The sequence below is a fragment of the Curtobacterium sp. MCBA15_004 genome, assembly GCF_001865055.2.
Lineage (GTDB): Bacteria > Actinomycetota > Actinomycetes > Actinomycetales > Microbacteriaceae > Curtobacterium.
In genome coordinates this window covers 339,884-397,407 of the sequence record NZ_CP126266.1, presented here as the reverse complement: position 1 = coordinate 397,407, position 57,524 = coordinate 339,884, and the positions used below count along the sequence as shown (strand labels likewise).

The 57,524-nt window shown below is 72.5% G+C and carries 49 protein-coding genes and 1 pseudogene (2 of these 50 running past the window's edge); 20 read left to right on the top strand and 30 right to left on the bottom strand.

All coding sequences use genetic code 11. The annotated features are described in order from the left end of the window. Positions 1 to 181 carry the 5' portion of a DUF2795 domain-containing protein gene (locus QOL16_RS01930; protein ID WP_071246479.1) on the bottom strand. Its footprint begins 14 nt before the window's first position, so the window shows 181 of its 195 coding nt (coding positions 1–181); its start codon is at positions 179 to 181; the stop codon falls past the left edge of the window. Positions 182 to 339: 158 nt separating this feature from the next. Beyond that, positions 340 to 1,017, bottom strand: coding sequence for a TetR/AcrR family transcriptional regulator (locus QOL16_RS01925; RefSeq protein ID WP_139197405.1), 678 nt, complete (start codon positions 1,015 to 1,017; stop codon positions 340 to 342). Positions 1,018 to 1,168: 151 nt separating this feature from the next. Here QOL16_RS01925 and QOL16_RS01920 point away from each other — a divergent pair, with 151 nt between their 5' ends. Then, entirely contained in the window at positions 1,169 to 1,492 is a 324-nt protein-coding gene (locus QOL16_RS01920; protein WP_065961453.1) for a hypothetical protein, read from the top strand. Between the two features lie 105 nt (positions 1,493 to 1,597). Here QOL16_RS01920 and QOL16_RS01915 read toward each other — a convergent pair whose 3' ends face one another. After that, on the bottom strand, positions 1,598 to 2,524 hold the full coding sequence (locus QOL16_RS01915; protein ID WP_065961500.1) for an SDR family oxidoreductase: 927 nt from the start codon (positions 2,522 to 2,524) through the stop codon (positions 1,598 to 1,600). Between the two features lie 226 nt (positions 2,525 to 2,750). Between QOL16_RS01915 and QOL16_RS01910 the strand changes: the two genes are divergently transcribed. Then, positions 2,751 to 3,581, top strand: a complete 831-nt coding sequence (locus QOL16_RS01910) for a hypothetical protein (protein WP_139266461.1) — start codon at positions 2,751 to 2,753, stop codon at positions 3,579 to 3,581. A gap of 60 nt (positions 3,582 to 3,641) precedes the next feature. Here QOL16_RS01910 and QOL16_RS01905 read toward each other — a convergent pair whose 3' ends face one another. The 5 genes from QOL16_RS01905 to QOL16_RS01885 all read right to left on the bottom strand — a co-directional run bounded on the left by QOL16_RS01905 (position 3,642) and on the right by QOL16_RS01885 (position 9,554). Continuing rightward, on the bottom strand, positions 3,642 to 4,424 hold the full coding sequence (locus tag QOL16_RS01905) for an endonuclease/exonuclease/phosphatase family protein (RefSeq protein ID WP_071284962.1): 783 nt from the start codon (positions 4,422 to 4,424) through the stop codon (positions 3,642 to 3,644). Between the two features lie 26 nt (positions 4,425 to 4,450). Next, entirely contained in the window at positions 4,451 to 5,011 is a 561-nt protein-coding gene (locus QOL16_RS01900) for a sigma-70 family RNA polymerase sigma factor (protein WP_175473112.1), read from the bottom strand. A gap of 96 nt (positions 5,012 to 5,107) precedes the next feature. Next, complete coding sequence (locus QOL16_RS01895; RefSeq protein ID WP_065961460.1) at positions 5,108 to 6,613, bottom strand: LCP family protein; 1,506 nt, start codon at positions 6,611 to 6,613, stop codon at positions 5,108 to 5,110. Positions 6,614 to 6,764: 151 nt separating this feature from the next. After that, the gene (locus tag QOL16_RS01890; RefSeq protein WP_071284963.1) at positions 6,765 to 7,415 is read right to left on the bottom strand and encodes a GntR family transcriptional regulator; all 651 of its coding nucleotides are present in this window, start codon (positions 7,413 to 7,415) and stop codon (positions 6,765 to 6,767) included. 12 nt (positions 7,416 to 7,427) lie between these two features. Then, positions 7,428 to 9,554: an efflux RND transporter permease subunit gene (locus QOL16_RS01885; RefSeq protein ID WP_071284964.1), complete on the bottom strand. Its 2,127-nt coding sequence runs from the start codon at positions 9,552 to 9,554 to the stop codon at positions 7,428 to 7,430. Between the two features lie 72 nt (positions 9,555 to 9,626). Between QOL16_RS01885 and QOL16_RS01880 the strand changes: the two genes are divergently transcribed. Beyond that, positions 9,627 to 10,025, top strand: coding sequence for a MarR family winged helix-turn-helix transcriptional regulator (locus QOL16_RS01880; protein ID WP_071246493.1), 399 nt, complete (start codon positions 9,627 to 9,629; stop codon positions 10,023 to 10,025). 68 nt (positions 10,026 to 10,093) lie between these two features. Beyond that, positions 10,094 to 11,149: an LCP family protein gene (locus tag QOL16_RS01875; protein WP_071284965.1), complete on the top strand. Its 1,056-nt coding sequence runs from the start codon at positions 10,094 to 10,096 to the stop codon at positions 11,147 to 11,149. Between the two features lie 85 nt (positions 11,150 to 11,234). On the opposite strand, the gene QOL16_RS01870 is transcribed toward QOL16_RS01875, so the two are convergent. The 3 genes from QOL16_RS01870 to QOL16_RS01860 form a co-directional block, all read right to left on the bottom strand. After that, positions 11,235 to 11,900 (bottom strand): transglycosylase family protein, encoded by a 666-nt coding sequence (locus tag QOL16_RS01870; protein ID WP_071284966.1) that lies wholly within the window; start codon positions 11,898 to 11,900, stop codon positions 11,235 to 11,237. A gap of 366 nt (positions 11,901 to 12,266) precedes the next feature. After that, positions 12,267 to 13,418, bottom strand: a complete 1,152-nt coding sequence (rlmC, locus tag QOL16_RS01865) for a 23S rRNA (uracil(747)-C(5))-methyltransferase RlmC (protein ID WP_071284967.1) — start codon at positions 13,416 to 13,418, stop codon at positions 12,267 to 12,269. Positions 13,419 to 13,435: 17 nt separating this feature from the next. After that, positions 13,436 to 14,305, bottom strand: a complete 870-nt coding sequence (locus QOL16_RS01860) for an SMP-30/gluconolactonase/LRE family protein (RefSeq protein ID WP_071284968.1) — start codon at positions 14,303 to 14,305, stop codon at positions 13,436 to 13,438. A 221-nt stretch (positions 14,306 to 14,526) separates the two neighbouring features. On the opposite strand from QOL16_RS01860, the gene QOL16_RS01855 reads away from it, so the two are divergent. Genes QOL16_RS01855 through mnhG form a run of 6 tightly spaced genes read left to right on the top strand, consistent with a single transcriptional unit; the run spans position 14,527 to position 20,860 of the window. Further along, positions 14,527 to 17,448, top strand: a complete 2,922-nt coding sequence (locus tag QOL16_RS01855) for a Na+/H+ antiporter subunit A (protein ID WP_071284969.1) — start codon at positions 14,527 to 14,529, stop codon at positions 17,446 to 17,448. Then, positions 17,445 to 17,903: a Na(+)/H(+) antiporter subunit C gene (locus QOL16_RS01850; protein ID WP_083393914.1), complete on the top strand. Its 459-nt coding sequence runs from the start codon at positions 17,445 to 17,447 to the stop codon at positions 17,901 to 17,903. Before QOL16_RS01855 ends, QOL16_RS01850 begins: the two co-directional genes overlap by 4 nt. Next, a complete protein-coding gene (locus QOL16_RS01845) occupies positions 17,900 to 19,591 on the top strand; it encodes a Na+/H+ antiporter subunit D (protein ID WP_071284970.1) in 1,692 nt (563 codons plus the stop codon). The genes QOL16_RS01850 and QOL16_RS01845 overlap by 4 nt, the downstream gene beginning before the upstream one ends. Further along, the gene (locus QOL16_RS01840; RefSeq protein WP_071284971.1) at positions 19,588 to 20,169 is read left to right on the top strand and encodes a Na+/H+ antiporter subunit E; all 582 of its coding nucleotides are present in this window, start codon (positions 19,588 to 19,590) and stop codon (positions 20,167 to 20,169) included. The genes QOL16_RS01845 and QOL16_RS01840 overlap by 4 nt, the downstream gene beginning before the upstream one ends. Further along, positions 20,166 to 20,507, top strand: coding sequence for a hypothetical protein (locus QOL16_RS01835; RefSeq protein ID WP_071246506.1), 342 nt, complete (start codon positions 20,166 to 20,168; stop codon positions 20,505 to 20,507). The genes QOL16_RS01840 and QOL16_RS01835 overlap by 4 nt, the downstream gene beginning before the upstream one ends. Then, the gene (gene mnhG, locus QOL16_RS01830; protein ID WP_083395087.1) at positions 20,504 to 20,860 is read left to right on the top strand and encodes a monovalent cation/H(+) antiporter subunit G; all 357 of its coding nucleotides are present in this window, start codon (positions 20,504 to 20,506) and stop codon (positions 20,858 to 20,860) included. The genes QOL16_RS01835 and mnhG overlap by 4 nt, the downstream gene beginning before the upstream one ends. A gap of 406 nt (positions 20,861 to 21,266) precedes the next feature. Here the strand turns inward: mnhG and QOL16_RS01825 are convergent. Together QOL16_RS01825 and QOL16_RS01820 are read right to left on the bottom strand one after the other, a co-directional pair. Next, a pseudogene (locus tag QOL16_RS01825) lies at positions 21,267 to 21,836 on the bottom strand (NAD-dependent epimerase/dehydratase family protein); the annotation flags it as partial. A gap of 53 nt (positions 21,837 to 21,889) precedes the next feature. Then, a complete protein-coding gene (locus QOL16_RS01820; RefSeq protein ID WP_065961491.1) occupies positions 21,890 to 23,116 on the bottom strand; it encodes an MFS transporter in 1,227 nt (408 codons plus the stop codon). 155 nt (positions 23,117 to 23,271) lie between these two features. Between QOL16_RS01820 and soxR the strand changes: the two genes are divergently transcribed. Beyond that, the gene (soxR, locus tag QOL16_RS01815; RefSeq protein WP_071284973.1) at positions 23,272 to 23,787 is read left to right on the top strand and encodes a redox-sensitive transcriptional activator SoxR; all 516 of its coding nucleotides are present in this window, start codon (positions 23,272 to 23,274) and stop codon (positions 23,785 to 23,787) included. Positions 23,788 to 23,809: 22 nt separating this feature from the next. On the opposite strand, the gene QOL16_RS01810 is transcribed toward soxR, so the two are convergent. The 5 genes from QOL16_RS01810 to QOL16_RS01790 form a co-directional block, all read right to left on the bottom strand. Continuing rightward, positions 23,810 to 24,457, bottom strand: a complete 648-nt coding sequence (locus tag QOL16_RS01810) for a response regulator transcription factor (protein ID WP_139266462.1) — start codon at positions 24,455 to 24,457, stop codon at positions 23,810 to 23,812. Further along, positions 24,454 to 25,794, bottom strand: coding sequence for a sensor histidine kinase (locus tag QOL16_RS01805; RefSeq protein WP_083395088.1), 1,341 nt, complete (start codon positions 25,792 to 25,794; stop codon positions 24,454 to 24,456). Before QOL16_RS01805 ends, QOL16_RS01810 begins: the two co-directional genes overlap by 4 nt. Positions 25,795 to 25,905: 111 nt before the next feature. Beyond that, positions 25,906 to 26,631 (bottom strand): phosphatase PAP2 family protein, encoded by a 726-nt coding sequence (locus tag QOL16_RS01800; RefSeq protein ID WP_071284974.1) that lies wholly within the window; start codon positions 26,629 to 26,631, stop codon positions 25,906 to 25,908. Between the two features lie 102 nt (positions 26,632 to 26,733). Then, the gene (locus QOL16_RS01795) at positions 26,734 to 27,021 is read right to left on the bottom strand and encodes a Dabb family protein (RefSeq protein WP_175473113.1); all 288 of its coding nucleotides are present in this window, start codon (positions 27,019 to 27,021) and stop codon (positions 26,734 to 26,736) included. A 283-nt stretch (positions 27,022 to 27,304) separates the two neighbouring features. Beyond that, positions 27,305 to 28,192 (bottom strand): SDR family oxidoreductase, encoded by an 888-nt coding sequence (locus QOL16_RS01790; protein ID WP_071284976.1) that lies wholly within the window; start codon positions 28,190 to 28,192, stop codon positions 27,305 to 27,307. Positions 28,193 to 28,426: 234 nt separating this feature from the next. On the opposite strand from QOL16_RS01790, the gene QOL16_RS01785 reads away from it, so the two are divergent. Further along, entirely contained in the window at positions 28,427 to 29,245 is an 819-nt protein-coding gene (locus tag QOL16_RS01785; protein ID WP_071246521.1) for an SDR family oxidoreductase, read from the top strand. An 825-nt stretch (positions 29,246 to 30,070) separates the two neighbouring features. On the opposite strand, the gene QOL16_RS01780 is transcribed toward QOL16_RS01785, so the two are convergent. The 7 genes from QOL16_RS01780 to QOL16_RS01750 form a co-directional block, all read right to left on the bottom strand. Beyond that, complete coding sequence (locus QOL16_RS01780) at positions 30,071 to 37,270, bottom strand: PA14 domain-containing protein (protein WP_305411257.1); 7,200 nt, start codon at positions 37,268 to 37,270, stop codon at positions 30,071 to 30,073. 364 nt (positions 37,271 to 37,634) lie between these two features. Further along, a complete protein-coding gene (locus QOL16_RS01775; RefSeq protein ID WP_071283165.1) occupies positions 37,635 to 38,366 on the bottom strand; it encodes a trypsin-like serine protease in 732 nt (243 codons plus the stop codon). Positions 38,367 to 38,496: 130 nt separating this feature from the next. Next, the gene (locus tag QOL16_RS01770; RefSeq protein WP_071282931.1) at positions 38,497 to 39,423 is read right to left on the bottom strand and encodes an ROK family protein; all 927 of its coding nucleotides are present in this window, start codon (positions 39,421 to 39,423) and stop codon (positions 38,497 to 38,499) included. Beyond that, positions 39,420 to 41,219, bottom strand: a complete 1,800-nt coding sequence (locus tag QOL16_RS01765) for an ABC transporter ATP-binding protein (RefSeq protein ID WP_071282929.1) — start codon at positions 41,217 to 41,219, stop codon at positions 39,420 to 39,422. Before QOL16_RS01765 ends, QOL16_RS01770 begins: the two co-directional genes overlap by 4 nt. Continuing rightward, a complete protein-coding gene (locus QOL16_RS01760; protein WP_071246533.1) occupies positions 41,216 to 42,112 on the bottom strand; it encodes an ABC transporter permease in 897 nt (298 codons plus the stop codon). The genes QOL16_RS01765 and QOL16_RS01760 overlap by 4 nt, the downstream gene beginning before the upstream one ends. 79 nt (positions 42,113 to 42,191) lie before the next feature. Next, positions 42,192 to 43,151, bottom strand: a complete 960-nt coding sequence (locus QOL16_RS01755; RefSeq protein WP_071246534.1) for an ABC transporter permease — start codon at positions 43,149 to 43,151, stop codon at positions 42,192 to 42,194. Between the two features lie 115 nt (positions 43,152 to 43,266). After that, complete coding sequence (locus QOL16_RS01750; RefSeq protein WP_175473049.1) at positions 43,267 to 45,063, bottom strand: peptide ABC transporter substrate-binding protein; 1,797 nt, start codon at positions 45,061 to 45,063, stop codon at positions 43,267 to 43,269. A gap of 203 nt (positions 45,064 to 45,266) precedes the next feature. On the opposite strand from QOL16_RS01750, the gene QOL16_RS01745 reads away from it, so the two are divergent. The 4 genes from QOL16_RS01745 to QOL16_RS01730 all read left to right on the top strand — a co-directional run bounded on the left by QOL16_RS01745 (position 45,267) and on the right by QOL16_RS01730 (position 49,178). Further along, positions 45,267 to 46,451 carry an ROK family transcriptional regulator gene (locus QOL16_RS01745; RefSeq protein ID WP_083394930.1) on the top strand — a complete coding sequence of 395 codons (1,185 nt, stop codon included), beginning with the start codon at positions 45,267 to 45,269 and terminating at the stop codon, positions 46,449 to 46,451. Between the two features lie 154 nt (positions 46,452 to 46,605). Continuing rightward, complete coding sequence (locus tag QOL16_RS01740; RefSeq protein ID WP_071283203.1) at positions 46,606 to 48,108, top strand: M81 family metallopeptidase; 1,503 nt, start codon at positions 46,606 to 46,608, stop codon at positions 48,106 to 48,108. Then, positions 48,105 to 48,890 (top strand): copper homeostasis protein CutC, encoded by a 786-nt coding sequence (locus tag QOL16_RS01735; protein WP_254780175.1) that lies wholly within the window; start codon positions 48,105 to 48,107, stop codon positions 48,888 to 48,890. The genes QOL16_RS01740 and QOL16_RS01735 overlap by 4 nt, the downstream gene beginning before the upstream one ends. A gap of 81 nt (positions 48,891 to 48,971) precedes the next feature. Then, positions 48,972 to 49,178: a hypothetical protein gene (locus QOL16_RS01730; RefSeq protein ID WP_065961054.1), complete on the top strand. Its 207-nt coding sequence runs from the start codon at positions 48,972 to 48,974 to the stop codon at positions 49,176 to 49,178. Between the two features lie 155 nt (positions 49,179 to 49,333). On the opposite strand, the gene QOL16_RS01725 is transcribed toward QOL16_RS01730, so the two are convergent. Genes QOL16_RS01725 through QOL16_RS01715 form a run of 3 tightly spaced genes read right to left on the bottom strand, consistent with a single transcriptional unit; the run spans position 49,334 to position 51,729 of the window. Then, a complete protein-coding gene (locus QOL16_RS01725) occupies positions 49,334 to 49,873 on the bottom strand; it encodes a hypothetical protein (RefSeq protein ID WP_065961050.1) in 540 nt (179 codons plus the stop codon). A 2-nt stretch (positions 49,874 to 49,875) separates the two neighbouring features. Further along, a complete protein-coding gene (locus QOL16_RS01720) occupies positions 49,876 to 51,003 on the bottom strand; it encodes an ImmA/IrrE family metallo-endopeptidase (protein WP_071282923.1) in 1,128 nt (375 codons plus the stop codon). A 54-nt stretch (positions 51,004 to 51,057) separates the two neighbouring features. Continuing rightward, positions 51,058 to 51,729 carry a metal ABC transporter ATP-binding protein gene (locus QOL16_RS01715; protein WP_254780174.1) on the bottom strand — a complete coding sequence of 224 codons (672 nt, stop codon included), beginning with the start codon at positions 51,727 to 51,729 and terminating at the stop codon, positions 51,058 to 51,060. Positions 51,730 to 51,779: 50 nt separating this feature from the next. Between QOL16_RS01715 and aztB the strand changes: the two genes are divergently transcribed. Genes aztB through QOL16_RS01695 form a run of 4 tightly spaced genes read left to right on the top strand, consistent with a single transcriptional unit; the run spans position 51,780 to position 56,032 of the window. Then, positions 51,780 to 52,631, top strand: a complete 852-nt coding sequence (gene aztB, locus QOL16_RS01710) for a zinc ABC transporter permease AztB (protein ID WP_071282921.1) — start codon at positions 51,780 to 51,782, stop codon at positions 52,629 to 52,631. A gap of 49 nt (positions 52,632 to 52,680) precedes the next feature. Next, positions 52,681 to 53,919, top strand: a complete 1,239-nt coding sequence (locus tag QOL16_RS01705; protein ID WP_071282919.1) for a YncE family protein — start codon at positions 52,681 to 52,683, stop codon at positions 53,917 to 53,919. Continuing rightward, positions 53,916 to 54,821 (top strand): metal ABC transporter substrate-binding protein, encoded by a 906-nt coding sequence (locus tag QOL16_RS01700; RefSeq protein ID WP_083394928.1) that lies wholly within the window; start codon positions 53,916 to 53,918, stop codon positions 54,819 to 54,821. The genes QOL16_RS01705 and QOL16_RS01700 overlap by 4 nt, the downstream gene beginning before the upstream one ends. Before the next feature lie 26 nt (positions 54,822 to 54,847). Beyond that, entirely contained in the window at positions 54,848 to 56,032 is a 1,185-nt protein-coding gene (locus QOL16_RS01695; RefSeq protein ID WP_071282914.1) for a hypothetical protein, read from the top strand. Positions 56,033 to 56,180: 148 nt separating this feature from the next. On the opposite strand, the gene QOL16_RS01690 is transcribed toward QOL16_RS01695, so the two are convergent. Then, positions 56,181 to 56,819: an RNA polymerase sigma factor gene (locus tag QOL16_RS01690; protein ID WP_083230102.1), complete on the bottom strand. Its 639-nt coding sequence runs from the start codon at positions 56,817 to 56,819 to the stop codon at positions 56,181 to 56,183. A gap of 144 nt (positions 56,820 to 56,963) precedes the next feature. Continuing rightward, positions 56,964 to 57,524: the 3' portion of a GNAT family N-acetyltransferase gene (locus QOL16_RS01685; RefSeq protein WP_065961033.1), read on the bottom strand. 60 nt of this gene lie beyond the right edge of the window; 561 of the gene's 621 nt are visible here — the last part of the coding sequence; the start codon falls outside the window, past its right edge; the stop codon is at positions 56,964 to 56,966.

Sequence of the window (57,524 nt, the reverse complement as noted above, 5' to 3'; positions counted from 1 at the left end):
AGACGGCCTTCGAGACCGCCGTGGGGGCGTCGTAGTCGCCGTCCGGGATGTTCTTCAGGGCGTCCAGGACGTCGCCGTCGGCACCCTCCTGCTCGGCCTTCGACACGATGTCGTCCTTCGACGCCGGGTAGTCGATGCCGCTGAGGTACTTCTGGACCTGGATCGGGTTCGGTGCTGCCATGTCGGCTCCTTCGCTCGGAGACCCACTGAGTACGCGCGCACCCCTGCGCGCCGTCGCGGGCAGCGCGCTCAGCGGCTCAGCGCGCTCAGCGGCTCAGCCGTCCACGGGAGCGCCGACGGCCCATCGCTGGGCCGGTCGCGGGCAGCGCGCTCCCCGGCTCAGATCTCCCAGCTGCCGCCCTCGCGCCATGCCGAGAACCGGGCGGCAGCAGCGGGCTCGTACCGCTCCATCCACCCGCGCTCGAGCCGCGCCACGGCCCGGTCGAACGCGGCGACGAGGTCGAGGTCGGCACGCAGCAGCGCCTGCAGCTGGAGCCCCTCGTACAGGGCGATGAGCTGCTCCGCACCCCGCCGCGGGTCCATCGTGTGCGGGGCTCGACCGACCGCGACGTCGTGCTCCAGCCCACGCTTGATCTGCGCGTAGAACAGCTGGTAGCGCGAGCGCAGGTACGTCGCCATCGGGTGCGCGGGGTTGCCCGCGACGGACAGCAGGGCGACGAGCAGCCGCATGAGGGCGGGGTCCTCGGCGCTCGAGGCCACGATCGCCCGGAGCAGGTCGACGGTCGACCCGTCGCCGACCTCGTGCGTGACCTCGTCCATCCGGGCGCCGTTCCACCGGTCGAGGGCCGCGAGCACGAGGCCGTCCCACGACGGGAAGTGCCGACGGAGCTCCTCGAGCGGGATGTCCATGCGCTCGGCGACCAGTCCGGGGTGCGCCTCGTGGAAGGGCACGTCGCGCAACAGGTCGACCGTCGCCCCGACGATCGTGATCCGCAGGTGCAGGGTGGCGGCCGCGGCGGCTGCCGCCTGCGTGTCCGCGCTGGTGTGTTCGAGCATCGTGCCCTCCGTCGCCGTGGACGTCCTGTCCACCACGTCCATCCAACCGGTTCGGCGAGGGGTCAGCAGCCCCCCGCACGAGTGTCGGCATGTCGGGGGACAACGGGAGTCCTCCCGACGTCCGTGCACCGCGCCGTGCGACCATCGGGACATGACTCCCGAGGACCCGATCGCCCAGGGGCTCGCCACCATGGCCTCGGCCGGCTTCGAGTTCGGCGGCGACGACGAGCAGGTCGCCCACGACGTCCGGACCATGTGGCAGCAGCTCGGTGCACCGACCGGTGCGTTCGCCGCGGCGGCGCGTGCGATCGCGGCGTTGCCCCAGCGTCCCGAGGTCCCGGTCGCCGAGCAGGCCCGGCGACGCGCCTTCGAGCGGGCCGTCGGCATCAACCCGGTCGAGGTGGAGCTCACCGCGGCCATGTCGGCACGCGAACTGCTCGAACGCATGGCCGCACAGGTGGCCGCGGACTCCTGACGGGTCGCGGCCGGCGGACGCGACCCACGGACGGACGGGAGGCGCGGTGCCAGCCGGCACCGCGCCTCCCGTCCGTCCCCACGCGCGTCGCGCGGGTGGTGACGACTACGGCGTCGGCATGCCGCCGTCGACGTGGAGCGTCTCGCCGACCACGTAGGACGACTCGCCGCTCGCGAGGAACACGAACGCGGGGGCGAGCTCGGCCGGCTGTCCCCAGCGACCGAGGTAGGTCTGCTCGCCGGCGGAGGGCAGCGCCTCCGGCGGCTGGCCACCGGCGGGCTGCAGCGGCGTCCAGATCGGGCCCGGGGCGACCGCGTTGACGCGGATGCCCTTCGGCGCGAGCTGGGCGGCGAGGCCCTTGGCCATGTTGTTCACGGTCGCCTTCGTCGCGGCGTAGTGCACGAGGTGCGGCGACGGCGCGTACGCCTGGATCGACGTGGTGTTGATGATCGTCGAGCCCGGCTTCAGGTGCGGGACCGCGGCCTTCGTGATGCGGAACGTGGCGTAGGCGTTCGTCTTGAAGGTCTCGTCGAACTCCTCGTCGGAGATCTTCGTGATGTCGTCGACGTTCTGCTGCTTGCCGGCGTTGTTCACGAGGATGTCGAGCCCGCCGAGCTCGTCGACGGTCTTCTGCACGAGCTCCTCGCAGAAGGCGAGGTCGGTGATGTCCCCCGGGAGCGCGACGGCCTTGCGACCCGCAGCCTCGATGAGCCCGACGATGCGGTCGGCGTCCTCCTGCTCCTCGGGCAGGTACACGATCGCGACGTCGGCGCCCTCGCGTGCGTAGGCGATCGCGACGGCCGCGCCGATGCCCGAGTCGCCGCCGGTCACGAGCGCCTTGCGGCCCTGCAGGCGACCGGAGCCGCGGTAGGTGTCCTCGCCGTGGTCCGCGGGGACGTTCTTCGCCATCTCCTCGTCGGTCCCGGCACCCTCGAGGTACTGCTCGTCGGGCTTCTTGTCGGCGTACATCGCCGTCGGGTCCTGCATCGTGTACTGGTCCACCGCTGCCGCGTCGTTCTGCTGCTCCGTCATGTCCCGCACGCTACGCACGGGCGGACCCCGGCCCGCCCAGGCGGGTGTCCCCCGCGGTCGGGCACGGGCCGTGGGGCGCCCGGGGGGGACGGGTCGTGGGGCGTCCCGGTGCCCGGCCGTGGCGCCCTCGGGTGACGTGTCCTCGAAGATCACGAACGCGTGACGACCAGGACGCGATCCGGTAACACCTGTCGTCCTGCCGGTCGGCGCCCCGTACGGTCGAGTGGTGACCCTCCGGACCAAGCTGGCGCTCGGCGCTGCCCTGCTCGCCCTCACGGCGGGCTCGGTCGGCGTGGACGCCACCGGCATCGGCGGCGTGCCGTCCGCCCGTGCCGGCGAGGAACCGGCCGGTACCACCACGACCTCGACCCCGTCCGTGTCCGTCTCGGCCGGCAAGCTGAAGCGGATCGACACGATCGAGCTCGGTGCCGAGTCGCTCGTGTTCCGCGACGACGACAAGACCGTCGCCGACGTCTCCATGCGCGACGCCGCGTCGACCGTCGACCTGCTCAACCGTCTGCTCGGCACCCCGTCCCGCACCCAGACCGCGGTCGGCGACGGCGGCGCGTGCTTCCCGTCCGGCACCACCTACACGTGGGGCGGGGCCGTGCGCGTCGCAGCCCTCACCACGCCCAGCACGCTCGGCAACGCGGTCGAGATCCGGGTGCTCCGCGACAGCGTCCGCTCGCGCACGGGCGCCGAGGTCGAGCTCACCGGGCCGGACGGCGTCCAGGTCGGCGACGACGTCGGGGACCGGCTGCAGGACGCGCCCCGCTCCGACAAGGTCTCCTTCGGGGACGGTGACGCCCGGGCCTGGCAGCTGCTGCTCGAGGCCGGATGGGCACCGGCCGCCGACGACCGCGCGGCCGAGGGACAGGGCCAGGCGGGCCAGGGCCAGGGCCTGGACGAGAGCCAGGGTCAGGACGCTGGCACGGGTGACGGGCACGACACCGGCGACGACGAGTCCGGCACGAACGGCGTCTCGGCGCTGACGAACGGCACCGTGGTCAGCGTGCTCGGGTCACCGATGCCGGTGCACGCGCAGCGCTCCTGCTGACGCCGGCGTCCGCGCCGTGTCCCCCGCTGACCGCGAGCCCCCGCGGCGGGCCGTGACCCCTCAGACCCGGATGGTCGCGACCACCGGGAAGTGGTCGCTCGCCGCCCACGTCTCCGGCCCGTCGTGGTCGATGCGCACGCGGTCCACGCCGGCCACCCCACGCGTCATGACCCAGTCGATCGGCTCCCCGGAGTCGACCGGCGCGCGCCAGTCGTTGAACGTCGCGGTGCGGTCCCCGGGGTCACCCGCGGCGAGCCAGGCGTCCTGGTAGCCCGCGTCGGTGAACACGTGCCACGCCGGACCCGCGCCGGCCGGCTCGTTGCAGTCCCCGGCGAACACGTGGGGCCCGTCGAGCACGCTGAGCCGCTCGACGACGAGGGCAGCGCTCCGGCGCCGGACGTCGTCGCCGTGGTCGTTCGCCTCGTGGTCGAAGTGCGAGGTCAGGAGCGTGAAGGCCTCCCCCTCGGCGTCGAGGAACCGGGCGTGGTTCGCGATCCGCGGGTACAGGCTGCCCCACGTGTTCGAGACCGGCTCGTCGGGGGTGTCCGACAGCCAGAACGACCCCGTGTCGACCGGGCGCAGTCGGTCCCGCCGGTAGAACACCGCGGCGTGCTCCCCCGCGGTGCCGCCCTCGCGGCCCTGCCCGACGTCGTCGTGGTCGGGCAGCCCGGCGCGGAGGTCGTCCATCTGGTGGGCGAAGGCCTCCTGCACGCACAGCACGTCGGGGTCGTTGCGGCGGATCACGTCGAGGACCAGCGGCAGCCGGGCCGGCCAGTCGTGCCGGGGGTCCGGGTTCTTCACGTTGTAGGTCATCAGGGTGATCGGACGCGCGGCGTGGCTCACCGGTCGAACCTACCGATGGACGTCTGTCAGGGCGTCAGGCAACGGCGGAGGGTCAGGACACCGTCGCGCGCCCGGGTCTTCGCGGTCCCGAGCGGGACGCCGAGCCGCTCGGCGAGCTCCGGGCCGCTGAGCTCGGAGAGGTGGCGCAGCACGACCGCCTCGCGCTGTCGGGGCGGGAGCGTCCGGACCGCGCGATGCAGGGCGATCCGGTCGAGCACGCCCTCGGCACGCTCGACCGAGGCGTGGTCGACGAGCTCGACCGTCCGGGCGCCGATGCGCAGGTCGCGCTGCCGGTCCGCCTGGCTCGTGCGCACCCGGTCGATCGCCCGGCGCTGCGCGATCGTCCGGAGCCAGGCCACCACCGACCACCGCGGGTCGTAGCGGTCGGCGAGCTGCCAGACCTCGAGGAAGACGTCCTGCACGACCTCCTCCGACTGCCACGGGTCGACGAGGTGGTGACGGACCCAGCGCTCGACGAGCGGGCGGAACCGGGCGTGCAGGCGGGTGAAGGCCTGGCGGTCACCGTTCGCGACGGCGGTCATCAGGGCACGCTCTTCGTCGCGGAGCGCGTGGAGTTCGGCGGACACCGTGACATTCCACATTCCGTCGCGCGTCGGTGACGAACCGACGCGCGGTGGGCCCACGGGGTCCCGGGACTTCCCCGGGACCCTGTCGGCGGGCTGTCAGTTGATGCAGACGCCGTCCTTGCCGTAGCTCTGCGCGGCAGCACTCGGTGCGGCGTCCGGACCCGCGGGCGTCTCCGGCTGCGCGGGAGCCGCGGCGGGCGCCGACTCCCCGGTCGCCGGGGTGTCGGACGCGGGGGCGTCGGGCGCGGCGGCCGTCTTGCCGTCGGTGCCGAGCACGAGCGTGACGCCGGTCACCGCGGCGGTGCGGACGGCGACGGCGCCGGGGACGACCGCGGCCACGGCCTTCGCCTGGGCCTCCTGACCCGCGGGGTACTGCACCTGGGTCGTCTGCGTGGTGTCCGACGAGCCGGGGGTCCCGACCTGGAACCCGCGGGCGGTCAGGTTCGCCCCGGCCGCCGCAGCCGCACCCGTGACGCCGCTGCCGTTGCGCACCGTGACGGTCGTCGCGGCGGGCTCGGCGGCGGTCGCCTTCGTGTACTCCTCGGGCTCGCCCACCAGGCCCTGCACGAAGGCGGGCAGACCGACCGTGTCGACCTGGACGATCGACAGCGACGACCCGCCGACCTTGATCGTCGGGGTGCCGAGGATCGGGATGGTCGCCGACTTGATGTTCCCGGGCCGCAGGTTGCGCATCTGCGTCGCGAGCGACACGAGGTCGGTGTCGGTCTGCACCGAGCCGCCGACGGCGCTGAGGATCGCGTTCATCTTGACGGGGTTGAGCAGGGTGCCGGCGGACAGGACCTTGCGGGCCTCCTGCGACAGGAAGTACTGCTGACGGACGCTGCGGTCCAGGTCGCCGTTCGGCAGCCCGTGCCGCTGGCGTACGAAGGACAGCGCCTGCTTCGCGTCGAGCGTCGAGTTGCCCTTCGGTAGGTCGACGCCGGAGTACGGGTCGCGCACGGCGTCGTTCAGGCACACGTCGACGGGACCGAGCTCCTTGACGACCTGGTAGAAGCCGAGCAGCGAGACCCGCACGTAGTGGTCGATGGTCAGACCGCTGAGGTCCTGGATGGTCTGGATGAGGAGCTTCGCGCCACCGGTGTCGCCGCCGCCGTTGAGCGTGCCGTAGTAGAAGGCGCTGTTGAGCTTGCCCTTGCCGACGCCCGGGATCGGGACGTACGAGTCGCGGGGGAACGAGATCATCGTGGCCTGCGAGCCGTCGGCGCTGATGTGCAGCACGATCATCGTGTCGGTGTTCGTCGCCCCGCCGTCGGACTCGGTGCTGAGCTCCGCCATCTCCTCGGGCGTCGCGTTGTCCGGCCGGTGGTCGTCGCCCACGAGCAGGATGTTCTGCGCCCGCCCGTCGACGTCGTCCTCGTCGTCACCGGAGGCCCGCGGGGCGATCGCGTCGATCTTGGTGATGCCGTTCGACAGGCTGGCGTACGCGAACGCCGCGTACCCGCCCGTCAGCGCCAACCCCATCGCGAGGACCCCGGCGACCGCGGGCAGGACGACCCCGCCCCCTCGCTTCTGGCGCCCGTGGCGCGGCGGCACGTGGCCGCGGCGGGCACGGCGCGTCGTCTGCTCCGGTTCGATGCTCACCCGGAAACCATAACGGCCCGTCGCAGAACGGACAGGGAAACCGCTGGGGATCGCCTGGCCGGCGCGACGGGACCACCGACGGACGGGAGGCCCGTGGCGGCGCCGCCACGGGCCTCCCGTCCGTCGGTGTGGTCGCGTCGCGACCCGCGCGTCAGTCGCGCGCCGGCAGCAGGTGGATCGCCTCCATCGCGAGCTCCGCCGCGATCGGGTCGACCGCGAGCACGGCCGCGCGGAGCTTCGCGAGCTCCGGCAGGACCACCTCGGCGGGCACGAGTTCCGCGAGCTCGGGGACCCGCAGCCGGAACGCGAGCCCGTCCGTCGTCGCCCGGCAGAGCTGCGCGAGCGTCGGGTTCCCGCAGGCGTCCGCCCACAGCGCGTAGACGTCGGCGCCCTCGCGTGCGACCTGGTCCGCCTGGTCGCCCTCGACCCGTGCCGTCACGTCGTCGAGCATCGCGACGATCCGGTCGCGCTGGTCGTCGGTGCAGCGCGGCACCGCGAGCCGGACGACGCCGCCGTAGATCACACCGAGCGTGCGGTAGGCGTCGAGCAGCTCCTCCTTGGTCGGCGACGCGACGCGGGTGTAGCGGTTCGGCGCCATCTCGATCAGGCCGGCGCGGGCGAGCTCGGCGAGGGCTTCGCGGATCGGCGTGCGGGAGACCCCGAGCCAGGCGATCAGGTCGTCGTCGTTGAGCCGCTCGCCCGGCTCGAGCGTGCCGTCCATGATCGCGTCACGGATCTTGTCCTGCACGGTGTCGCGGAGGAGCTTCCGCTCGGCGGCCGGCTGCGTGGAGGGTACGGGCATGGGACCAGCGTGTCACATGTCATGGGCCGGACGCGACAGGCGCGACGGCCACCAGGCGCGGCGGTCGAGGTCGTGGACGACGGCGGGGACGAGCAGGGACCGGACCACGACCGTGTCGAGCAGGACGCCGAAGGCCACGATGAACGCGATCTGCACGAGGAACAGGATCGGGATGACGCCGAGGGCCGCGAAGGTCGCCGCGAGGACGATGCCGGCCGACGTGATCACCCCGCCCGTCGCCCCGAGGCCGCGGAGCACGCCCTCGCGCGGGCCGTGCCGGAGCGCTTCCTCGCGCACGCGGGTCATGAGGAAGATGTTGTAGTCGACGCCGAGCGCCACGAGGAACACGAACGAGAACAGCGGGACCGAGGGGTCGGCGCCCGGCAGGTGCAGGACGTGGTCGAAGACGAGCGCGCCGACGCCGAGCGCGGCCGCGAAGGACACGATCACGCTGCCGATGAGCACGAGCGGCGCCACGATGCTCCGCAGCAGCAGCATCAGGATGAGCAGGATCACCACGAGCACCACCGGGATGATCACCGTGCGGTCGCGGATGCCGGTGTCGTTCGTGTCGAGGGCGGTCGCGGTGACGCCGCCGACGAGGGCGTCCGGCGACACCCGTTCGACCGCGGTCCGCAGGTCCCGCACGGTATGCTCCGCCCGCTCGGAGTCCGCGGGCGCGGCGAGCGTGGCCTCGAGGAGGACGTCACCCCGCGACACCGTCGGGTCGACCGACGGCCCGCGGGCACCGGCGGCGTCGCTGCCCACGGGGGTGGTCCCGGACGGACTGTCCTTCGCCGCGGCCACGACACCGTCGACCCCGTCCACGGAGCGGATCGCCGTGACGAGCCGGTCGAGGTCGCGCTCCGGGCCGATCACCTGCGCGGGGCTGCCCGAGCCGCCCGGGAAGTGGTCCGCCAGGACGTCCTGACCGTCCCGCGCCTGCGAGGCCCCGATCACCAGGTCGCTCTGCGGGACACCGTCCGCCCGGAGCCCGACGACGCCCGCGCCCATCGCGAGCAGGGCGACCGTGCAGACCACCCACACCGTGCGGGTCCGACGCGCCACGAGCCGCCCGACCCCCGCCCAGAGGCCCTTCGCGTCCGGGCCGGTGAGCACCCGGTGCGCGCTGCCGTACGCCGGTCGCAGCGGCCAGAACGCGGCACGGCGGAACGCCAGCAGGAGTGCCGGCAGCAGGGTCAGCGCGGCGAGCAGGCTGAACGCGATGCCGATCGCCGCGACCGGTCCGAGCGCCTTGTTCGAGTTGAGGTCGGAGAACAGCAGGCACAGCACGCCGACGATGACGGTGCCGCCCGAAGCGACGATCGGCTCGAACGCACCGCGCAGGGCCGCCTTGGTCGCGTCCCAGCCGGTCCGGTGGTCCCGGAGCGCCTCGCGGTAGCGCGCGGTGTAGAGGAGCGCGTAGTCGGTCGCGGCACCGATCACCAGGATCGACAGGATGCCCTGCACCTGCCCGTTCACCGTGACGACGCCGGCCTCCGCGAGCCAGTACACGACGAGGATCGAGGCACAGAGGGCGAACGTCGCGGTGCCGAGCACGAGCACCGGCAGGAGTGGTGAGCGGTACACGACGACGAGGATCACGAAGACCGCGGCGAGCGCCACCCCGAGCAGGATGCCGTCGATGCCCGCGAACGCCTCGGTCAGGTCGGCCGTGAAGCCCGCCGGGCCCGTGACGTACCCACGGAGCCCCGACGGCAGGGCATCGTCGACGTCCGCGCGGATCGCTGCCACCGCGTCGCCCGTCTCGGCGTCCTGGGTGAGCGTCGCGACGATCTCGACCGCGTCGCCGTCCTCGCTCGGGATGACCGGGCTGACCCCCTGCACGTCGCTCCGGTCGCCGAGCGTGGCCGCGAGCTGCTCGGCCGCGGTCCGGTCGCCGTCGCGGAGTCCGCCGTCCCGGTCGAGCACGATGATCGCCGGGGCGCCCGAGGCCTGCCGGAACGCCGCCGAGCGCTCCTGCACCTTCGTCGCGTCGGCCGAGGCGGGCAGGAAGGACGTCTGGTCGTTCGTGGCGACGTCGGAGATCGTGCCGAAGACCGGGCCACCGACGGAGGCGACGACGAGCCAGACCACGATGACGACGGCGGGCAGCACGATGCGGAGGAAGCGGGACACGACGGCGAGCGTACACCGATCGTCAGCATGCTGACTACTTTGCGGCGCCGGGCGCGGCCGTAGACTCCGAGCATGCACGAGTCCGCCGAGGAGTGGCCGCTCGGACGGCTCCTCTCCGCCGCCGCACGGGCCGTCGAGCGCGACTGGGACGAACGCCTGCGCGCCGTCGGCCTGACGCACGCCGCACTCGTCGCGATCGACATCCTGCTGCGCACAGGGCCCACCGGCGCCGACACCCTCGCCCGGACCGCCCGCGTGCAGCCGCAGACCATGTCCCGCACGCTCGAGCGCGCCGAGCGGGACGGCCTGGTCGAGCGCACGCCGCACCCCGAGGACGGCCGACGGCGGGTCGTCGCGGTCACCGAGGCCGGCAAGCGGGCCTGGGACACCGCGCGGCACATCGAGCGCGAGGTCCTGCCGGACGACCCGGACCTGCGCCGGCGGCTGCTCCAGGTCCTCCGCAGTACGTGACATTCACATATCAGATGCTGTAATCTCCTCGGAGTCGGCGACCCTGCCGGCCCGACCCGAGGAGTCCCGTGTCCGAACGCCGAGCCGCCCGCGCAGCCGAGGCCGCCGCAGCCGCAGCCGCCCGCACCAGCAGGGCGCCCCGGCAGCGACGACGACGTCCGCTCCTCCGCACCCTGGCCGTCGCCGTCGCGTCGCTCGTCGGCGTCGCCGCGGTGCTCGCCGCGGCCGGGGCCGTCTTCGTGGGCGACCTCGTCCGCAGCTACGACGACGGCCGCACCGTGATCGCCGACGCGCTCCCCACCGGCGAGCGCCCCGCGCCGTCCGGCACCGCGGTGAACGTCCTGCTCATCGGGTCGGACTCCCGGGCGTCGGCCCGGGGCGCGGCCTGGGACGGCACGGGCGGCGGCCGCTCGGACGCCCTCATGCTCGCGCACGTGCCGGCCGACCGGCACGACGTCACGGTCGTCTCGGTGCTCCGGGACACCTGGGTCGACGTCCCCGGGCACGGGCGCGCGAAGGTCAACGCCGCGTACTCGTGGGGCGGGGTGCCGTTGACGGTGCAGACCGTCGAGCAGTTCCTGGACGTCCGGATCGACCACGTGGCCGAGATCGACTTCGCCGGGTTCGAGGACGTGACCGACGCCCTCGGCGGGGTGACCGTCGAGTCGCCCAGCGCCTTCCGGTCGCGCGGCCACGACTTCGTCGCCGGACCGAACCGCCTGGACGGCGAGCAGGCGCTCGCCTTCGTCCGCGAGCGGTACGCGTTCCCGGATGCCGACCGCACCCGTGTCCGGAACCAGCAGGCGTTCCTGCGCGGCGTGTTCCAGCAGGCGCTGTCGGCGGGCACGCTCACGAACCCCGCCCGGCTCGGGGACTTCGTGGCGGCGACGAGCGCGCACCTGTCCGTCGACGAGGGCCTGGACGCGCGGACCCTCGCCGACCTCGGGTGGTCGCTCCGCGGGATCGGCAGCGACGACCTGCACACGGTCACGATGCCGACGTCGGGCAGCGGCACGAGCCCGGACGGCCAGGCGTACGTCACCGTGACCGAGGCCGACCGCCAGGCACTGTCCACTGCCCTGCGCGCCGACGACCTCGACACGTGGAGCGCGGGCGTCCGCTGACCTCGCGGGACGGGACCCCGCCCGCACAGCACGAGACCCCCGCGACGCGTGGTCGCGGGGGTCTCGTGTCGGATCGGGAGGTCGATCAGGCGGGGAGCTGGAGCTCCTGGCCGGCGTAGATCAGGTTCGCGTCGTCGATGGTCGGCGTGTTCGCGGCCCACAGCTTCTGGTAGCCGCCGTCGATGCCGAGCTTCGTCGCGATGCTGTCGAGCGTGTCACCCGACTGGATCACGTACGTCTTCCCGCTGGTCGGGACCGCGGCGGGCTTGCTCGGCGCGGTCGCCTTCGGGGCGGCCTGCACGGGCGTGCTCGGGGCGGTGCGCTGCGGGGTCGCCTTCGGGGCGACCTGCTTCGGCGCCGCCTGCTGCGGGGCGGCCGGGGCCGCTGCCTGCGGGGCCGCACCGGCGGTCCCGCTCAGGCCGAGCTTCGCGGAGCAGGCGGGCCATGCGCCCCAGCCCTGCGAGGCGAGGACGCGCTCGGCGACGGCGATCTGGGCCTCGCGGCTGGCCGAGGCCGGGTTGCCGGCGCCGCCGTTCGCCTGCCAGGTGCGGAGGTTGAACTGCAGGCCGCCGTAGTATCCGTTGCCGGTGTTGATGGCCCAGTTGCCGCCGGACTCGCACTGCGCGAGGGCGTCCCAGGTCGATCCGGACGCGGCGTTCGCGGGTGCTGCCGCCAGGCCGACACCGGTCGCGGCGATGCCGGCGAAGGCCAGGCCGCCGACGATGGTGCGGGTACGAGAAAGCTTCTTCATGGTTGATCGCTCCACCGGGACCACGGACACGGGTGCTGCGCACGCGCCGCTCCGGTCGCCACTGCCCGTCCCGACCGATCGCGGTCACGTTGTGGGGGTGCGCCTCCGGGGGCAGTGGTCTCGTGCCGGGGGCGCCTCGGTCGGCAACCATAGGAAACTCGCCGCCGTTATCAAACCGAGACCAAGAGTCGACCCCTCGACCATTGCGTACCCCTCCCGTGTTCCTGTACACACCGATCGCCGCATCCGCGGCGATCGGGCTGTACCCGGGTACACGACCTTGGCAGTTCCCTGGCAATGCGTCGGCCTGGAGGCCCGTGGCGGGCTGGCACCGTGCCTCCCGTCCGTCTCCTGGTCACCTCCTGGTCAGTCCCTGGACAGCAGGGTGACCGCCTCGAGGTGCCCGGTCTGCGGGAACATGTCGAGCACGCGTGCGCGGCGCAGCCGCAGCGACGGCATGCGGGCGAGGTCCTTCGCCAGGGTCACCGGGTTGCAGCTCGAGTACACGACGTGCTGCACGTCGGACTCCTCGAGCCAGGTCGCCAGCGTCTCGCCGATCCCCCGCCGGGGCGGGTTCACGACCACGAGCTCGGGGACCGTGCCCGGGCGGGCGCGCAGGGCGTGCTCGGTGGCGTCGTCGGCGGCGAACCGGACGTCGGCGAGGCCGGCCTCGCGTGCGGACTGCGCGGCCGACCGGATCGCCTCGCGGCTGGTCTCGATGCCGGTCACCGACCGTCCGGGCCGGGCGGCGTGCAGGGCGAACCCGCCGACGCCGCAGTACAGGTCCCACATGCTGGCCGGTGCGACCTCGTCGATCCAGGTCGACGCCTGGTCGTAGAGCTGTGCGGCGACGGACGCGTTCGTCTGGAAGAAGGACTGCGGGCGGAGGTGCATCGTGACGTCGCCGAATCGCATCGGCAGCGTCTCCTGCGCGGTGAGGACGACCTCGCGGTCCCCCTCGGTGACGGCCTTGTGCTCCGGCAGCAGGTTCGCGGTGACGACGACGGCCTGCGGGAGCACCGTGCGCAGCCGGTCGAGGTGGTCGCGGAGCCGCGGCAGCTGCCCCTCGGAGCGGAGGACGAACCGGACCATCAGCTCGCCGTCCGGCGACTCCGTGACGAGGACGAACTTCAGCTCGCCCCGACGCGCGGCGACGTCGTACGGGATCAGCCCGACGTCCGCGACGAACGCGGCGAGGACCGGCAGGGCGCGCTGGATGCCGGGCGTGCAGATGCCGCAGTGCCGCAGGTCGACGCCACGCTGCCGGTGGTCGAGGATGCCCACGGTCGGGTGCTGCACCGAACCGCCGACGACCATCTTCGCCTTGTTCCGGTAGCCGGACTCCGGGCTGGTGATCGCCGGGAGCCAGGTGACCGCTCCGGGCCCGCCGGCGTGCTCGACGGCGTCGTGCAGGAGCTCGCGGGTGCGGAGCTCCTTGTCGAGCACCTGGTCGGCGTAGGGCTGTCCCATCAGGGTGCAGGACCGACACACCCCGCGGTCGAAGTAGTCGCACTGCATGGCCGGGTCAGCCTACGTCAGCGAGCGGTCGCGTCCCGCGTGGTCGTGCGGATGCGGTGGACCGAGGTGGTCGCGGTGACGAAGAGCGTGCGGCCGTCGGCGCCACCGAAGCACAGGTTCGCGACGACCTCGGGCACGGGGACGTCGCCGATCCGGGTGCCGTCCGGCGCGAACACGGACACCCCGCGGTGCGTCGAGGACCAGACGTTGCCGTGCTCGTCCACCCGGATGCCGTCGGGGACGCCCTCGCCCGGGTCGAGCCGGACGAACTCGCGGCCGTTCTTCACGCGCACGCCGTCCCGGTCGTACGCGCGGATCACCGGCCGGTCCCCGGAGGAACTCGCGACGTAGAGCACGCGCTCGTCGGGGGAGAACGCGAGACCGTTCGGCTCCTCGCAGTCGAGCACCACCGGGCGGAGGTCCTCGCCGGCGGGGCCGCACCGGAACACCCAGTGGTCGCCGTACTCCCGCTCGCCGGGGTGCCCCTCGCGCGGGTGCGTGATGCCGTACGCCGGGTCGGTGAACCACACGCTGCCGTCCCGGGCGACCACGACGTCGTTCGGGGAGTTGAACCGGACACCGGCCCAGGCGTCGACGATCGGTGTCACGACCCCGTCCCGGTCCCGCTCGACCCGCCGGCGCCCGTGGGAGCACTGCACGACCGAGCCGTCCCGGTCGAGGACCCGCCCGTTCGTGAACTCGACCCCGGTGGCGTACTCGCTCGTCTCCCCGGTGTCCGCGTGCCACTGCAGGATCCGGTCGCCGGGGATGTCGGACCACCGCAGGGTCCTGGTCTCCGGGATCCAGCACGGCCCCTCGGCCCAGGTGCTGCCCGTCGCGATCCGCTCGAGCGCGGTGGGGTCGGGCACGAGGTCGGTGAGCTGCACGGGTCCTCCTCCGAACGGGTGGCCGAACCGGTGTCGGCCCGCCCAGGCTACGTGCACGGACACGGTCCGGACGCGTGGCCGCCGCGCGGGGCAGAGTGGTGGAGGAGTCGGCTCCGCGGAGCCGGCGGCTGTCCGGCCGTACAGGGAGTTGCCAACCGCCTGCTCGTAGGCTGTGAGGGCCCAGTGAGCCGGACTGCAGCCCGACCCCGAGGAGGTGCCCGATGGTCTCCGTCCTCGTCGCGTTCGCGATCGTCGCCCTGATCGTCCCCGCCCTGACCCCCCTGCTCGGTCGACGCGTCTTCTACGTCGCCGCCCTCGCCCCCGCCGCCGCGGCGGTCCTGACGGTCGTGCAGACGCCCCGCGCCCTCGGTGCCGGTGTCACCAGCAGCTGGGAGTGGATCCCGCAGCTCGACCTCGCGATCGCCCTGCGGATGGACGCCCTGTCGTGGGTGCTCGCCCTCGTGGTGTCCGTCGTCGGTGCCCTCGTGCTCGTCTACTGCGCGTCGTACTTCGGCCGCGACGAGCCCGGCACCGGTCGGTTCGCCGGGGTCCTGACCGCGTTCGCCGGGTCGATGTACGGCCTGGTCGTGGCCGACGACGTCATCGTGCTGTTCGTGCTGTGGGAGGCGACGACGGTCTTCTCCTACCTGCTCATCGGGCACGACGCCGCGAAGCGTGCCAGCCGGGCCGCGGCCATGCAGGCGCTCGTCGTGACGACCGCGGGCGGGCTGGCGATGCTCGCCGGGCTCGTCGCCCTGTCGGTCACCGCCGGCACCACGAGCCTGTCCGGCATCATCGCCCGGGCGCCGGAGCTCGTCGACCGTCCCGGGCCGCTCGTGCCCGTCGCGGTCGTGCTCGTGCTGCTCGGCGCGCTCACGAAGTCGGCGATCGTGCCGTTCCACTTCTGGCTCCCCGCGGCGATGGCGGCGCCCACCCCGGTCAGCGCCTACCTGCACGCCGCCGCGATGGTGAAGGCCGGCATCTACCTCGTCGCCCGTCTGGCACCCGCCTTCGCCCTGCTCACCGGGTGGCGGGAGACGATCACCCTGCTCGGGGTCCTCGGCATGCTCGTCGGCGGGTACCGCGCACTGCGGCAGACCGACGTCAAGCTCCTGCTCGCCTACGGCACCGTCGCCCAGCTCGGCTTCCTCGTGGTCGCCGCCGGGTGGGGTGCCCCCGCGGTGGCGCTCGGCGGCGTGGCGCTGCTCGTCGCGCACGCCACGTTCAAGTCGACGCTCTTCCTGGTCGTCGGGGCCGTCGACCACGTCACCGGGACCCGGGACCTCACCCGGCTCAGCGGGCTCGGCCGCCGGATGCCCTGGCTCGTGGTCGTCAGCGTGCTCGCGCTGGCCTCGATGGCCGGCATCCCGCCGACGATCGGCTTCGTGGCGAAGGAGGCCGTGCTCACCGGCTTCGTCGAGGAACTGCACGGACCGCAGGCCGGGTGGGCGTGGTTCGCCCTCGTCGGCATCACGCTCGGGTCGGTCCTGACCGTGGCGTACTCGCTCCGGTTCCTCTGGGGCACCTTCGCCCGCAAGCCCGGCGTGCCGGACACCGAGGCGCACGGGGTGCACGGCCTCGGCGTCGTGCCGTCCCTCCTCGCCGGCACCGGTCTCGCGCTCGGGCTGCTCACCCCGGTCGTGGCGCACGGCATCGAGCCCGCCGCCCGGGCCGCCGCGCTGGCCGACGGCGAGGTCCCGCACCTGGCGCTGTGGCACGGCCTCGAGCCGGCGCTCGGCATATCCGCCGTCACGCTCGTCGGCGGTGTCGCGCTGTTCCTGCTCCGCCGCCCGGTCGAGGCGTTGCAGCACCGGCTCGCCGGGTCCCCCAGCGCGTCCGGCACCTACCGGCACGTGATGCGCGGGCTCGACCGCTTCGCGACCGGGCTGACCGCGAGCGTCCAGCGCGGTTCGCTGCCGTACTACCTGACCGTGATCCTGTCGGTCTTCGTCGCCGGGGCCCTGGCCAACCTCGTGCTCGGCGGCCCGTGGGCGTTCCACGTCCGGTTCGCCGACTCGTGGGGCCAGGTGCCGGTCGTCGCGGTGATGGCCGTCGCCGCGGTCGCCGTCCTCACCGCGAAGACCCGGTTCGCCGCGGCCGTCCTCGTCGGCGTCACCGGCTACGGCATGTCGGTGCTGTTCGTGCTGCACGGCGCGGTCGACCTCGCGCTCACGCAGCTCGTCGTCGAGACGGTCACGCTCATCGCCTTCGTGCTCGTGCTCCGGCGCCTGCCCCCGCGCATCGCGACCGCCAACCCGTCGCGCTTCCGGGTCGTCCGGGCGCTGTTCGCCGCGCTCGCCGGCGTCACGCTCGCGATCGTCGTGGTCGTGGCCGCATCGGCCCGCACCGCCGAGCCGCTCTGGCCCGACCTGCCCGCGCTCACGAGCTCGTTCGGGCACGGCCTGAACGTCGTGAACGTCGCCCTCGTCGACCTGCGCGGCTGGGACACCCTCGGCGAGCTGACGGTGGTCGTCGCCGCGGCCACCGGGGTCGCCAGCCTGATCTTCGTGAACTCCCGCGAGGACACGCTGCCCCGCCTCCGGGACATGCCCGACTCCCCCGACGACCGGCACCGCGACGGCGGGCCCCGCGCGTGGCTGCCGACGAGCGCCGCGATCCCCACCGGCCGTTCGGCCCTGCTCGACGTCGTCGTGCGGCTGCTGTTCCACGGACTCGTCGTGCTGTCGGTCTACCTGCTGTTCGCCGGGCACAACGCCGCCGGCGGCGGGTTCGCGGGCGGGCTCGTCGCGGGCATCGCCCTCGCCGGGCGGTACCTCGCGGGCGGACCGGCCGAGCTCGGCGCCGCCGCCCCGGTGCGTGCCGGTCGACTGCTCGGGCTCGGGGTCGCCACCGCCGCGACCACCGCGATCGTGCCGCTCTTCTTCGGCAAGGACGCCCTGTACTCCGAGTTCTTCGAGGCCACCGTCCCCGTGCTCGGCCACGTCGAGTTCGTCACCGCGACGTTCTTCGACATCGGCGTCTACCTCGTGGTCGTCGGCCTCGTGCTCGACGTCCTGCGCAGCCTCGGCGCCGAGGTCGATCGCCAGCGCCTCGAGGACTCCCGCGCCACCGTGCACGACACCACCGAGGGCGACGTCGACGACACCGCCGCCGCCTCGACCCCGGAAGGGAGCGCAGTGTGACCATCACCCTGGTGCTCGTCATCGCGATGGCGGTGCTGTTCTCGTGCGGGGTCTACCTGCTGCTCGAACGGTCCCTCACGCGCATGTTGCTCGGCTTCCTGCTGCTCGGCAACTCGATCAACCTGCTGCTCCTGATCATGTCCGGTGCGGCCGGCCGGCCCCCGATCGGCAAGACCGCCGAGGGCATCACCGACCCGCTCCCCCAGGCGTTCGCCCTCACCGCGATCGTCATCACCTTCGCCGTGAGCGCGTTCCTGCTCGCGCTCATCCACCGCTCCTGGAAGCTCTCGCGCGCCGACGAGGTCGAGGTCGACGAAGCCGACGCCGCGATCGGCCGGTCCCGCAGCGCCGACCACGACGACGACCCCGAGGCGGACTTCGACCCGAAGTCCCCCGAGGACGCCGACGACCCGCACGACGGTGCACCGCAGCCCACCGAGGAGGCCTCCCGATGACCTGGCTCGTCCCGCTGCTCGTCCTCGTGCCGCTCCTCGGTGCCGCGATCGCGCTCGGCCTGCTGCGGCACCAGAAGTTGCAGCGGGCGATCACCGTCGCGGTGCTCGCGGTCGCGGTCGCCCTCGCCGCGACGCTCATGGTGCTCGTCGACCAGCACGGCACCATCGTCGTGCAGGTCGGCGGGTGGGAGGCCCCGTACGGCATCTCGCTCGTGGTCGACCGGCTGAGCGCGCTCCTGCTCACGGTGAGCGCGAGCGTCCTGTTGCTCGTGCTGCTCTTCTCGATCGGGCAGGGGCTCGCCGCCGACGACGAGGACGCCCCGGTCACGATCTTCTACCCGACGTACCTGGTGCTCGCGGCGGGCGTGCTCGACGCCTTCCTCGCAGGCGACCTGTTCAACCTCTACGTGGCGTTCGAGATGCTGCTCGTGGCGAGCTACGTGCTCATCACCCTCGGCGGCAGCGAGCAGCGCGTCCGGGCCGGCACGACGTACATCGTCACGAGCCTCATCGCGTCGGCGATCTTCCTCGCCGCGATCGGCCTGGTCTACGGCGCGACGGGCACCGTCAACATCGCCCAGATCTCGCAGCGCGTCGCGGAGCTGCCCGAGCACGTGCAGCTGCTGCTCCACACGATGCTGCTCATCGGCTTCGGCATCAAGGCGGCCGTCTTCCCGCTGGCGTTCTGGCTGCCGGACTCGTACCCCACGGCACCGGCCCCGGTCACGGCCGTGTTCGCGGGCCTGCTCACCAAGGTCGGCATCTACGCGATCATCCGGCTCGAGACGATCATCTTCCCCAGGCCGCAGCTCAACGACGTCCTGCTCGTCGTCGCCGTGCTGACGATGGTGGTCGGCGTGCTCGGGGCCGTGTCGCAGACCGACGTGAAACGCCTGCTGTCCTTCACCCTCATCAGCCACATCGGGTTCATGGTGATGGGCATCGGGCTCGGCACGGTCGCGGGCACGGCCGCCGCGGTGTTCTACACGGTGCACCACATCGTCGTGCAGACCACGCTGTTCCTGGTGTCCGGCGTGATGGAGCGCATCGGCGGCACGACGTCGAGCCGCTCGCTCGGCGGCCTGCTCAAGGCCGCACCGCTGCTCGCGGCGCTCTACCTCGTGCCGGCGTTCAACCTGGGCGGCATCCCGCCGTTCTCCGGCTTCATCGGCAAGCTCGGCCTGTTCCGCGCGGCGGCGGAGGACGGTTCCCCGATGGCGTGGGTGACGGTCGCCGCCGGGGTCCTCACGAGCCTCCTGACCCTGTACGCGCTCATGCGCGTCTGGGACGCCGCCTTCTGGCGGCCGAAGCCGGCCGCCGAGGCGGCCGCGCCCCACGTGACCACGGCGGAACCGCACGCGCACCTGCGGTCGCCGGAACCGGCGCCGCTGACCGTCTCCGAGGAGACGGGCGAGGCGTACCACCCTGGAGGCTCGACCACCGTCACCGACGCACCGCACGCGAGCAGCGCCTCCCGTCCGGCGACCGGGTCGACGGCCACCGCAGGCGAGGCGCCGGAACCGGCGCGCCTGCCCCGCATGCTCGTCGCGGTGACGACGGTCGCGGTGCTCGGCTCGGTCGCCCTGACCGTCGTCGCCGGGCCGCTGTACGGCTACGCGACCCGCGCCGCCGAGTCCCTGGAGTCCCCCGACCGCTACGTCCAGGCCGTGCTGGGAGGTGCCCGGTGAGCGACACCCGACGGATCTCGAACGCTCGACGGATCGCCGTCGCGTGGCGCTACGAGGTGCCGCTCGTCGCCGGACTGACCGTGCTCTGGGCGCTGCTCTGGGGCTCGTGGACCGTGCTCACCCTGCTGTGCGGCGTGGTCGTGGCGCTGCTCGTGACACAGGCGCTGCCCCTGCCGCCGGTGCCCCTGTCGAAGCGCTTCTCGGTGCCGCGCGTGCTGCTGTTCCTGGTCGTGTGGGCCGGACTCGTGGTCACCGCGTCGTTCCGCGTCGCCTGGGTCGCGGTCCGACCGCGAGGCGTCCGCCGGAGCTCGATCGTGCTCGTCCAGCTGCACACCACCTCCGAGATGACCTTCACGCTCGCGACGCTGGCGATCTCGCTCGTGCCGGGGTCGTACGTCGCCGACGTGGACCTGCCGCGCCGCCGGCTGCTCCTGCACGTCCTGGACACCGAGCGGATCGAGCAGGTCGAGGCGGCGAAGGCCGAGGCGCACCGGATCGAGGAGCTCGTGATCCGCGCGATCGGCTCCCGCCACGACGTGTCCGAACTGTCCGATCCCCTGCCGGAGGTCACCCGATGAGCGCCGCAGTCGTCGTCATGGCCGTGGGCGTCCTGCTCGTCCTCGCGCTGCTCGGGGCGACCCTGGCGCTGGCCGTCGGACGGATCGTCCGCGGGCCGACGATCCTTGACCGCATGATCGGCTCGGACATCGTCCTGACCACCGCGCTCGTCGTGATCGCGGCCGCGATGGCGATCCGGCAGGACCTGACCGCGGTGCCCGTCCTCGTGGTGATCGCCGCGACGAGCGTGTTCGCCACGATCGCGGTCGCCCGGATCGTCACCCCGTCGTCCGACCCCTCCGACGAGGGCGTCGACGTCACCACGCCGGAGCACGCCGTCGAGGAGGAACGCCCGTGATCGCCATCCTGGAGTCGTTCGTCGCGGGCGCCGGCGTGCGGGCGTGGATCGCCCTCGCGCTGCTGCTCGTCGCCTCGACGCTGTCCCTGTCCGCCGCGATCGGCATCGTCCGGTTCCCGGACCCGCTCGTCCGGCTGCACGCGATGGCGAAGCCGCAGGTGCTCGGTCTGGCCCTCGCGCTGGCGGCGGTCGTCGTCGCGGTGGGGACCTGGACGGCGCTGTGGGTGGTCGTCCCGGTGCTCGTGTTCCAGCTGGTGCTCGTGCCGGTGTCGTCGCACATGATCGCTCGTGCGGGGCTGCGGTCGAACGACTACCGGCACGAGGACCTGCTCGTCGACGACACGGAGGACTGACGCCCCCGGCCGCGCGGACCGCGTCCTCGTCGTCGTCGGAGAGCCCCGCGCCGTGCGGGTGGACGGGCTGCTGCCGTTCCCACGCGAGCGCGTCCGCGAGGGTCTCGGCGAGCGGCCGCCGCGTCAGCCCGGCCGATCGCGCCTGGACCGCCGGTCGGTCGTTCATGCCCTGGTGGTCGTCGTCGGGGATCCACAGCGGCAGCGACCGCTCCCCCGCCCACGGGGCCACGCCGCGCTCGAGGAGCACCGCGTCCGCCAGCGGCACGACCGGGACGTCCGCGGCAGCCACCGTCCGTGCTGCCTCGAGGTGCCGGTCCAACGTGCGGACCTCGCCGGTGACGTCGTGGACGCCCGCTCGTCCGCCCTCGGCCGCGCCGACGAGCCAGGCCGCGAGGTCGCGGACGTCGATCACCGAGGTCGGGCGGTCCGTGCGCGCGGGCACCACCACGGGTCGACCGGTCTCGGCGGCGCGCGCGAACCGCCACGGCCAGTACCCGGAGCGTCCGGTGTGGTCGCCCGGTCCGCCGACGAGTCCGGCGCGTGCGATCGACGCGCGCTCGACCCCGAAGGCGTCGAGGACGGCACGTTCGCACGCCACCTTGGCGCCGCCGTACTCGGCGGGGTCGTCGGACGGCTCGAGCACGGGAGCGCGCTCGTCGGCACCGCGCTCGTCCTGGGACGCGTAGACGCTCACGGTCGACACGAAGACGTACCGGTCGGCGACGGGTTCGAGTGCGGTGACGGCACGTCGGACGTGGTCGGGCGTCCGTGAGACGTCGACGACCGCGTCCCAGCGGGAGCCGTCGAGCACCTCGGCGAGGGCGTCGTCGCGGTCGCGATCGGCCACGACGGACCGGGCGCCCGCGGGGACGTCGGTGCCGCGGGCGAGGCACGTCACCTCGTGGCCGCGGTCGAGGGCGTGCCGGACGACGGTCCGACCGAGCCACGCGGTGCCGCCGAGGACGAGGATGCGCATGACCCCACCCTGCCCGGGTCACCTCCGGGTGCCGTGGGCCAGGGCCGGTGTGCCTAGCGTGCGACCGGGCTCCGACGGTTGAGCAGGACGTTCACGACCGCCGCGACCACGACGAGCGCCGCCGCGTACGCCGGGAACGCCATGGCCGCCCCGGTGCCGGCCCGCTCGGCGACCTCGCCGACGACGGCGGATGCCACGGACTGCCCGACGATGACCGCCGAGCCGAGGATCGTCATCGTGGTGGCGGAGCGGCCGACCGGGGAACGGTCGGACCCGAGGCTGTACTGCGCGACGAGCGTCGGGCCGATGCCGATGCCCATCAGGCCGAGCACGACCGCGACGGCGACCACGGAGTCGGCCGTGGCGAAGGCGATCGCGCCGCCGAGCAGCACGACCCCGAACACGAGCCAGCGCCAGCCGACCCCGAACGCCCGGGGGAACGCCGCCGACCCGAGGGCGAGCGCCGCGGAGCCGATGCCCATCACGCCGTAGAGCAGGCCGGCCTGGGACGACTGGCCGTGCTGCTCCATGAAGGCGGTCAGGGCGGTGAGCGTCGACCCGAAGAACAGTCCGATGCCGAGGATGCCGACCACGACCACGACGAGGCGGGGGCGGAGCAGCTGCCGCGCGGGGGCGGTCTCCTCGTGGTCCCCGCCGCGGACGACGAGCCGCCCGGTCGGGTGCAGCGCGAACGCGGTCACGAAGACGAAGGTCAGGGCGGCCGCACCGGCGACGGCGACCCACGGGGCGATCGCGGTCGCGAGCAGGCCGACCAGGAACGGGCCGACGATGAACACGGTCTCGTCGGCGGCCGACTCGTACGCCATCGTCCCGCTGAGGACCTTCTCGTGGCGGCGAGGGGCCATCCGCTGCCGGATGATCGCGACGAGTCGCGTGCGGGACATCGGGGCCACCTGCGGGGCGGTCGCACCGATGCCGAACGACATCGCGAGCACGGCGAGGTCGGGGGCCGAGCCGGCGACGACGAACGGCAACAGCGCGAGCAGCACGGCGTTCGCCAGGCCGACCGGGACGAGGACGGCCCGCTGGCCGAAGCGGTCGGCGGCGGCACCGACGAGCGGCCCGAACAGCGCCGACCCGATGCCGACGAACGCGGAGTTGATGCCGCCGAGGGCGACCGAGTCGCGGGTGGCGACGACGAGCGTCAGCACGCCGACGACCATCATCGCGAAGGGCAGCCGCGCGACGAAGGCGATCGGGAAGTACCAACGACCGGCGAGGGAGACGAGGGACGCGTCGGAGCGTCGTTCCTGGAGCATGGGGGTGTGCCTTCTCGGCCCACCAGGTGCGAGAGCGGCGGGCCCATCGGGTGCCGCCGCTGTCCGCCGGGGTGCCGGCGGCCGGTAGATACACGGATTGCGTCCTCGATCGTACCAAGCGCTCCTGGTGCCGGACCGGTCGTAGGATCTCGACCATGGTGGAGATCGACGACGGCGGGACCGGATCGTCGAACGCAGCGCCGCCGCGGCCGACCGACCTGCTGTCGATCGGGGAGGTCGTCCGCCGGACCGGCGTCGCGGCCTCGGCGCTGCACTTCTACGAGCGCAAGGGCCTGATCCACCCCGAACGCACCACCGGCGGCACCCGGCTGTACCCGCGGCACGTGGAGCGCCGGATCGCGATCATCCAGGTGGCGAAGCGCCTCGGCATCCCCCTGGGCGAGGTGGCCGAGCAGTTCGCCGCCCTGCCCGCCGACCGGATGCCGTCGCTGCGGGACTGGGACCGGCTCAACGAGCGGTGGCGCGCGCGGCTCCGGGCCCGCCAGCTCGAGCTCGAGCGCCTGCAGCAGGAGATGACGCAGTGCATCGGGTGCGGGTGCGTCTCGCTCAACGCCTGCCTGGTGGTGAACCCCGGGGACGCGCTCGGCGCCGAGGGGCACGGCGCACGTCGGCTCCTGCCGTTCGACGACGACGAGGCAGCCCCGGCCTGACCCCGGGCCGACCGTGCCCTGCTCAGGGGGCGAGGAAGCGCAGCACGGCGAGCACACGCCGGTGGTCGCCCGGCGCCGCCTCGAGCCCGAGCTTCGCGAACACCGCGGTGACGTGCTTCTCGACGGTGCCCCCGGAGAGGAACAGCGCCTCGGCGATCGCCCCGTTCGAGCGCCCCTCGGCCATCAGGCGCAGGACGTCGGTCTCCCGGGCGGTGAGGGTGTCGAGGCGGTCGCGGATCGGTCGGGGTGCCTGCACGAGCGCGGCGGCGACCTCGGGGTCGAGCACGACGTTGCCCGCGGCGACCTGCTGGAGCGAGTCGATGAACGTCGAGACCTCGGCGACCCGGTCCTTGAGCAGGTAGCCGACGCCGACCGTCGCCACGTCGAGGAGCGTGCGCGCCCACCGCACCTCGGCGTACTGCGAGAACAGCAGCACCCCGACGTCCGGCCGGGCGGCCTTGACGCGGACCGCGGCCTGTACGCCCTCGTCCGTGTGGGTCGGCGGCATCCGGATGTCCATCACCACGACGTCGGCCGGCGTCGCGGTGAGTGCGGGGAGCACCGCCTCACCGTCCCCGACGGCCGCGACGACGTCGTGCCCGCGGCCCCGGAGGAGCGCGGCGAGCCCCTCGCGGACGATCGTGTTGTCGTCCGCGATGAGCACCTTCACGTGACGGCTCCCGCAGGCACGACGAGCCGCACCGAGGTCGGTCCACCCGCGGGGCTGTCGACGTGCAGGGACCCGTCGACCGCGCGCAGGCGTTCGAGCAGCCCGGCGAGCCCCGTGCCGTGCCCGTCCTCGGCCGTGAGTGCGACGTGGGCGCCGCCGACGCCGTCGTCCTGCACCGTGGCGACCAGGTCGGTGCCGACCAGTGCGACGTCGACGGTGGCCGAGGTCGCCCCGGCGTGCTTCGACACGTTCGTCAGGAGCTCGAGGACCCCGAAGTACGCGATGCCCTCGACCACCGGCGCCGGGCGGACCGGCAGGTCGGTGCGGAGCGTCACCGGGAACGGCGCACGCGCGCAGGCGGAGGCGAGCGCCGCCTCCAGACCGGCGTCCAGGACCGGCGGGTGGATCCCGCGGGCGAGGGCGCGCAGTTCGACGAGGGCCTCCTTCGTCGCCGCGTGCGCCTGGTCGACCAGCGCCTCGACGCCGGCACCGCCCTGCCCGTGCTGCAGGCGGTCCCGGGCGTCGCCGAGCGTCATGGCGAGGCCGACGAGCCGGGCCTGCGTGCCGTCGTGCAGTTCGCGCTCGATGCGGCGCAGGGTCGCGTCGGCGTCCACGACGGCCGCGTCGCGGGAGGCGGTGACCTGGGCGAGGCGCTCCGCACGGCGGGTGGTCCCGAGCAGCGAGCGGATGACCACGCGCTGGAGCGACCCGAGCCCGTGGTTGACGGCGGGCCACACGGCGAGCAGCAGGACGATCCCGAGCGCGGCGAACGCGAGCTGCATCGGCACGGTGTCGACGAACGTGCCGAGCAGCTGAGCGCCGCGGTGCTCACGGCCGTCGGCGCCGATCTGCGCGGGGAGGTACCGACCCCAGGCGGCGTGCGTCACGGCGCCGAGGGAGGTGACGAGGACGGCCGTCGAGACGGCGAACGAGCACGTCGTGACGACGAACCCGACGAGCAGGTAGGCGAACGCACGCCAGCGCGCCGGGTCGGTCAACCGCGTCGTCGCCCACCCGAGCGGTCCCGGGCGGCGGGCACGGAAGCGGGGCGGCGCGACCTCCTGCTCGAGCAGCGCGGCGGACATCCGTCTGGTCACGGCGGCGAACCAGGCGCCACCTCCCAGGAGGAACGCGGAGACGACGAGCCCGAACCACGTGACCGCGGCGGGGACGCCGACGGCGATCGTCACGGCGAACCAGGCCAGCGCCGCGACGGCGATCGGCAGGTGCGCTGCGTGGAAGGCGAACTGTCGCCAGGTGGTCGCCCGGAACAGCGCGGTGGTGAAGTGGAACCGGGGTGCGACGGGGAACGGCGGGACGGTGGCGGAGCGGGACATGAGACCTCTTCGTGACTCGGGAAGTGTAGTGCTCCTCGAGCCTCGCGGTCCGTGACCTCCGGCAGCACCCGGCGGGCCCTCCGACCGGGTGGGGGCTCCCCCGGGTCCCGGTCAGCGCCGGACCGGCACCGCCGCTCCCTCGCGCGGCCGGAGGAACGGCACCTTCGGCATCACCCAGTCGACCCACACCACGCGCGCTGCCGGCGCGACCGCGAGTGCCCAGAGGATCGAGGCCGCCGCATCGGTCGGGTAGTGCACGGCGTCGATCGACACCGCCAGGAACACGACGACGATCGCCACGACGCCGAGCACCTGCGCCACCCGGTGCCACCGCGTCTCGCGGACGACCCACACGAGCGCGATGACGAACGCCGTGATGTACACGGTGTGCCCGCTCGGGTACCCGGGGTCGGGCTGCACGGGGAACGGGTGCGGCAGGAGCGCGACGTCGGGGCGTGCCCGGTGCACGATCTCCTTGACCGCGGCGGAGGGCAACCACGTGATCGCGATCGTCATCCCGAAGCCCAACGCCGGCCGGATGTCCCGTGCCCGCCACCAGATCAGCCCTGCGACGACGAAGGTCAGCGCGATCGCCGGGACCGGGCTGATGACGTGGTAGACCGCGGTCGTGAAGGCCCCGAGCGCGCCGACGTGCAGCTCGTTGAACGCCTTCGACAGACGGAGGTCGACCGTTCCGAGGAAGAACCCGATGATCGTCAGGACGACCACTGACACGACGGCCACGGCGATCGCGACGAGCGGGTAGGGGTTCGGTTCGAGGATGCCGACGACGTCGGCCGTTCGCCTGCTGCGGCGGAGTTCGGGCGCGTCGGTCATCCGACCATGGTGGCAGGGCGAGGGCGCACGCGACGGTGCACCACCCGAGGAAGCATCAGAGACCACACAGGACCGGCAGACGCCGCACCCCGTCCGCCGGGGTCAGTCCTCGACGTCGAAGACCACGACGCGGGAGCTCGAGCCGCCGATGTGGTCGGCGACCGGGCGGTGCTCCGGGTGCGGCAGGTAGGCCGCGAGCGCGTCCCGGTCGCGGAAGCGCACGACGAGCATCCAGTCGAAGCCGCCCTCGAGCCCCTCGGTGCTCACGCTCGGCCCGGAGCGCACCGACTCGACGCCGTCGATCCGGGGCAGGTGCTCCCGGCACAGCGCGTCGGCTCGCTCGGCGTCACCGCCCCCGCCGTCCCACGCCGCCAGCACCACGTGCGTCACACCGGACATCGTCGCTCCCGTCGTCGTCGCCCACCCTGCCAGCCCCGGACTGGGACACCCCACCGGTGCGGTCGCACCTCCGCGTGGGCGCCCCCTGCGTTCCGCGGCGTCACGTGCCCGAGCGCGTCGGGTCGCGGTCGCGACCGGACGACGGACGGGAGGCGCGGTGCCCGCTGGCACCGTGCCTCCCGTCCGTCCCGTGGTCGCGTCGGACGCGACCTGCGTCGTCCGGTGCCGCGTCGGACGCGACCGGCGTCGTCCGGTGAGCCGCGTCGGACCCGGCTCAGAACGCGGGCGTGCCGCCCGCGATCGTGATCGTCGAGCCGGACTGGTAGCTCGACTCCGGGCTGACGAGGTGGACGTACGCCGCCCCGAGCTCGGCGGGCTGGCCGGGGCGACCGAACGGCGACTGCTCACCGAAGTGCGCGACGGTCTCGGCGTCGTCGGAACCCGGCTGCAGCGGCGTCCACACCGGACCCGGCGCGATGGAGTTGACGCGGATGCCCTTCGGGGCGAGCTGCTGCGCGACGGCCTCGGTGAAGGTCTTCACGGCGCTCTTCGAGATCGCGTAGTCGACCTTGTCGGGCGAGGGCGTCGCCGCCTGGATCGAGCCGGTCGTGACGATCGTCGAGCCGGGCTCGAGGTGCGGCACCGCGGCCTGGGTGAGCCAGAACAGCGAGTAGATGTTCGTCTTGAACGTCGAGTCGAAGTGCTCGGTGGTCAGGGTCAGGATGTCGTCGTTGCTGTCCATCCGACCGGCGACCATGACGAGGGTGTCGAGGCCACCGAGCTCGTCGACGGCGCGCTGCACGAGGTCCCGGCAGTACTGCTCGTCGGAGATGTCGCCCGGCACGAGCACCGCGCGGCGTCCCTCGGACTCGAGGAGGTCGCGGACCTGCTCGGCGTCCTCCTGCTCGTCGGGCAGGTAGGACAGGACCAGGTCGGCGCCCTCGCGGGAGAGGGCGATCGCGGCGGCGCGACCGATGCCGGAGTCGGCGCCGGTGACGATGCCGCGGAAGCCGGTGAGGCGCTCCTTGCCGACGTAGCTGTCCTCGCCGTGGTCGGGCTTCGGGTCCATCTTGTACGCGGCGCCCGGGAGCGACTGCTCCTGCTCGGGGAACGGCGGCTTCGGGTAGAGGGAGTTCGGGTCGCGCTTGTCGTACTGGCTCATGGGGCCATGGTGCTCGGGGGTGGGCGAGCGGGCTGTCAGCAGGCGGGCGGTGGGGCCGTGGTCCGGTGGTCCGGCGCTGGTGGTCCGGTCGTGCGGCGGCCGGCGGCCGCCGGCGGGGGCGGTGTCGACCGCCTGCGGGGGCGGTGTCGGCCGCCTGTCACCCGGCCGCTCAGGTCGCGCCGGGGCGACGGGCGTTGCCTGCCGGGGTCACCGCAACCGAACACGAGGAGCGACATGGCCAAGACCTGGTTCATCACCGGAGCGTCGAAGGGCTTCGGCCGCGAGTGGACGGAGGCCGCCCTGGAGCGCGGCGACTCCGTCGCGGGCACCGCACGGAACACCGACGACGTCCAGGCGCTCGTCGACCAGTACCCCGACACGTTCCTGGCGATCCGCCTCGACGTCACCGACCGCGAGGCCGACGTGGCCGCCGTGCAGCAGGCTGCTGAGCACTTCGGCCGCCTCGACGTGGTCGTGAACAACGCCGGCTTCGGCCACTTCGGCATGGTCGAGGAGCTCACCGAGGACGAGGTCCGCGCGCAGCTCGAGACGAACTTCTTCGGCGCGCTCTGGGTCACGCAGGCCGCGCTGCCGATCATGCGCGAGCAGGGCTCCGGCCACATCGTGCAGGTGTCGAGCATCGGCGGGATCAGCGCCTTCCCGACCGTCGGCGCGTACCACGCGTCGAAGTGGGCGCTCGAGGGCCTGTCGCAGTCGCTGTCCCAGGAGGTCGCGGGCTTCGGGATCCACGTGACCCTCGTCGAACCCGGCGGGTTCTCGACCGACTGGTCGGGTCCGTCGTCGAAGCACAGCGACGAGCTCGACGCGTACGCCGAGGTGCGTGAGGCGGCGTCGAAGCGTCCGTCGGCAGCGGACCCCGGCAAGCCGGAGGCGACGCGGTCCGCGATCCTCAAGGTCGTCGATGCCGAGGAGCCGCCGCTGCGTGTCTTCTTCGGCAAGGCACCGCTGGGCATCGCCGAGCGGGACTACGAGTCGCGGCTGGCGACGTGGCGTGCGTGGCAGCCGGTCGCGGAGGAGGCGCACGGGGCCTGATCCGGGAGGACTGTGGGAGGGGCGCGTCGCTGGTGCGGACCGGCGGCGCGCCCTCCTTGCCTTCTCGAGCCACGTCTCGCGATCGGAGGCGCGGGGCTCGTCCGTCGAACCAGCTAGGACGAACTACTGAGGAGACGCTTCGGCGGGCCGACGCCGCAATCTGCCAACACGGTCCCGGAGTGCCGAAGGAGCAGGGCATCACGGTAGTGCCGATCGACGATGCCCGGAAAAACCATCCCGAGAGGTAGCCGGGCCGCGAAGTCCGACGACCTCCGTCACCCCCATACCACGCCTGCGCCAGCGAATTTGGAACATCGGAACACCCTGTCCCTGCTTTCAACAGATGCCGTTAGGCGGGTGGATCAGGGACGACGCCGACTTGAAGTCGAAATGAGCCTCTTGTCAGTAAGCTACTTGCCGATCTCGTCGAAGTAGTCCGACCAGATTCTGTAGCTGATCCGGGGGCGGGCCGGTACCCGCGCTTCCCGCGTGAGGTCGCGCAACTCCGTCAAGGTGAGCCCTGATCGCGGACTGACGAACTCGACCCGAGGGTCGAGCTTGCATGTCTCGACTGCGTATGCTCCATCGTCATCAATGAAGAGCCACTGGAGATATCGCTGGGAGTTCCGCTTATGCACCGCGATCAAGGGCGCACCTCGAGCACCCAGGATCCTCTGCATCTCCTCATCGGAATGCGCTTCCCAAAGAACTCTGTTGTTCCGGAATGCGCTCCTCAATGCGCTTCTCCTTCCCGCAGCGACTCCAGTGATCGTCACGATCACCGTCGCCCCGATGAAGGCGAAAAATGCGATCAACTCCAACCTTCTACCGTTTCTTGCGTCGTGGGGGGTAAAGCCAAGACTGCCGGTTGCTCACGGACTGATGAATCCATGTTGCCCCTCTTCCGGCTCCGTAAACAAAGTCGGCCGCTTTGTGGGAATTGAACACGTACTTGGCAACACGGGCACCTCTGGCTCGACCGATTGCCGCCGCCTTCCGCGCAACTCTTCCCACCTTCGAAGCCGCTTGAACTCCACGATAGGCCTTGACTCCCGCTTCAAGCCCTCGCCCCACGCCGAAACTTGCTGCTCCCGCTAGATCAAGCCAGCCCGACTTGTCACCCTTTGAAAGCTTGTACACTCCAACACCGACGGCGAGGACGGACGATATGATGCCGCAGACGCCACAGCCGAAAAGTGCGGCCACGCCGAGGCCTGAACTGATGTTGTCTGCCAGGTTGACCCAGTCCCCCACCTTCCACGCTTTGTTACCGTCAAGGTCGAGTCCGTTCAACGGGTCGTTGACGTACGCGTAGGCATTGTCGGTGCCGCCCTCGACGGGGTCGACCTGCAGGAACCGTCCGAGTGCTGCGACGTACTGCCGGGCGCCCATCTCGACCGTGGCGATCGAGCCGAGGTGTTCGCTGAGCTTCTGGTGCTGCCCGAGCCACCCGTAGTCGGCGTTGCCCTGCTGCGTGTCCGGCCCGGACTGGTTCGCCGTCGTCGTACCGAACAGGCCGGTGGCCTGGTCCATGACCTGCCCGAACGGGTCGAACACCGGCAGCACCTGGGATGCGAGCTGCCCTGTACCGTCGGTGGTGGCGACGATGTCCCCGTGGATGTTCGGGTACGACCACACCGCGCTCGTCCCACGAAGCTCTGCGGTCACCCCGCCCGGCAGGGGAAGGTCCCACTCGGTGAGCTTGCTCGCGCCGTCGTAGACGAAGTCCGGGGTGTCACCGTCGCCGGTGAACCCGTACCGGGTGACGGTCTTCGTTCCGTTCGGGGTCTGCTCCGTGCGCTGCACGATCCGGTTCGACGCGTCCCGCACGTACGACACCTTCGACCCGTCCGTCAGTGCGGTCTGGACGTGCCGGTCCTGCCCGTCGTAGACGAGGGTCTCGTCAGCGAGGGTGGTCGTGTTCCCGTGCGCGTCGTAGACCAGCTGCGCACCGGTCAAGGACTGGTTCACCGGCGTCGCTCCCGTGACCGGGTTCGTCACCGTGGTCCCGATGAGCCGGTCCGCTGCGTCGTAGCAGGACGCGACCTGCGTCGCCGCACCCGCCGGGTTGCCCGAGGCGTCGAGGAGCTGGTCCGACGAAGCCGTCCGGTTCCCGTTCTTCCCGGCCGCAGCGACCCCACCCGACTGGGCGCACGTGCTGGCACCGAAGCCGTAGGTCAACCGGTGCCGCGGGATCGACGCGGCCACGAGCCTCCCGGCCGTGTCGTAGGAGTACGTCGACGCGTTCGACGCCGCCCCGAGGGCGGTGGTGTCCTTCAGGACGTCACCGGACTGGGACCGGACCACCTGGTCGGTGACCTGCGGCTGGTTGTTCGGGAACGACCACGCCAACCCGGTCAGTGCACCGGCACCGTCCTTCGTCACCGTGACCGAGGTGCCGTTGCCGGCGTTCCCGGCACCCGCCGGGTACGCCACCGCGGTGACCTCACCCTGCTGGTAGGTGGGGACCGCGACGATCTTCCCGTCCGCGGTGAACTGCGTCACCTTCGAGTCCACGTCGTACGACTGCCCCGTCGAGTGCTGCACACCGTCCGCGGTCACCGCCAGCGTCGAGGTGATCCGACCAGCCTGGTCGTAGGACGTGGTGGTCGTGGTGCCCCAGACGTCGACGTACTTGACGACGCGGCCGAGCAGGTCGGTCTTGGCCGTGGTCGTCGAGCCGTTCGGGGACCCGGACACCGCTCCGTCGGAGACCGCTGCGGTGAGACCGTCGGCGGAGTAGGAGGACGTCGCCGTGGTGCTCGGCTGCCCGTTGAACGCGGCGGTGACCGCCTTCACCGTCCGGCCTCGGGCATCGAAGGTCACGCACGACCAGTCGTCGTCGCCGGTGGTCTTCGTCCCGGCGGTGCGACCCCACACGTCGTACAGGTACGACGTCACGACGGCACTGCCCGTCGCGGGCGTCGGCCCGGTGGTCGACTTGAGCATCCCGTTCTGCGGGGTGGACACGTCCACGCCGCAGATCTGTCCGTCCGTGGTGCCGTAGGCGTCCTTGATCGTCTGCGCGGCTCCGAAGTACGCGTTCGTCGATGCTGCCGCGGCCTGCGCGGGCAGGGTCCGGGTCAGGGAGCGGAGGTAGCCGGCACCGGGAGCCTCTGTGGTGGTCGACGTCTTCAGGGCCAGGCCGGCGGGGTCGACGGTGGTGCCGTCGACGGTGCCGTACCAGGGACGCGAGTACGTCGTGGCCGTCGTGATCGGACTGATCTGGCTGGCCTGCGCGCCCGACGGGACCGCGTCGGCGGTCGTCGACGAGGTACCCAGGTTGTACGCCGGGGACAGCATCGACGCGGGCACCACGTCCGCTGCGGTGTACGTGCTCGGTGTGTTGCCGGTCGTCATGGCCAACGCCAACCGGGCGGTGCCGACCTGCTGCAGGTAGTTGAGCCTGATCCGCATGCTCTGCCCTGCGACGACGGTGAACGGCTTGTTCGCCGCGGCGATGTGCGGGGCGCCACCGTTCCAGTCGTTGATGACGAGCTGGTCGTTGACCCACAGTTTCGTGCCGTCGTCGGCCCACGTGTAGAACCGGTACGTCCCAGCGGTCGGGAAGGTGATCAGGCCCGTGAAGGACGCGGTCCACTTCGCGCCTGCTGCGCCGCCGATGACGGTCCCGTTGGGTGCGGTGAGCGGGCTGACTGCGTTGGTGCCGGAGGACCAGTCGTAGTTGACCGCGCCGTCGGTCTGCCCGCCGGTCCCGCCGGCTGGCGCCGGGATGCCGAGCGTCATCGCGTCGGGAGCGCCGGAGAGCGTCGGATTGTTGTACCAGGACGCTGCCAGGCCGCGGAGGTTCCCGTCGATCGCGGTCGTCGTCTGCGCCACCGGGGTCCCGGTGCCTGCGCAGACCCCGCCCGTGGGCAGCGGACCGTTGGCGTTCTGGATCGCGGTCGCGGGCTGCACCTGGCCGAAGCACGATGCCGGTGCGGGGCCGTAGGAGGCGACCGCGCGGTCCTGCTGGTCGTAGACGGTGCTCGCCTCACGACCCTGCGGGTCGATCGAGGCGAGCTTGTTGTCGCGACTGTTCCAGATCGCGGTGCTGGTCAGCCCGGACGCGGACGCCGCCGACGTCTGCCGCAGCGCGGCATCCATCGTCACCGTCGATGCGTGCCCGTTCGGGACCGTGATCCCGGCGACGTCGACCGTGCTGGTGCGGTTCCCGTTCGTGTCCGGGGCGCCGTAGCCGTACGTCTTCTGCGGACGGGAGGCGCTGGTCACCCCGTCCGGGGCGGGAAGCGTCACCGAGGTGGCGCGGTCGGTCCCGTCGTAGCGGATGTCGGTCGTCACCGGCCCGGCAACGTTCCGGCTGCTGTCCGCAGCCAGCCAGTCGTTGGTGAGGGAGTTCCGGATCGTCGACAGCAGGTAGGTCCCGCTGCTCGAGCTCAGCGTGTACCCGAAGTCGGTGACCTCGTTGCCGGGGTCCACGACCCGGGCGAGCTGTCCGGTGGTGTCGTAGTACAGCTGCGTGGTGGAGCCGTCCGGGTACAGGATCTGGCACAGCATCCCGGCGTCGGACTGCGACCCCGGTGCGGTCGTGGTGACCGCGGTCGGGTACGCGGACCCGGACGGCGGCGCGCACGCACCCGCGGCCCGGTTCGCGCCGTTCGTCGCGCTCGAGCCGATCGTGGTGTTCGACAGGTACGAGAACCGCACCTGACGCGCGTAGGCCAGGGACGTGCCGGACCCGGACGCCGAGAGCGGGTCCGAGATCGACGTCAGCTGTCGGCTGCTGTTGTACGCCGGGACCGGGTTCGCCGGCTTCGACCCGAGGTCCGCCGCCGGGGTCACGGACGTGACCATCCCGGCAGTGTCGAACTGGTAGACGGTGCCGCCCTCGTCGGTGAGGACCAGGTTGCCGGCTTCGTCGGACGCCAGCACTCCCTGCTCGCCCGGAGGCGGGGTGTACCCGCCGGCAGCGGTCCGGGCGTAGGTGTGCGTGCCGCCGTCGGTGTCGGTGACGATCACCGAACCGCCCTGCTTCGACGCCGAGACGTACGCTCCCGCGTCACCCATGATCGCTGCGGACGATGCCCAGCCGGACGGCAGCAGCGTCGGGGACTTCGTGAACCAGTTCGACGGGACGACCTGCGTGTTCGCCCACGAGGACCCGGACTGCTGTTGGACCTCGAGGTACACGTTCGAGGATCCGCCGCGCTGGTAGTAGTCCACCGTGATCGGGATCGGCAGCTGGCCCGACTGCGAACCGATCGACCACTGCGACCCGTTCACGGTCAAGACCTGGTTCGCGGCAGTCTCCATGCGAGGCGAGGTCTGGTGCTGATCCCCCCACTGGTCGGTGATGATCCCGGTGGTCCCCAGCTGCAGGGCGACCCCGTCATCAGCGAGGAACCCGAACGAGTAGGTCCCGGACGGGGGCGTCATGTACCCGGTCCACTTGGCCTGGAAGTACGACTGCGAGACGGCGTCGTCCGGCGCTGCGCTCCCCCAGTCGAAGCTCACACCCGAGTCGGTGCGGACCAGCGTCTGCACGGCGTTCGGGGTCATCGAATCGCCCCGGCCGAACGTCGCGGTGTTGGCCGGGACGTTCCAGTACGTGCCGACGAGACCGCGGTTCGATGCGATACGCGAGTTGTAGGAGAAGTTCATCCCCATGTCCCCACCGAGCGTGCGCACGGTCGGCGAGGAGAACGACGCGGCAACGTTGCCGTTGCCGAGGTTCACCGTCACGGGGCCTGCAGCGTCCGTCGATGCCGGGCCGGGATCGGTGACGCGCGAGTTCACCGTCAACCGGTTCACGCCCGTGGTCGAGTTCGCCGTGTAGAGGTAGTCACCGAACGTGTCGTTGACGACCTGCACCCACGTGTAGGACCCGCCGTCCTGCAGGACCGCGTCGGGCACCTTCCACGACATCGACCCGTCCGCGTTGATCCAGCACGCGCTGCCGGTCGGGGCGCACAGCGGCGACTGGGCGATCTGGCCCGACGTGCCGTCGGCACCACTGGTGACGCGGATCTCGTACTTGAGCGGCTGCCCGTTCGTCGACACCGCCGGCGGCGCCGTCAACGTCGGAGTCGTCGTCGCGACGACCGAACCGTCAGCAGGTGTGAACGATCCGCTGGCACCGACCGTCGGCAGCGACGTCGTCACCATCGGGTAGGCCGGGGTCCACGCCCGCACTCCGTAGGGATCCTGCACGACGACGTTCCACCAGTACTGCGTCCCTGGCTGCAGCACCCCTTGCGGAACCGTCGCCTGGAACGTCGGGCTCTGCCCGCTCGGCGCGTTCGTCCAATCGGTGTTCCACACCCGCGAGCCCCACGGATCGGTCGTGGTCCCGACGAAGAACTGGTAGATCAGCGGGTAGGTCTGTTCACCGTCCTGCGTCGCCTTGACCGCCAGCGTCGGCGTCGACGACGACGTCACCGGCGAGGAAGCGGCTCCGCCGGACGTCGTTGCACCTGGGGAGGTCTGCTGATCCGGGAACCCGGGGTTCGGGTCCCGCATGCTCGACACCGACCCGGCGACGGTGGGCTTGTCCTCCCACTGCAGGTAGAGGGACACGTCGAGCTTCTTGTAGGTGTAGGCACCGGCGTTCTCGTCGCCGATGAGGCAGAAGGACCCGCCGGCCGAGCTCGCGTCGGTCCACTGCTGGACCTGTCCGGTCACGTCGAACGACGCCGTTCCGGTGTACCCGGCCGTGAAGTTCGTGCGGGATGCGTTGCGGACACCGCAGTTCCACGCGTAGGCCGACGCCCACCCAGCGACCGACGTGGTCGCGGTCGCGGTCCCGGAGTTGGCCTGTGTCTCCGCCAGCTGTGCGGAGAGGATCTGCTTGCCGTAGAGCTGCTCGTACGGGAACTTCAGCACGGTCCGCCAGACGCTCGGTGCGTTGTTGATCCGCGAGTTGCCGATGCTCGCGTACGACGCCGTCGCAGCCACGCTCTGACCGCTGTTCGTCGACATGTACGACTGCAGCGCGGACGGACCGTTCCAGATCGACGGGTCCAACGACACCGGGTACACCCGGGCATCGTCGCGGAGCCACTCGGCGTCGGGCGTCAGGGTGATCCGCCAGTCGTCCCCGGACAGGTGGTCGATGCTCACCGGGATCGTCGCGACCGCGTTGTCGGACTTGCCCGAGACACCGGACGAGTCCGTCATCAGCGGCGTCGGCGTCGAGAACACGGTCTTGCCGTCGTCGTCGACGAACTTGATCGATCCGACCGGGCCGTCCTCCACCGACAGGCCCGGAGCGTGCACCTTCCAGCTGTAGGACGGCTTCGCGGCCTTCGGAGCACGCTCGAGGATCAGCGCCTCCTTCACCCCGCCAGCATCGACCTGGTACGACATGTCGGTCCCGGGCAGCACGTCGTCGTAGGCAACACCGTGCGATGCCTTGGCGTCCGGCTGGTCCGATGCCGCGAGCTGGCTCTTCGTCGGCACGTGCGCGTCGGCGTCCCGTTCGCCCTCGAGCTCGAACGACACCCGGTCCCCCGTGGACGACGACGTGACCGTGTAGTCCGGACCGTCCTCCCCGGTCGACGCGGCGAACTCCGGCTGCAACGGGTGGTCATCGACTGCGAAGCCACCGCCGTCGGTCTCCTCGACCTTCGTCGAGATCGGCACCCAGTCCCCGGAGCCGTCCTTCACGTTCAGCGGCACGCGTGACATCTGCGTCACCTTGGTGCCGTTCGGGTTGGTCCACGTGTTCTGGTAGGTCGACCGGGACGTCAGGTCCGCGCCCTTCGCGATGCCCGTGGCCGAGGCCCCTGCCGCCGGGTCCTTGCTGGCGGGAGCCTGGTCGCTCGGGTCTCCGGTCTTCGTCGCCTTCGTCAGCAACGATCCGGGCGCCTGCAGACCGTTCCCGGCCAGTGCCGAGCCCGCGTGGAGGTCGTCTCCCTGCGACGACGGCAGCGCCGGCAGATCCGTCGGTGACGTCGCCGTGACCGGATCGGCGTGCGCCGGCACGCCCACCAGCAGCCCAGCGACCAAGGCACTCGACGTGATGACCCCAGCGAGCACACCGGCTCGCAAAGAACGCCCCGACATGGGACTCCCCTACTGCTGCAACGGGACGAACCCGAGAACGCTCCGCCCTCCCCTGGAGAGCACGGGCCTGAGCGTAGGGAAAGCAGGTCACAGGAAATTCTTCGCCCGTGGCCCCCGTTCGGGGCCGCTCGCCGGGCAGGGGTACGTCGACATCCGGGAGCACTGCTGCCGGTGTCGGCCCGGGATCGAACGATTCCGCAGTGGTACTGCTTTCGGGGTACAGCCCCATGCTGAAGTTCGGCACAGGATCGCCCAAGGGGTCCTCCCGGGAGGCACGCGCGCCGCAGCGGCGACTCCTGACGGCGTGGAGGCGCGGTGCCAGCTGGCACCGCGCCTCCAGGATGCGGTCGACGGACCGCCCGCGTCAGAGCCCGGCCGTGGACCGGATCCAGGACGACGACTGCGACAGCAGCGCGTAGTTCGAGCCGGCCTGCGTGTTCGCGCCCGGGTCGGCGCTGTCGCCGGTCGAGCACACCGCGACGACCCGGCCGTTCACGAGGAGCGGGCCGCCCGAGTCGCCGTGGTTCGAGGCGCCGGTGACGCCGGTGACGTGCTGGGCCTTGCCGCTGTAGGCGTCACGCGAGGCACCGGTCAGCGAGACCGTCGCCTGGTACAGGCCGTCGGACTGCTGCGCGTTCGCCCGCAGGCCGTAGCCCTCGACGACACCGGTGCCGGACGACTTGGCGGCCGCGGTCAGGTCGAGGGGCGCGTACGTCGACAAGCTGTAGGAGCTGCGCAGGTGCACGAGCGCGATGTCCCCGGCGGGCGCGGCGGTGACGCGGTCGACGGCGACCGGGGTGCCGCGGTTCACGGTGGAGTTCGAGTGGTACACGTTCATCGAGCCGATGCCGTCGATGCAGTGGCGGGCAGTGAGCACCCACGAGGCGCTGATCTGCTCGCCGGTGCAACCGGTGACGTAGCCGGACGGGATGGTGCCGCCGGACGCCTCGAGCTGGACGGCCCAGGTGGTGGTCGGGGCCTTCTCGCCGCCGACGACCTCGGTGCCGGCGGGCAGGGCGGAGGCGGGGGTGGCGACGGTCAGACCGCCGGCGACGACGGCCACGGCGGCGAACGCCACGGCGAGGGTGTGCTTCATGGTGACTCCTCGATCAGGACCCTGCAGCGTTGCAGGGTGCAACTTGAAGTCGATCCTGTCCCTCGTCCTGGGGGCGCACCAGTCCGCACTTCCACCGACACGGCGCGGGTCCGCTCGCCGGCGCGCCCAGCTAGCGCACCGGGTCGGTCGCGCCGAGCCGGGCGCGCACCCGGGCCGCGGCGCCGAGGGCCACGGCGTCCGCGCCGAGCACCGACCGCGCGAGTCGGATCGGTGCCCCGCTGACCGGCGGCTCGGCGGCGATCGCAGCCTCGACCGCGGGCGCCAGGAGGTCCCACGACCGGGTGATGCCACCGCCGAGCACGACCGTCGTCACGTCGAGGATCCCCGCGGTCAGCAGTGCAGCGCGGGCGATCCCCCACCCGGCGGTGCGGAACACCTCGGCGGCGTGGGGGTCCCCGGCGCGTGCGGCGTCGGCGATCTCGCGGGCGGACACCCGGTGCCCGGACCGCTCGGCGTACCGGTCGGCGATGCCCCGGGCACCGGCGATCGTCTCGAGGTGGCCGACCTGGCCGCAGGTGCACCGGGCGTCGCCGAACCCGGGCACGTGCCCGATCTCGCCCGCCGCGCCACGGGGCCCGGCGAAGAGCGCACCGCCGAGGACGAGTGCGCCCCCGACCCCGGTGCCGAGCGTCATGCCGAGCACGTCGGTCTCACCGGCGACGGCACCGGTCGCGAGTTCGCCGAGCAGGAACGCGTTCACGTCGTTGTCGAGCGTCGCGGGGACCCCGAGCGCCCCGGTCACCGCGTCGGTGACGCCGAAGCCGGCCCAGCCCGTGAAGGAGTTGCCCGTCACCAGGACCGTGCCGGTGGTGGTGTCGACCACCCCGGCGGCCCCGACCCCGACACCGGTCAGGGTCGCGCCGTGCCGGTCGAGCAGCACCGTCACCGCGTCGAGCGCCGCCGCCGTGATCTCGGCGCCGCCGTCGTGCGCGGGTGTCGGCAGGTCGACGCGGTCGAGCACGTCGAGGCCCTCGGTCGTCAGCACCACCTTCGTGTTCGTACCGCCCACGTCGACGCCGGCGATCGCGGCGGTCACCCGGCCACCGCGGCGAGGGTCGCCAGGCGCTCCGTCCGGCGCCGCCGTTGCAGCACCGGGTCGGGGACGGGCACCGCGGCGAGCAGGCGCCGCGTGTAGTCGGTCGTCGGGTGCAGCAGGGTGGTGTCGGTGGTGCCCTGCTCCTCGACGACCCCGCGGCGCATCACGACGACCCGCTCCGCGAAGTGCTGCACGACGGCGAGGTCGTGCGACACGAACAGGCAGGCGAACCCGAGGTCGGCCTGGAGGTCGGTGAGGACCTCGAGCACGGCCTCCTGCACGCTGACGTCGAGCGCCGAGGTCGGTTCGTCGGCGACGAGCAGCCGCGGGTCCAGCACGAGCGCCCGCGCCAGGCTGACGCGTTGCCGCTGTCCGCCCGAGAGCTCGCGGGGAGCCCGGTCGGCCAGTGCACTCGGCAGCCGGACGGCGTCGAGCACCTCGGCCACCCGACGGCAGCGGTCGGCGGCGGAGGTGCCGCGGCGGTGCACGGCGAGCGGTTCGGCGATGCACTCGCCGACCGACATCCGGGCGTCGAGCGACGCGACCGGGTCCTGCAGCACGACGCCGATCCCCGAGCGCAGGGACCGTCGGTCGCGACGGGGTGTCCGGCGCAGGTCCTGCCCGAACAGCGCGACCGTGCCCGAGGTGGGCGCGACCAGGCCGAGTGCGACCCGCGCGGCCGTGGACTTGCCGGAGCCGGACTCGCCGACCAGGCCGACCGTCTCGCCGGCGTGCACCGCGACGTCGACCCCGCGGAGCGCGTGCACCGCGCGCGCCCCGCGCCCGAACGTCACCGAGACGTCCCGCAGGTCGACCACCGGGGCCGCACCGGGCCTCCCGGCCGCACCGGGGGAAGCCGGACCGGACGGAGCCGCACCGGGCGGAACCGTACCGGACGGAACCGTACCGGACGGAACCGCACCGGACGCGACCGGACCCGACGGAGCCGCACCGGGCGCACCCGGCGCCCCCGGTGCTGCGACCCGCTCCCGCACCGCGAGCGACTCCGGGGTGTCGAGCCGCGGCACCGCGGCGAGCAGCCGCTTCGTGTACTCGTGCTGCGGACGGAGCAGGACGTCCTCGACGCTCCCGGTCTCGACGACCTCGCCCTGCAGCATCACCGCGACCCGGTCGGCGAAGTCCGCGACGACGCCCATGTTGTGCGTGACGAGGAGCACGCCGGTGCCGGTGTCGGCGGCGAGCGCCCGGAGCAGTTCGAGGATCTCGGCCTGCACCGTCACGTCGAGCGCCGTCGTCGGCTCGTCGGCGATGAGGAGCTGCGGCGCGTTCGCGATCGCCATCGCGATGACGACGCGCTGTCGCTGCCCGCCGGACAGCTGGAACGGGAACGACCGCGCTCGCTCGGCGGGGTCGGGGATGCCGACCCGGTCGAGGAGGGCGACGGCCTCGGCGCGGGCCTCGGCGGCGGACACCTGCCGGTGGTTCCGGACGACCTCGGCGATCTGCGCGCCGACCCGGGTGAGCGGGTCGAGTGCGGTCGCGGGCTCCTGGAACACCATCGACACCGTGCTGCCGCGCAGTGCGCGCAGGGTGGGTTCGTCGGCGCCGACGACCTGGTGGCCGGCGACCTCGACGCTGCCGGTGGCGGTCGCGTTGCCGGACAGCAGCCCCATCGCGGCGAGCGCCACGGTGGACTTGCCCGAGCCGGACTCGCCGACGAGCGCGAGGGTCTCCCCCGGGGCGACGGTCAGCGAGACGCCGCGGACGGCGTCGACCGGTCCGGACTCGGTGGTGAACACGACCCCGAGGTCGGTGGTCTGCAGCAGGTGGGTCATCCCCGTCCCCTCACGTCGAAGGCGTCCCGGAGCCCGTCGCCGACCGCGTTGAACGCGCAGACGACCAGGATCACGGCGAGACCCGGCGGCACGATCAGCCACCACCGTCCCGAGTACGCGGCGGTGAGCCCCGCCGAGAGCATCCCACCCCAGTCCGTCGCGGGCGGCTGCACCCCGAGGCCCAGGTAGGACACGTAGGCGACGAGCAGGATCGCGTCGGCCACCTGGAACGTCGCGGCGACGACGATCGTCGACACCGAGTTCGGCAGCAGGTGCTTGCCGATCGCGCGGGCGTGGGAGCCGCCGATCGCGCGCAGGGTGAGCACGTAGTCGCGGTTCTTCAGCGTCAGGGTCTCGGCGCGGACGAGCCGGGACGGCACGAGCCAGGACACCAGGCCGAGGATGACGATGAGGCCGCCGACCCCCGGCGTGGTGATCGCCGAGATGACGAGCAGGATGAAGAGCGCCGGGATCGCGATGCCGGCGTCGACGACGCGCATCATGACGGCGTCGACCCACCCGCCGACGTAGCCGGCGACCGAGCCCCACAGCGTGCCGACGACGGTGGCGAGGACGCCCGCCGCGATGCCGACCGTGAGCGACACCTTGCCGCCGTACATCAGTCGGCCGAGCACGTCGTGGCCGACGGCGTCGGTGCCGAGCCAGTGGGCGGCGCTCGGGGCCTGGTTCGCCTGCTCGAGCATCGTGTGCGTCTGGTCGGTCGGGTACAGGAACGGGCCGACGAAGCAGAACAGCACGATCACGACGATGACGGCGAGGCCGACCACGGCGAGGGTGTTGTGGCGGAACCGGCGCGCGGCGAGGCGGAACCCGGTGGCGGCGACCGCGACGGGAGCGCCGGGGGCCTCGGGGGCGATCTGGACGGTGGTCATGCGCGACCTGCCTTCACGGTGCGGGATCGGGGCGCGCCGGTCGCGCGCGACCGGCGGGTGCGGGATCGGGGCGTGCCGGTCATGCGCGACCTGCCTTCACCCGGGGGTCGATGAGCGTCTGCGCGACGTCGGCCAGCAACGACCCCACGACCGTCGCGATCGAGATCACGAGCACGCAGCCGAGCAGCGTCGGGTAGTCCGAGGACTGCGCCGCGTTCCAGAACAGCAGCCCCATGCCCGGGTAGTTGAACAGCTGCTCGGTGACGAGCGCCCCGCCGAACAGCACCGGCAGGTAGTAGCCGAGCATCGCGACCACGGGCGTCAGCGAGTTCCGGAGGACGTGCCGCCGCAGGATCGTCGTCGTCGACGCCCCGCCGGCTCGGGCGGTGCGGACGTAGTCCTCCTGCAGGTTCTCGAGCGTCGCGGCGCGCATGTACCGGCTGAACACGGCGATCATCGCGAGGGCGCCGGTCAGCACGGGCAGGACGAGCCCGGCGGGGTCCTGGAACACCTCGGCGAGGGTCGTGCCGGTGGGCGCCTGCGACGGCAGCCACGGCAGCTGCTGGGTGAACACGACGATGAGGACGAGGCCGAGGAAGAACGCCGGCGTCGAGTAGAAGACGAAGGCGAGCGCCGTGACCGTGTAGTCCACCGCTCCGTTGCGGCGGGCCGCCTGCCACATCCCGACCGGGATCGCGACCGCGAGGCCGACGACGGCGGACAGGCCGGTGAGGACGAGCGTCTTCGGCAGCCGCTCACGGATGAGCTGCGCGACCGGCTCGTTCAGGGTGAAGGAGGTCCCGAGGTCGCCGCTGAGCAGCCGTCCGAGGAACCGCAGGTACTGGACGGGCAGCGCCTGGTCGAGGCCCTGTGCCTGGTTGAACGCGGCGATCTGCGCGGGGGTCGCGGAGACGCCGAGGACCCCGCGGGCGGGTCCGCCCGGCAGCGCGTGCAGCAGACAGAACACGACGATGGTGACGATGAGGACCACGACGAGTGCCTGGAGCACCCGCCTGGCCAGGTAGAGGACTGTGGTCATGCGGCTTCCGTCATCGGGGTGGATGGTGAGGACCCGGGAGGCGCGGTGCGGGTCGGACCCGCACCGCGCCTCCAGGCCGTGGTCGCGTCAGCGACCGTCCGGTCGCGTCAGCGACCTACTTGCTCCACTTCCACTGGGCCGGGTGGAAGTTCGCGAGGGAGTCCTGCTCGAACCCGGTCAGGCCCTGCTTGACGACCGAGATCTGGTAGTCCGGGCTCGGCAGCCAGATCACCGGCAGGTCCTTCGCGACGGCGGCGCTGTAGTCCTGCACCGCACCCGCGTCGGTCGACGTGGTCGTCGCGTCGATGAGGGCGTCGACCTGCTTGTTCGAGTACGAACCGAAGTTCGCCGAGCCGCCGGTCTGGAAGAGCGACTCACCCGTCGGGTAGGCCGGGAAGTACCAGCTGCCCGCCGTGCCGAAGAACGACAGGTCCCAGTCGCAGCTGGCCTCGTCCTTCGTGCAGGTCGGGGTCTGCGACAGCACGCTCGACACGGGGGCGGTCTTGATCGTGAAGCCGATGCCGGTCTTCTGCAGCGACGACTGGATGGCGCTCATCATGTTGTCGGTGACGGTCGAGCCGGACTGCGACAGGACCGACATCGTGAACTTCGTGCCCGCCGCGACGCCCGCGCCGCACTGGTCGTCGCCGGAGCCGGCGTCGGTGCAGACCATCGTGCCGCCCTGCTCGGTCCAGCCGTGGCTGGTGAGGAGCGCCTTCGCCTTCGACGTGCTGAAGGGGTACGGGTTGTCCTTCTGCGTGCTCGACACGTAGTCGGACGCCTGCGCCTGCGGGATCGGCCCGTAGGTCGAGGTGGCGGTGCCGTTGAAGACGACCTTGGACAGGCTGGTCTGGTCGATCGACATCTGGACGGCCTGACGGGCGTAGAGCTGCTGGAAGACCGGGCCCATCGTCGGGTTGTTGAAGTTGTAGGGCATGTAGGTGATCGCCCACCCGGTCCACGGCTTCACGTCGTAGCCCTTCGACGTGAAGGAGTCCTTCTGGTCGAGGTCCGTGGCGTTGATGTAGCCGTAGTCGACGGCCCCCGACCGGACGGCGTTCGTCTCGGCGTCGGTGGTCGTGAAGGGCAGCAGGTTGACGGTCGTGATCGACGGCTTCTCGCCCCCGTCGTACTGCTTGTTCGCGGTGAGCTGCACCTTGCCGGCGGTCGTGAACGCGGTGACGCCGTACGGGCCGGAGATGGTCTTCCACAGGTCGTCGGTCGCGTAGTCGGCGATCTTGCCGGCGGCGGTGTTGAGGTACTTCCAGACGGCCTTCGCCCCGTCGGCCGAGCGGTCCGCGTCGCCGACCGTCCCGCTGGCACTCGTCTTGTCCCAGGCGTGCTGCGGCAGCGGGATGATGTGGCTCAGCTGGTTGGCGAGCATCCAGTCGCTGTTGTACGCCTTGTCGAAGGTGATCGTGAAGTGCGTGTCGTCGACGGCCGTGAACGAGGTCCAGTTGTCCGGCGCCTTGCCCTCGGAGTAGGAGCCCCACTGGTCCTTGTTCGCCTTGATCAGGTTGAACCAGAACTCGACGTCGCGGCTCGTGATCGGCTTGCCGTCCGACCAGTGCCGGTCGCCGAGCGTCATCGTGACGCTCTTCCCGTCGCTGGCGAAGTCCGCTGCGGTGGCGACCGAGCCCGCCTTGTTCCAGGCGATCTTGCCGGTGGAGCCGTCGTAGGCGACGAGCGGCTCGTACAGCGACTGCGCGATCGAGCCGTTGTTCGTGTTGAGGTGCGCCGCCGTGCCGATCGGGAGGATCCAGTTCGGCGTGAAGTTCGCCGGCAGGGCGTAGTTGATCGCGTCGGACTTCGTGTTCGTGGCGGCGGAACCGCCCCCGGAACATCCGGCGAGCAGGGCGCTGACCGCGAGTGCGGCTCCGGTGAGCAGTGCCCAGCGACGGGGCTTCATCATGTGGACTCCTTGAGCGGGGACGTCGGTCGGGCGAGGACGTCGAGGTGCGCACAGTCAATGGCCAAAGTCGTTGGAGAAACAATTGTTCTCGTGTAAATAGTCTGTTTCTGCCGAACGGACGAAAGCGAAAGCGCGGCGAATCCTCCTAGAGTTCCTGGCAGGCGGCCGGATCGGTCGTGCTTCGTGCCTGATTGGAGAAAGTCGTGGCCGACCTCAGCTCACGGGTGTTGGAACTCGTCGCCTCGGGCCAGGCGTCCAGCCGGACCGAGATCGCGCAGCTGCTCGGCGCCGCGCCGTCGACCGTCTCGCACGTCGTCGCGCAGCTCATCAGCCACGGCATCCTGGCCGAGGAGGGCACCGACGTCTCGACGGGCGGGCGCCCCCGCAAGGTGCTCCGGATCGGCGGCGTCGACGAGTACGCGGTCGCCGCCGACGTCGGCGGCGGGCACGCGCGCATCGGCGTCGTCCTGCCGGGAGGCGCGCTCGAGTCGGTCGCGGACGTCCCGTTCGCGCTCTCCGACGGCCCGGTGTCGGCACTGCAGCGCCTGGCGGCGCTGCTCGAGGACCTCGCCGAGACCCGTGGGCGCTCCGGTCTGCACGGCGTCGGGCTGAGCCTGCCCGGCCCGGTCGACGTCGAGGCCGGGGTCGTCGACCTGCCGAGCCGGATGCCCGGGTGGAACGGCTTCCCGGTGGCCTCGTGGCTCGAGGAGCGCTTCGGGGTGCCGGCCGCGGTGGACAACGACGCCAACTGCATGGCCGCGGGCGAGCAGACCGTGCAGGACCCGAGCCGACGGCAGGCGATCACGGTCAAGGCCGGGTCGGCGATCGGTGCCGGGATCGTCATCGACGGGCGGCTGTACCGCGGGTCGACGGGGGCCGCGGGCGACATCACCCACGTGCGGATCGACGCCGCCGGGGACACCCCGTGCTCGTGCGGCAACACCGGCTGCCTGGAGACCGTGGCGTCCGGGGCGGCGCTCGTGCGGATCCTGTCCACCGCCGGTGCTCCCGTGACCAGCACCGCCGACGTCGTCCGGCTCGCATCGGACGCCGATCCCGAGGCGACCCGCGCGGTCCGCCTGGCCGGGCGCTACCTCGGCGAGGTCCTCGCCGCGAACGTGAACTTCTTCAACCCGGACGCCGTCTACCTGGGCGGCATCCTCTCCACGCTCGACCCGTTCGTCGCGGCCGTGCGGAGCCAGCTGTACGAGAGCTGCCACCCGCTGATGACCGAGCACCTCGCCATCGAGCGTGTCTCGCTCAGCGCGGACGCGGGACTCGTCGGGGCCGGACAGTTCGCCCTGCAGCGCGGGCTGGCCGCGACGCTGCAGGAGCTGTCCGCCCCGATCCCCCAGTCGACCACCAGGAACAGGAGCGTCCGTGTCTGACACGACCACGAGCAACGCGTCGCCCGACGCGACGACCACCACCTCGGCGGAGGGCGCGTCGACTGCGTCGGCGGGGGCCGCGTCGGCCGCGTCGCCGGGGGCCGCGTCGGCCGCATCAGCCGCGTCGGCAGACGGCGCGCCGACGCGTCGGCCGGTGGTCGCGATCGCCGGGCTGGCGATCGAGACGTCGACCTTCACGCCGACCAGGACCCTGGCGCCGGCGTTCCACCCGGACCGCGGCGACGAGGTCGTCGCGCGGTACCCGTTCCTGGCGGACCTGGCCGACCGCGCCGCGTTCCGTGGCGCGCTGATCGGGCACGCGCTGCCCGGTGGGGTCGTCGCGCGTGAGGCGTACGAGGCGCTGGCGGGCGAGATCGTCGAGCGGCTGCGCGCGATCGTGGCAGCCGAGCACGTCGACGGGCTCTGGTACGACATCCACGGCGCGATGGTCGTCGAGGGGCTCGACGACGCCGAGACCGACCTGCTCGGACGGATCCGCGCGGTGGTCGGCCCGGACGTGGTGGTGTCGGCGTCCATGGACCTGCACGGCAACGTCACGGCCGAGCTCGCGCACCAGGTCGACCTGGTCACCTGCTACCGGATGGCACCCCACGAGGACACCCTCGAGACCAAGGAGCGCGCGGTCCGCAACCTGGTCGACGTGCTCACGACCCGGCCCGTCGGGTCGCAGCGACCCGTGAAGGCCTGGGTGCCGATCCCCGTCCTGCTCCCCGGCGAGCAGACCTCGACGCGCATCGAGCCCGCGGCGTCGCTGTACGCGCAGGTGCCGCTCGTCGAGCAGACCGAGGGCGTGCTCGACGCCGCGATCTGGGTCGGCTACGCGTGGGCCGACCAGCCCCGCGACCGCGCCGTCACGGTCGTCACCGGGTGGGACGAGGCCGCGGTGGCCGCGGGCGCCGAACGGCTCGCGCAGGCGTTCTGGGACGTCCGCGAGGACTTCGTGTTCGTCGCGCCGACCGGGTCGTTCGACGCGTGCCTCGACGCCGTGCTCGCCCCCGGTGCCGCGCGGCCGTACTTCGTCTCCGACTCCGGCGACAACCCGACCGCGGGCGGCTCGGGCGACATGACGTGGGGGTTGACCCGTGTCCTGGAGCGCCCGGAGTTCGCCGACCCCGCCGGCCCGGTCGTCGTCTACGCGAGCGTGCCCGGGCCCGCAGCCGTCGCGACCGCCGTCGCCGCGGGGGTCGGCGCGACCGTCACCGTCACGGCCGGGGCGGCCGTCGACGCCGTGCACGCGGGGCCGATCACGATGACCGGCCGCGTGCACGCGATCAAGCACGGGGACCGCGACGCCGGGACCGAGGTCGTGCTGCAGGTCGGCAGCGTCTTCGCGATCCTCACGGAGCGCCGCAAGCCGTACCACCACGAGCACGACTTCACCGACCTCGACCTGGCCCCGCGCGAGGCCGACGTCGTGGTCGTGAAGATCGGGTACCTCGAGCCGGAGCTCTTCGCGATGGCCGCCGACTGGATGCTCGCGCTGACGCCGGGCGGGGTCGACCAGGACCTCGAACGGCTCGGGCACCACCGGATCGTCCGACCGATGTTCCCCTACGATCGGGAGTTCCCCGAGGCGCCGGACCTGCGCGCCCGGATCATCCCGCCGTCGAACGAACCCCTCGGAGCCATCGCGTGACCACTGCCCCCGCGGACGCCCCGGCCACGCACGCCCGACCCGCCGGAGGACCGGTGGCGCTCGAGATCGCCGTCACCGCTCCGGCCGGGGCGCTCGTCGCGCGTGACGCCGGGGCCGACCGTGTCGAGCTGTGCACCGGGCTCGAGCTCGGCGGCCTCACCCCGTCGCAGGCGCTCGTCGAGACCGTGCACGAGACCGGCATCCCAGCGCACGCGCTCGTGCGCTGCCGTCCTGGCGGCTTCGTGCACGAGCCCGGCGAGGTCGCGCTCATGGAACGCGAGGTCCGCACCGTCCTGCGGTCCGGCGCCGCCGGTGTCGTCGTCGGTGCGCTCCGCCCCGACCGCACCCTCGACGAGGACACGCTCCGCCGCTTCGTCGATGCCGCCCGGTCGGTGAGCGCCGCCGCCGAGGTCACGCTCCACCGCGCGGTCGACCACGCGGTGGACCCGGTCGCGGCGGCCGCGGCGCTCGCAGCCCTCGGCTTCACGCGCGTCCTGACCTCGGGCGGCGCGGCGAGTGCCCGTGCCGGGTCTGCGACCATCGCCCGCATGGTCGAGGCCGCCGGACCGGTCCAGGTGATGGCGGGCGCCGGTGTCACGCCCGGTGACGTCCCCGTGCTCGTGGCCGCGGGGGTCGCCGCCGTGCACCTGTCGGCGAAGCGATCGTCGGGCGGCGGACACGACGGCGTGCCGATGGGCACCGGGGACGACGGCTCGGCGCACTTCGTGACGGACGCGGGCGTGGTGGCGGCGGCGCGGGCGGCGCTCGACTCTCTCGTATGACAACTTTCAATATCGATTGCGGCCCTCTCGTTCGACCGACACGCTGGTCAGGCCGGCACTCCGCCGACACGAGAGGACGTCATGAAGGCCACGCGAGCAGTACTCCGGATCCTGGGCCTCGCGCTCTCCTGCGTCGGCGTCGCATTGAGCATCACCGCGTTCGTCACCGCCGACAGCCCAGGCTCCCGGCCGCTCACCGCGGTGGCCTCGGCGACCGTCACGCTGGGGCTCGCCTGCCTGGTCGTCGCACTCGGGCTCGGACGGCAGGGCGAACGGCACGGCCGGTAGTCGAGCCCGTCGCTCCGTCACCCTGACGTCAGCCCAGTGTCACGACCCGGTCCGCCGCCGCGACGGCGACCGGGCCGTGCGCCGCGTGCACGACGACGACACCCCGCGCGGCCTCGTCGGCCAGCGCCGCCACGCGGCACCCCGTGGGGCTGGCGTCACATGAGATCGCGAGCAGACGTCGGCATCCGGAGGAACGGCCGATCAGCTCGATCCATCGCGACCGCGACTTCGAAACCACGCTGCGCTGTCAACTCACCGTTTGCCACGAGTTCCTCGATCACCGCGCGACTGTCCCTCGCCACGATCCCCATGGTCTTTGCCACGCGCAGTGCCCCTCTGTCCTCACTCATCCACACACTCCCGGCGTACTGGGGCCGGGTGCGGAGGAGATGCAGTGTCTGGCTCTCGCCGAGGTGCTCGAGCGGGCGGTCTTCCTCGCCACCAAAACGATACTTTCGTATGCTTTCAATTGCTCGTTGATCCACCTCATCGACGAAGTCGATCGGCTCCCCGAACCAGTCGGCCACCGGCAACTTCGTCAGGTTCGGCACACGGTGCATCGAACGCTCGATCTCGTACCGAACCGCCTCGACGATCTTTCCCGCACCGTGGATGCTCGCCTGGAGGAGTTCGAGCTCGTCGACCGCTGCGAAGTTGCAGATCAACGAGTTGTCGGGAAACCAGTGGATCGCCATGTTCAGACCTGAGGCGCTTCCGGCGTGGCACCCTTCGTCTCGACGTCCTCGAGCGCGAAGAAGTCCTCGACGTCCTTGACACCCCAGCCGAGCAACTTCGCCACCGGTTTCGCGGTGATGTCGCCGTTCCGATACGCGTCGACGTAAGCGTTCACGATCGGCCAAGCGGGTCGAGGCTCCTGCGATGCCGTCGAGAGCTCCACGTACTCAGCAGGTTTTCCGAGATTCATGTAGACGGAACGAGCGCTGACCCCTCGGAGCTGCTCGCAGGTGTTGTCATCGATGAATCTCTCGTTCAGCAGACGCCAGGCCATCGCGTCCGGCGAGAGTTGGAAGTGCTCGACCAGCGAGGGGAACACGTCTTCCGCTGCCTGCCCGGCAAGGACGTTCTTGATCTCGTGCGCAGGCGCGAGGAACGCTGCGGCGAAGCTGTTCGCGCGCTTCTCCTCGTTGGTCTTCGTTTCCCACATGCGTTCTTCGAGAACACCCTGACGGGCGTCCCCGAACGCAATGTGCGCCACCTCGTGAGCGAGCGTGAAACGTTGACGAAGTGGTTGGTTCGTCGGAGCGAGGACGATGATGCGTGCATCATCGTCCTCGTAGGACAGACCATCGATACCCGCGGGCAGCTCCGCCACCTGTACTACGACACCGAAATGCTGTTCCACGGCCGCCATCATCTGGCTGGTCGAGAGCGCACCGAGGGGCTGATCGATCTGCGCGACGTACGAGGCCGCCATCCGAGAGGCCTCCACCGTGTACCAACTCGATCGCGAGTCGAGGCGCGGAAGGACCGGTAGCGCGAAGGGCCTCCCCAACTCGTTGAGACCTCTGACGGCCGAAACGAGGCGCTCGACGACCTGGCTACCAGCCGAGTCCTCGACTCCCACCGCACGCGTTCGTCGGGCCAGCACCGGGCGGAACGGTGGTCGCCCCGTGATCAGCCAATCGACGCTCCGCCGGCCGACCTCCGCGATTCGCGCCAGTTCGAGGGACGAGAAGCGTCGGCGCCCGGACAGCGACTTCGACAGCTTGCTCGCGTCGAGGCCGATGGCCTCCGCGAAGTCGGACTTGGCCAGCCCTGATTCAGCAACGACCGCTGCAACCCGCTGCTCGATGGTCTCGCCCATGGAGAGATTCTACCGCACTTGCGATAATCGCAACAGGCAATCGTTGCGTGCCCGTCAGCAGAGAGTCACGATACGGCCGGCGGCTGCGATCGCAGTCTGGTCGTGCGCCGCGTGCACGACGACGACACCCCGCGCGGCCTCGTCGGCCAGCGCCGCCACGACGAGTGCGGCCGACGCCGCGTCGACCCCGGCGGTCGGCTCGTCGACGAGCAGGACGGACGCCTGCTGCGCCAGACCGAGGGCCACGAACGTACGCTGACGCTGCCCGCCGGACAGCTCGTCGAGGGGACGGTCGGCCAGGTCGGCGATCCGCAGCCGGTCGAGCTGCTCGTCGACGACGGCGCGATCGGCGCGGGTCGACGGCCGCCACCAGGGGCGGGCACGCCAGCGGCCCATCGCGACGGTCGCGCGGACGGTCAGCGGCAGGGCGGTCGGCGGGACGGCCTGCGTCACGTACGCCGCACCGGAGGACGGGAGGCCCGTCACAGCCCCGGCGGACGGCGTCACCACCCCGGCGAGCGCGTCGAGCAGGGTCGACTTGCCGGAGCCGTTGGGGCCGGTCAGCGCGGTGACGACGCCGGCGGGGAAGGTCGCGTCGAGGGCGTCGAGCACGGTCCGGTCACCGCGCCGGACGACGAGCCCGCGGACCGCGACGGCCCGGTCGGCACCGGTGGCGACACGGGCGTCGGCCGGCGTCACGGTACGGGTGTCGGGGGCTGTGGGCACCTGTGGAGCCTATCAGTATCGATAGTCATTTTCATGTAGCGTCGTCGACCGTGACCTGGCTGACCGATCCGTTCTCCGTCGACTTCATGCTGCGGGCCCTCGCCGGCGGTGCCCTCGCCGCGGTGCTCTGCGCGGTCGTCGGGACCTGGGTGCTCGTGCGCGGGATGGCGTTCCTCGGCGAGGCGCTCGCCCACGGCATGCTGCCGGGCGTCGCGGTCGCCACGCTCGCCGGCTTCCCGCCCGTCCTCGGTGCCGCGGTCAGCGCAGGCGTCATGGTGCTCGGCGTCGGGGCGCTCCGTCGTCGTGCACGCCTGTCGTACGACACCTCGATCGGCCTGCTGTTCGTCGGCATGCTCGCGCTCGGGGTGATCGTCGTCTCGTCGTCACGGTCCTTCGCCACCGACGTCACGGCGATCCTGTTCGGCGACGTGCTCGCGGTCACCCGCACCGACCTCGGCGGACTGGCCGTCGCGGTCGCGGTGGCGCTCGTCGTCGCTGCGGTCTTCCACCGGCCCTTCACCGCCACGGCCTTCGACTCCCGCAAGGCGGCGACGCTCGGTCTCCGCCCACGGCTGGCGGAGGTCGTGCTCGTCGCCCTCGTCACGCTCGCGGTCGTCGCGTCGTACCGGGCGGTGGGGACGCTGCTCGTCGTCGGGCTGCTCCTCGCCCCGGCCGCGGCGGCACGGGCGTGGACCCGGCACGTCGGCTCGACGATGCTCCTCGCCGCCCTCGTCGGCACGGCCGCGGTGGCCGTCGGCCTGCTCGTGTCCTGGCACCTCGGCACCGCGGCCGGCGCGAGCATCGCGGGCGTCGCGGTCGCCGGGGTCGCCGTGTCGCAGGGCGCCGCAGCCCTGGTGCGCCGCACACCACGACGACGCAGCACCGAGCCGATCCCCGTCTGACACGACCACACCCACCCGACCACCACGAGAGACGACCACGAGAGGCACCATGCGCCATCCGACCACCACCCCACGGACCCGCCGGCCCGCAGCCCGCGCCCTGCCCACCACCGCGGCCACGATCGGCCTCGCGCTCGGACTCGCCGCGTGCTCGACCACCGACGCCGGCTCCGGCACCGGACCCGGCTCCGGCTCCGGCTCCGGCTCCGGCTCCGGCTCCACGAGCAGCAGCACCGCGAAGCCGCACGGCTACGTCGCGGGTGCGAGCGAGGCCCAGGAGCCGCAGGTCCGCCTGCTCGCCGTCGGGTCGGACGGCGCGTCCGCCGTGCACGACCTGCTCAGCGGCGAGGCGACCGGACTCGACCGCGTCGACGCCCCGACGCACTCGGCGACCGACGGACGGTTCCTCGTCACGACCACCGCGGAGCGCACCACGGTCCTGGACGGCGGCGCGTGGACGGTCGACCACGGGGACCACACGCACTACTACGCCGCCGAGCCCCGGGTCGTCGGGACCCTCGCGGGCGGCGGCCCGGTCGAGGTGCACTCCTCCGAGACGACCACCACGATCACGTGGCCGGAGCGGGGCGAGGCCGTCGCACTCGACCGCGCAGCGCTCGGCCAGGGTGACGTCGTCGAGACCGCCCGCGTCGCGGCCACGGTCCTGCTCCCGACCGCCGACGGACTCGTCGCCGGGACCCCCGAGGGCGTGCAGCTGCTCGACGCCGAGGGCGCACCGACCGGCACCCCACAGGCCTGCGCGGACCCGGCCGGCGGCATCGTCACCCGGGCCGGTGCGGTCGTCGGCTGCGCGGACGGCGCGGTGGTCGTGGGCGAGGACGGGTCCACGAGGACCGTGGCGCTGCCCGCGGGTGCCGAGCGCCCGACCGCCTTCGCCGCCCGCGCCGGCCGCCCCACGGTCGCCGGCCTCGCCGGGACGACCGGCTTCTGGCTGCTCGACAGCCGTGAGGGCACCTGGCAGCTCGTGCCGACCGAGCGGCCGCTGCGTGCCGTGTCCGCGGTGGACGACGAGGACGGGCACGTGGTCGCGGTGGACGACGCCGGACGCGTGGTCGTCGTGACGGCGTCCACCGGTGCGGTGGCCACGACGGCGCCGCTCGTCGACCCCGCCGCCGGCCCGGTGCTGCAACTCGACGCCCAGCGCGCCTACGTGGCCGACGCGTCCGGGGCACGGGTGCACGAGGTCGACTTCGCCGACGGCGCCCGGGTCACCCGCACGATCGACCTGCCCGTCGCCCCGACCGCCCTCGCCGAGGTCGGGCTGTGACGCGCCGGTCCCGCGCGCTCGTCGCGGTCGCGGTCACCCTCGGGCTCGTGGGCGGCACGGCGGGGTGCAGCTCCCCCGGCTCCGACCGCCCGCTCGTCGCGGTGACGACGAACGTCCTCGGCGACGTCGTGACCGAGGTCGTCGGCGACGCGGCCGAGGTGATGGTGCTCATGCCCGCCGGCGCCGATCCGCACTCCTTCGAGGTCTCGGCGCAGGAGGCCGCGCGGCTCCGCTCCGCCGACCTCGTGGTCGAGAACGGCCTGGGGCTCGAGGAGGGCGTGTCCCGCCACGTCGAGGCCGCAGAGCAGGACGGGGTCCCGGTCACCACGGCCGGGGACGCGGTCGAGGCCCTGGAGTGGACGACCGAGGACGCGAGCGGTCCGGACCCGCACATCTGGACGGACCCGACCCGGATGGCCGACGTCGTGCGCGCGCTCGACACCGACCTGCGCGAGGTGGGCATCGAGCCGACCGGCACGGACGCGTACCTCGACGAGCTCGCCGCCCTCGACGACGAGATGACCGAGGCCTTCGCGACGATCCCGCAGGAGCGCCGGGCACTCGTGACGAACCACCACGTGTTCGGCTACCTGGCCGACCGGTACGGCTTCCGGGTGGTCGGCGCGGTGATCCCGAGCGGCACCACCCTGGCCTCGCCGAGCGCGGCGGACCTCCGCGACCTCGCCGACGCGATCGAGCAGGCCGGGGTACCGACGATCTTCGCCGACCTCTCGCAGCCCGCACGCCTGGCCGAGGTCCTCGCGGAGGAGGCCGACGTCCACGTCGAGATCCGCTCCCTCGCCACCGAGTCCCTGACCGCCGACGGTGCGGCCGCGACGTACCTCGGCATGATGCGGGCCAACACCGCGTCGATCGTCGCCGGCCTGTCCGTTTCCAAATGAGAATGAGAATCAGTACAGTGAGAGGCATGACCACGTTCCGCACCGCACTCGCACCCGCCGTCCTGCTCGGCGCCGCCGCCCTCGTCCTGACCGGCTGCTCGGCCGGCTCCACCGACGCCGGCTCCGACACCGACCGCCAGGACCGGTCCGCGCCGGCCGACGGCGACCGTGTCGTCCTGACCTACGACGGCGGCCTGCTCACCCTGGACCGCGACCTCCGCGTCGTGTCGGACGACCCGATCGAGGGCTTCACCCGCGTCAACCCCGCGGGCGACGGTCGGCACGTGCTCGTCACGGTGCCCGCCGGCTTCCGGGTCCTCGACACCGCCGCGGAGCCCGCGCTCACCGACGCGGTCTTCCCCGCGGACACCGGCGGCCACGCGGTCGTGCACGGCGACACGACGGCGCTCTTCGCCGACGGCTCCGGCGACGTGACGGTCTTCGAGCACGACGAACTCGACGGCGACACCCTGCCCGACGTCGAGACCACGACGTCCGAGGCCCCGCACCACGGCGTCGCCATCCAGCTCGAGGACGGGACCCTCCTCACCACGATCGGCACCGAGGAGTCGCGCTCCGGCGTCCGCGCGCTCGACGCCGACGGCACCGAGACCGCCCGCTCCGAGGAGTGCCCGGGCGTCCACGGCGAGGGGGCCGTGCGCGACGAGGTCGCCGTCTTCGGCTGCACCGACGGCGCCCTCGTGTACCGGGACGGCGCGTTCTCGAAGATCGACGCACCCACCCCGTACGGCCGCACCGGCAACCTGTTCACGACCGCAACGAGCTCGGTCGCGGTCGGCGACTACAACGACGACCCGGACAGCGAGGGCTACCTGCTCGACCAGGTCGCGATGATCGACGCCGAGTCGGGCGAGTACCGCGTCGTCGACATGCCGGAGGGCGTCGGCTTCACGTTCCGCGACCTCGCCCGTGGTCCGAGCGACGAGGCCGTCGTGCTCGGCTCGGACGGCGCGCTGCACACCTTCGACACCGAGACCGGTGCGGCGCTCGACACGATCGACGTCATCGCCGCGTGGGAGGGACCGGCCGAGTGGCAGGACGCGCACCCCGCGCTGAAGGTGGTCGGCGACGTCGCCTACGTCACCGACCCGGCCACGAAGCGGGTGCACGCGGTGGACCTCACCTCGGGCGAGGTGGTCGCCTCGAGCGACACCCTGCCCGGCGTGCCCAACGAGATCGCGGTCGCCTAGCGTCCGACGCGACCACCGGACGGACGGGAGGCGCGGTGCGGGCCCGCACCGCGCCTCCCGTCCGTCGTGTGGTCGCGACCCGGTCGCGCACGTCGCGTCAGCGCCGGCGACGGATCTGCGCCACCGACGCGTCAGCGCCGACGTCGCGTCAGCGCCAGCTGCTGCGCTCCGCGTCGAGCCGCGCCCGCGCACGGGCGATCAGCCCGCGCACGGTGGACGCGGGGAGCCCGACGACCTCGGCGACGTCCCGGTAGCAGAGCCCGTCGACGTGCCGCAGCTCCCAGCACCGCCGCTGCAGGGGCGGCATCGCGGCGAGTGCCCGCCGGGCCGCGGCGACCAGCGAGGCGCGCTCGACCACGGCCTCCGGGCGGTGGTCGACGGGGGCGACGGACTCCTCCGGCGCCTCGCCCCGACGGCGGTGCGCGGCGGCGCGGAGCCGGTCGACGCTCCGTCGCCGGGCGGTCGTCACGAGCCACCCGGCGATCGCGTCGCCCTCGACGACGTCGGCGAGGTGGAGCCAGGCCGCGACGAAGGTGTCCTGCACCACGTCGTCCACGTCGCACGAGCCGTCGAGCATGCCCGCCGCGACCGCGCGGACCAGACCGTGGTGCCGTCGGACGAGCTCGGCGAAGGCCCGGTCGTCGCCGGCCGCGACCCGACCGACGAGGCGCCCGTCGTCGGTGGTCGCCGGTGTCGAGGGCGGGACGCGCGTCGCGGGCGGCGCGTCGAGGGTCGTCGTGCGGGACGGCAGGGTGGTCCGGGTGGGGTCCGGGAGGGTCGCGAGCATGGTGCCCCCTGATCAGCGGCTGTGGTTGCCGGTGATTCGGAGGCGGGGCCGGTCCGGGTGCCTCGCCGACGACCCCCAGAAGGCGGGTGGAACGGCGGCGCGAGGGTGGGCGTACGCCTGCCGGTCCGGGTCGCCGCTCGCGGTTCAGGACACCGCCGGACGCCACATCGACACCGGGGCCGCGGTGCCGAGACCGGTGATCGGCGCGCCCTCGCCGAACCCGTGCCGCCGGTAGAGCCGACGGTTCAGCGGGGTCGACGACTCCAGGTACGCGTGCCGACGCTGCCCGTCGACGCGGTCGAGCGCGTGCTCGAGCAGCAGGCCGCCGACGCCCTGCCCGCGAGCCGCTGCGGACACCCCGATCTCGGCGAGGTACCAGTGCGGTGCGTCCGGACGGGCGCGGTCCATCCGACGCAGGTGCCGGAGGGCACGGAGGGCACCCCCGACACCGAGGACTCCGAGCAACGCGGGTGCCTGCCGGAGGAAGGCGAGCACACTGCCCGGGTGCGGACGCGGGGCTTCCCAGAACGCCGCGCCCACCACACCCCCTGAGGTGGTGTCGACCGCGACGTCGACGGCGCGGCAGCGCTCCGGGACCGAGCGGATCAGCGCTGCGAACAGTCCGGTGAGCACGGCGGTGCGGTCCTCGCCCGGGCGCGCGGGGCGGAACGCGTGCAGCACCGGATCGTCGGCGAAGGCCTCGGC

Excerpts from the sequence above, each read along its gene's own strand:
- QOL16_RS01925 (WP_139197405.1), bottom strand. The coding sequence starts at position 1,017 with ATGCTCGAACACACCAGCGCGGACACGCAGGCGGCAGCCGCCGCGGCC.
- QOL16_RS01920 (WP_065961453.1), top strand. The coding sequence starts at position 1,169 with ATGACTCCCGAGGACCCGATCGCCCAGGGGCTCGCCACCATGGCCTCG.
- QOL16_RS01915 (WP_065961500.1), bottom strand. The coding sequence starts at position 2,524 with ATGACGGAGCAGCAGAACGACGCGGCAGCGGTGGACCAGTACACGATG.
- QOL16_RS01890 (WP_071284963.1), bottom strand. The coding sequence starts at position 7,415 with ATGCCCGTACCCTCCACGCAGCCGGCCGCCGAGCGGAAGCTCCTCCGC.
- QOL16_RS01880 (WP_071246493.1), top strand. The coding sequence starts at position 9,627 with ATGCACGAGTCCGCCGAGGAGTGGCCGCTCGGACGGCTCCTCTCCGCC.
- QOL16_RS01870 (WP_071284966.1), bottom strand. The coding sequence starts at position 11,900 with ATGAAGAAGCTTTCTCGTACCCGCACCATCGTCGGCGGCCTGGCCTTC.
- rlmC (WP_071284967.1), bottom strand. The coding sequence starts at position 13,418 with ATGCAGTGCGACTACTTCGACCGCGGGGTGTGTCGGTCCTGCACCCTG.
- QOL16_RS01855 (WP_071284969.1), top strand. The coding sequence starts at position 14,527 with ATGGTCTCCGTCCTCGTCGCGTTCGCGATCGTCGCCCTGATCGTCCCC.
- QOL16_RS01845 (WP_071284970.1), top strand. The coding sequence starts at position 17,900 with ATGACCTGGCTCGTCCCGCTGCTCGTCCTCGTGCCGCTCCTCGGTGCC.
- QOL16_RS01835 (WP_071246506.1), top strand. The coding sequence starts at position 20,166 with ATGAGCGCCGCAGTCGTCGTCATGGCCGTGGGCGTCCTGCTCGTCCTC.
- QOL16_RS01820 (WP_065961491.1), bottom strand. The coding sequence starts at position 23,116 with ATGCTCCAGGAACGACGCTCCGACGCGTCCCTCGTCTCCCTCGCCGGT.
- soxR (WP_071284973.1), top strand. The coding sequence starts at position 23,272 with ATGGTGGAGATCGACGACGGCGGGACCGGATCGTCGAACGCAGCGCCG.
- QOL16_RS01805 (WP_083395088.1), bottom strand. The coding sequence starts at position 25,794 with ATGTCCCGCTCCGCCACCGTCCCGCCGTTCCCCGTCGCACCCCGGTTC.
- QOL16_RS01800 (WP_071284974.1), bottom strand. The coding sequence starts at position 26,631 with ATGACCGACGCGCCCGAACTCCGCCGCAGCAGGCGAACGGCCGACGTC.
- QOL16_RS01790 (WP_071284976.1), bottom strand. The coding sequence starts at position 28,192 with ATGAGCCAGTACGACAAGCGCGACCCGAACTCCCTCTACCCGAAGCCG.
- QOL16_RS01785 (WP_071246521.1), top strand. The coding sequence starts at position 28,427 with ATGGCCAAGACCTGGTTCATCACCGGAGCGTCGAAGGGCTTCGGCCGC.
- QOL16_RS01780 (WP_305411257.1), bottom strand. The coding sequence starts at position 37,270 with ATGTCGGGGCGTTCTTTGCGAGCCGGTGTGCTCGCTGGGGTCATCACG.
- QOL16_RS01775 (WP_071283165.1), bottom strand. The coding sequence starts at position 38,366 with ATGAAGCACACCCTCGCCGTGGCGTTCGCCGCCGTGGCCGTCGTCGCC.
- QOL16_RS01765 (WP_071282929.1), bottom strand. The coding sequence starts at position 41,219 with ATGACCCACCTGCTGCAGACCACCGACCTCGGGGTCGTGTTCACCACC.
- QOL16_RS01760 (WP_071246533.1), bottom strand. The coding sequence starts at position 42,112 with ATGACCACCGTCCAGATCGCCCCCGAGGCCCCCGGCGCTCCCGTCGCG.
- QOL16_RS01755 (WP_071246534.1), bottom strand. The coding sequence starts at position 43,151 with ATGACCACAGTCCTCTACCTGGCCAGGCGGGTGCTCCAGGCACTCGTC.
- QOL16_RS01750 (WP_175473049.1), bottom strand. The coding sequence starts at position 45,063 with ATGATGAAGCCCCGTCGCTGGGCACTGCTCACCGGAGCCGCACTCGCG.
- QOL16_RS01730 (WP_065961054.1), top strand. The coding sequence starts at position 48,972 with ATGAAGGCCACGCGAGCAGTACTCCGGATCCTGGGCCTCGCGCTCTCC.
- QOL16_RS01725 (WP_065961050.1), bottom strand. The coding sequence starts at position 49,873 with ATGGCGATCCACTGGTTTCCCGACAACTCGTTGATCTGCAACTTCGCA.
- QOL16_RS01720 (WP_071282923.1), bottom strand. The coding sequence starts at position 51,003 with ATGGGCGAGACCATCGAGCAGCGGGTTGCAGCGGTCGTTGCTGAATCA.
- QOL16_RS01705 (WP_071282919.1), top strand. The coding sequence starts at position 52,681 with ATGCGCCATCCGACCACCACCCCACGGACCCGCCGGCCCGCAGCCCGC.
- QOL16_RS01695 (WP_071282914.1), top strand. The coding sequence starts at position 54,848 with ATGACCACGTTCCGCACCGCACTCGCACCCGCCGTCCTGCTCGGCGCC.
- QOL16_RS01690 (WP_083230102.1), bottom strand. The coding sequence starts at position 56,819 with ATGCTCGCGACCCTCCCGGACCCCACCCGGACCACCCTGCCGTCCCGC.